This is a genomic window from Streptomyces sp. SID5464 (assembly GCF_009862985.1).
GTDB lineage: Bacteria > Actinomycetota > Actinomycetes > Streptomycetales > Streptomycetaceae > Streptomyces > Streptomyces chartreusis_D.
The window spans coordinates 1-54,863 of record NZ_WWIQ01000061.1; the positions used below are offsets into that span (position 1 = coordinate 1).

The following is a 54,863-nucleotide window of genomic DNA, read 5'->3' on the forward strand; positions in this document are numbered from 1 at the left end:
GAGGGCCGACTCGACCAGGGCCTCGGGGGTCGCCTTGCCGTACTTCTGGAGGAGGCGCTTGTCGAGGGAGCCCGCGTTGACGCCGATGCGGATCGGGGTGCCGTGGTCCCGGGCCGCCTTGGCGATCTCCTTGACCTTGTCGTCGAACTGCTTGATGTTGCCGGGGTTGACGCGGACCGCAGCGCAGCCGGCCTCGATCGCGGCGAAGACGTACTTCGGCTGGAAGTGGATGTCGGCGATGACGGGGATCTGCGACTTGCGGGCGATGGTCGCGAGCGCGTCGGCGTCGTCCTGGGTCGGGCAGGCGACCCGGACGATCTGGCAGCCGGAGGCGGTGAGTTCGGCGATCTGCTGGAGGGTGGCGCCGATGTCGGACGTACGCGTCGTCGTCATCGACTGGACCGAGACGGGGGCGTCTCCGCCGACGGCCACGGATCCGACCTGGATCTGCCGGCTCTTCCGGCGCTCGGCGAGCTTGGTCGGAACGGACGGCATGCCGAGAGAAATCGCAGTCATCTGCTGTGCAACCCCAAGTCGTGGATCAAGGTCCGGTCCCGTGAGCAGCGGGCTCCGAGCTTCGAGATTACGGCACATGGCTGGGCGGGGGCACATCCCGCCCGCGTTGCCACTCGATGGAGGGGCGGCCCGGCACGAAGCATGCCGGGCCGCCACGAACGCCGTATGACTAGGAGATTCTCACCGGGTTAACCACGTCCGCGATCAGCACCAGGATCGTGAAGCAGATGAAGATCCCGGCGACCACATAGGCGACGGGCATGAGCTTCGCCACGTCGAAGGGGCCCGGGTCCGGCCGGCGCAGGACCTTGGCCGTGTTGCGGCGCAGCGACTCCCACAGGGCGCCCGCGATGTGGCCGCCGTCGAGCGGCAGCAGCGGGAGCATGTTGAACAGGAACAGGGAGAGGTTGAAGCCGGCGACCAGCATGAGGGCCATGGCCAGCTGCTGGGTCGGCGGGATGTCCAGGGTGAAGATCTCGCCGCCGACGCGGGCCGCGCCGACCACGCCCATCGGGGAGTCGGCCTCGCGCGGGGCGCCGTCGAAGGCCGCGTTCCACAGGGCCGGGACCTTGCCGGGGAGGGCGGCGAGGGAGTCGACGGCCTCGCCGATCCGGTCGCCCATCCAGGTCACGGACTCGCCGAAGTCCTGCTTGACCACACCGGTGGCGGCGCTGAAGCCGAGGAAGCCGGCCTGGACGTACTGGCCCTCGACGATCTGTCCGCCGGAGTCCTTCTTGGCGACCTGGTTGGTGGCGATCTTCGCGTGCAGGGTGACGTCCTGGCCCTTGCGGTCGACGACGATCGGCACCTCCTTGCCGGGGTTGGCGCGGATCAGGTCGGACAGCTTGTTCCAGTCGTCGGTCTTGACGCCGTTGAAGGAGACGATCTTGTCGCCCGCCTTGAGGCCCGCGGCGGCGGCCGGGCTGGCCGGGTCGCCCTTCTCGCACTTGTCGCGGTTCTCGCTCTGCGCGATGACGCACTGGGAGACGGAGCTGACGGTGGTGGTCTGCTGGGTGATGCCGAAGCCCATCAGGATGGTGAGGAACAGCGCCACGGCCAGGACGAGGTTCATGAAGGGGCCCGCGAACATCACGATCACGCGCTTCCAGGGCGCGCGGGTGTAGAACATGCGCTTCTCGTCGCCCGGCCCGAGCTCCTCGTACGCGGCCGAGCGGGCGTCCTCGATCATGCCGCGCCACGGGGAGGTGGAGCGGACCTCCAGCCGGCCGTCGGGGCCGGGCGGGAACATGCCGATCATGCGGATGTAGCCGCCGAACGGGATGGCCTTGATGCCGTACTCGGTCTCACCCTTCCTGCGCGACCAGATCGTGGGGCCGAAACCGACCATGTACTGCGGCACGCGGATGCCGAAGAGCTTGGCGGTGGACAGGTGCCCCAGCTCGTGCCACGCGATCGAGAACAGCAGGCCGACCACGAAGAGGCCTATGCCGAGGATGAACATCAGGGTCGTCATGCACGGGCCTCCGCCGTCTGTGCCGCCAGTTCCCGGGCCCGGGTCCGCGCCCAGGTCTCCGCTTCGAGGACGTCCGACACGGTGAGTGAGGTTCCCGTACGCGGGGTGCCGTGCTCCTCGACGACCCGGGTGACGGTCTCCATGATCCCGTTGAAGGGCAGTGCGCCCTGGCGGAACGCCTCCACGCACTCCTCATTGGCCGCATTGAACACCGCGGGGGCGGTGCCCGCGAGCTCGCCGACGTGCCGCGCGAGGTTCACCGACGGGAAGGCCTCGTCGTCGAGCGGGAAGAACTCCCAGGTCGAGGCCTTGCTCCAGTCGAAGGTGGGCGCCGCGTCGGGCACGCGCTCGGGCCAGCCGAGACCGATGGCGATGGGCCCGCGCATGTCGGGCGGGGTCGCCTGGGCCAGTGTCGATCCATCCGTGAACTCAACCATCGAGTGGACATACGACTGGGGATGCACGACGACCTCAATGCGGTCGAAGGGAATGTCGTAGAGGAGGTGTGCCTCGATGACCTCCAGGCCCTTGTTGACGAGGGTCGCGGAGTTGATCGTGATGACCGGGCCCATGGCCCAGGTGGGGTGCGCGAGGGCGTCGTCGACGGTGACGTGGGCAAGCTCCGCCTTCGTCCGGCCGCGGAAGGGGCCTCCGGAGGCGGTGACGACCAGCTTGCGGACGTCGGCGCGGGTGCCGGCGGCCAGGGCCTGGAAGAGGGCGGCGTGCTCGGAGTCGACCGGGATGATCTGCCCGGGCTTGGCGAGGGCCTTGACCAGCGGGCCGCCCACGATGAGCGACTCCTTGTTGGCGAGCGCGAGGGTGCGGCCCGCCTCCAGGGCGGCCAGGGTCGGGGCGAGGCCGATGGAGCCGGTGACGCCGTTCAGGACGGTGTGGCAGTCGGACGCCGCCAGCTGCGTGGCCGCGTCCGGGCCGGCGAGGATCTCGGGGAGCGGCTCGCCGGTGCCGTACTGCGCGGTGAGCGCCTCGCGCAGGGCCGGTACGACGTCCTCGCGGGCGACCGCGACGGTGCGCACGCGCAGCCGGTACGCCTGCTCGGCGAGGAGGGCGACCCGGCCGCCGTTGGCGGACAGGCCGGTGACCCGGAACCGGTCGGGGTTGCGCAGCACGAGGTCGATGGCCTGGGTGCCGATGGACCCGGTGGAGCCGAGGATCACCACGTCCTTCGGGCCGTCTCCCGCTACAGGGTCGTAGACGAGGTGGGGATCGGCGAGGGGGGCTGGACTGTCGCTCATTGCTCCATTGTTGCCGTAAGGGCCGTGTGTGAGGACAGCGCATCCCCTTCACGGGGGCGCGCGCCGTATGGGCCCGCGCCCCTGTGGAGGCCGTGTTACCGGATCGGCCGGTGGACGTTCTCCTTCTGGGACGGTCCCGGTGTCGCGTCCGCGATCCACGGTCCCTCGCCCGACGGGTCGACGATGCCGTGCTCCAGCCACTCGTACGTGCCCGACAGGACGCCCTTGACGACCTTGCGGTCGAGGTCGTCGGTGTTGGTCCACAGGCGGTTGAAGAGCTCCTCGATCCTGATGCGGGACTGGCGGCAGAAGACGTCGGCCAGCTGGTAGGCCTCGCGGCCGTGGTCGCCCTGGCTGCGCAGCAGCTCGGCCCGTACGCAGGCCGCGCTCATGGCGAACAGTTCGGCGCCGATGTCGACGATCCGGCCGAGGAAGCCCTGCTTGGACTCCATCCGGCCCTGCCAGCGGGACATGGCGTAGAAGGTGGAGCGGGCGAGCTTGCGGGCGGTGCGCTCGACGTAGCGCAGATGCCCGGAGAGGTCCACGCCGTGTTTGAACTCGCCGTACGTCGCCGGGAGCTGGCCGGGGCCGGCGACCAGCTTGGGCAGCCACTTGGCGTAGAAGACGCCCGCGTTGGCGCCGGCTCGGGCCTTCTCCCCCAGGGACTTCTCGGGGTCGATGAGGTCGCCGGCGACCGAGAGGTGGGCGTCGACGGCCTCGCGGGCGATGAGGAGGTGCATGATCTCCGTGGAGCCCTCGAAGATGCGGTTGATCCGCAGGTCGCGCAGGAGCTGCTCGGCGGGGACGCCGCGCTCGCCGCGGGCCCGGAGGGACTCGGCCGTCTCGAAGCCGCGGCCGCCGCGGATCTGGACGAGTTCGTCGGCCATCGTCCACGCCATCTCCGAGGCGTACAACTTGGCGAGGGCGCCTTCGATGCGGATGTCGTTGCGGTCCTCGTCGGCCATCTGCGAGGCCAGGTCCGTCACGGCCTCCAGGGCGAAGGTGGTGGCCGCGATGAAGGAGATCTTGGAGCCGACCGCCTCGTGGTGCGCGACGGGCTTGCCCCACTGCTCGCGGGCCGCCGACCACTCCCGGGCGATCTTCAGGCACCACTTGCCGGCCGCGACGCAGGAGGCGGGCAGGGAGAGCCGTCCGGTGTTGAGCGTGGTCAGGGCGATCTTCAGGCCCTGACCCTCCTCGCCGACGCGGTTGGCGGCCGGGACGCGGACCTGGTGGAAGCGGGTGACGCCGTTCTCGATGCCGCGCAGGCCCATGAAGGCGTTGCGGTTCTCGACGGTGACGCCGGGCGAGTTGGTCTCCACGACGAAGGCGGTGATGCCGCCCTTGTGGCCCTCGCTCCTCGGGACCCGGGCCATGACGACCAGCAGGTCGGCGACGACGCCGTTGGTGGTCCACAGCTTCACGCCGTCGAGGACGTAGTCGTCCCCGTCGGGCACGGCGGTGGTGGCGAGGCGGGCCGGGTCGGAGCCGACGTCGGGCTCGGTGAGGAGGAAGGCGCTGATGTCCGTGCGCGCGCAGCGCGGCAGGAAGCGCTCCTTCTGTTCCTGCGTGCCGAACAGCTTCAGCGGCTGCGGCACGCCGATCGACTGGTGTGCGGAGAGCAGCACGCCGATCGCCGGGCTTGCGGAGCCGGCCAGCGAGAGGGCCTTGTTGTAGTACACCTGGGTGAGGCCGAGCCCGCCGTACTTGGTGTCGATCTTCATGCCGAAGGCGCCGAGCTCCTTCAGCCCGTCGATCACCTCGTCGGGGATCCGGGCCTCGCGCTCGATCAGCGCCCCGTCGACCTTCGTCTCGACGAAGTCGCGGAGCTTGGCGAGGAACTCCTCGCCGCGCTGGGCCGCCTCGTCGGCCGGGAGGGGGTGGGGGTGGATGAGGTCGAGCCGGAAGCGGCCGAGGAAGAGCTCCTTGGCGAAGCTGGGCTTGCGCCAGTGCTGTTCCCGGGCGGCCTCCGCCACCTCACGGGCCTCCCGCTCGGTGACGGCGGGACGGGAAGAGGGGGTGGTGGAAGCGGACATGAGGGCCACCTCGCCGCACATAGGGATGTTGAGGACCGTACGTTACCGATCAGTGCTACTGGATCGTTGGTACCCGAAACCGGACGCTTCCACCAGTCCTCGCGCGTCCGTTCAGCCGAAGGGAGCGGGGCGCCCCCGGACTTGTCGGGGGCCTGCCGACGGTGTTGCATCGAGGTGCCTTCCCGGGAACGGCCCGCCCTGGGTGCGCCGCACCGGAATTCCGTATCGAAGCGCTTCGACAACCTATGGACACGTACTCCCGCTGGAGCTACTGTCGAACCACCCTCACCCACGCACATCAGCAATGCGCATTGTCGAAGCGCTTCACAAAGCTTGGAGAGCTGGATGGTCACCCTCGCCGAGGTCGCCCAGCACGCCGGAGTCTCGGCGAGCACGGTGAGCTATGTCCTCAGCGGCAAGCGGTCCATCTCCGCGAACACCCGGCAGCGGGTCGAGCGGAGCATCCGCGAGCTCGGGTACCACCCGAACGCCGGGGCCCGTGCCCTGGCCAGCAGCAGGTCGAACATCATCGCGCTGATGGTCCCGCTGCGCACGGACATGTACGTGCCCGTGATGATGGAGATCGCCATCGCGGTGGCCACCGCCGCGCGGACGCACGGATACGACGTGCTGCTGCTCACCGGCGAGGAGGGCCCGGACGCGGTGCGCCGCGTCGCCGGGAGCGGGCTCGCCGACGGGATGATCCTGATGGACGTCGAACTCGACGACGAGCGGCTGCCCCTGCTGCGTGCGACGGACCAGCCGTCCGTGCTGATCGGGCTGCCCGCCGACACCACCGGCCTGACCTGCGTCGACCTCGACTTCCGGGCGACGGGCGCGCTGTGCGTGGAGCACCTGGCGAAGCAGGGGCACCAGGACATCGCTGTCATCGGCGAGGCCCCGGCCGTCTACGAGCGGCACACGGGCTTCGCCGAGCGCACCCTCGACGGGCTCCGGTCCCGCTCCCGGGAGCTGGGCGTGCGGCTGCTGCACCGGCCGTGCGACGGCGGGTACGACGCGATGGCCGTGACGCTCGCCCGGATCCTCGACGAACGCCCGGGGACCACGGGGATCATCGTGCAGAACGAGTCGGCGGTCGAGCCGCTGCTCGCGCTGCTGCGGCAGCAGGGCCGGGCCGTGCCGGAGGACGTGTCGGTGGTCGCGATCTGCCCCGACCAGGTCGCGACGCAGGCATCGGTGCGGCTCACGTCGGTCGCCCTCCCCGCGCAGGAGATGGGCCGGCACGCCGTGGAACACCTGGTCGCCAAGTTCGAGGGGCGCGGCAGCGACGAGGTCGTGCTGATCGCGCCGGAGCTGACGGTCCGGGGCAGCACGGGACCGGCGCCCGCCCGGCCGTAGGCACACCCCTTCTCCCGCTCCCCGACCACCGCCCTCCTCCCCGGGCACCCCCATGTCCGCACACCTCTGTCTGCACTCCCTCAGGAGCACAGGAGCCCGCCACGTGAATCAGCCTGCTGAAACCCAGCCCCAGGTGAGTCTGGCGCAGTCCTCCCCCACCGTCGGCACGTTCCGTGAGCGGGGCGGCGCGCTGGAGTGGAGCGGCCGTCAGGAGACCGTACGGATCGAGCCGTGGGGCCCGGACGCGGTCCGGGTGCGGGCCCGGCTCGGCGGCCCGGTGCTCGAAGGGCTCCCGGGCGCACTCCTCGACGAGGCCCCCGCCACGCCGTCCACGGTGAAGATCGAGGACGGGCGCGGGCAGCTGACCGTCGGCGCGCTCACCGTCGAGGTGACCGCCGAGGGCCTGGTCCGCTTCCTGCGGACGGACGACTCCGCCGAGCTGCTCGCCGAGGACCGCGCCCACTTCTGGTGGCCCGGGTCCCGCCTCTACACGGCCGTCGGCAACGGCCACCACCGCCTGGAGCAGCGCTTCGCCGCGTACGACGACGAGAAGCTGTACGGCCTCGGGCAGCACCAGCACGGGCGCCTGGACCAGAAGGGACTGGTCCTCGACCTGGTCCAGCGCAACGCCGAGGTCGGCATCCCGGTGCTGACCTCCAGCCGCGGCTACACCCTGCTGTGGAACAACCCGGCGATCGGGCGCGTGGAGCTGGCGCACAACGGCACGCGGTGGGTCGCCGACTCGGCCCGGCAGATCGACTACTGGATCACGGCGGGCGACCCGGCCACCGCCCAGCGCCGCTACAGCGCGGTGACCGGCCGGACGCCGATGCTGCCGGAGTGGGCGGCGGGCTTCTGGCAGTGCAAGCTGCGCTACCGCACGCAGGACGAACTCATGGCGGTGGCCCGCGAGTACAAGCGGCGCGGCCTGCCCATCTCGGCGATCGTCTGCGACTTCTTCCACTGGACGCACCTGGGCGACTGGAAGTTCGACCTCAAGGAGTGGCCGGACCCGGCGGCGATGGTGCGGGAGCTGGACGAGCTCGGCATCAAGCTGGTGGTGAGCGTCTGGCCCTCGGTGTCGCCGCTCAGCGAGAACCACCCGGTCCTGGAGCAGCGCGGCTGGTTCATCGGCACCCAGTACGGCCCGATGGCGCACGCCGACTGGCCCGACAAGGAGGTGGCGTCCACGGTCCAGGTGGCCTTCTACGACGCCACCAACCCGGACGCACGGGAGTTCGTGTGGTCGAAGGTGAAGGAGAACTACCTCGACCCGTACGGCATCACGGCATTCTGGCTGGACGCCTGCGAGCCGGAGCTGAAGCCGGGCTTCCAGGAGAACCTGCGCTACTGGGCGGGCCCCGGCCTGGAGGTCGGCAACATGTACCCGGCCGAGAACGCCCGCACGTTCTACGAGGGCCTCGTCGCCACCGGCGAGGAGGAGGTCGTCAGCCTCAACCGCTCGGCGTGGGCGGGCAGCCAGCGCTACGGCGCCGCCCTGTGGTCCGGGGACATCGGCACCGACTTCCCGACCCTGCGCCGCCAGATCGCGGCCGGCCTCAACACCGCGCTGTCGGGCATCCCGTGGTGGAACACCGACATCGGCGGCTTCCACGGCGGCGACCCGGACGACCCGGCGTACCGGGAGGTGATGGTCCGCTGGTTCCAGTTCGGCGCGCTGTCCCCGCTGATGCGTCTGCACGGCTTCCGCGACCCGGGCATGCCGCTGGGCCCGGAGATGACCGGCGGCCCGAACGAGGTGTGGTCGTACGGCGAGGAGGCCGGGGCCGTCCTGGAGAAGTACCTGCGGCTGCGCGAGCGCCTGAAGCCGTACGTCCTGCGTGTCATGCGCGAGGCCCACGAGGAGGGCCTGCCGGTGATGCGGCCGCTGTTCCTGGAGTTCCCGGACGACCAGGCCACCTGGTCGGTCGACGACTCCTACCTCTTCGGCCCCGACCTGCTGGTCGCCCCGGTGCTCACCGCCGGCGCCACCGCCCGCACGGCCTACCTCCCTGCGGGTGCGAGCTGGACGGACGCGTGGACGGGTGAGACGTACGAGGGCGGTCGGTCCGTGACCGTCGACGCCCCGCTGGACCGCATCCCGCTGTTTCTGCGGGACGGGGCGCGGCTGCCCGTAGCGGAGTAGCCGCGTCGGAAGGGGCGGCCGGATCGATGGAGGTCTTCCGGCCACCCCTTCCCCTTGTTCGGCCAACTTCCGTCCAGCGCAAGCGGGTTCGAGAGGATAGGTTTCCCTGCGTGTCCACGTCTCCGCTCGCCCTCACGCTGGCGAATCTGTTGCTGCGGCCGGGCTTCGGCTCCCGTCGTGACCCGGACCGGATCTTCGACCGCATCGTGGTGGAGGCCGGTGAGGCGCCGGTGGACCGGGAGTTCGTCGACGGCTTCCGGTCGCTGCTGAGGTGGTGGGCGAAGGCCGATCGGCTGACCCCGGTCGGCTGGCAGTCGGCGCAGGTGCACGTGCGCCGGCATCTCACCAACCGGGCCCGTGTCCTGCGGCTGATCGCCGAGCATCCGGAGATCGAGCGGGAGCCGATCGAGAAGCCGGTGTTCGTCGTGGGGCTGCCGCGCACCGCCACCACGGTCACGCACTCGGTGCTGTCGATCTCGGACGAGCACCGGTGTCCCCTGCTGTGGGAACTGCTCGGGCCCGACCTGGAGTTGCCGCCCCGGCAGCGGCGCGAGGCCATCACGGCCGGGCGCCGGCTGGTGCAGGGCACGAACCTCTTCGCACCGCGTTTCCGCGACATCCACGCGATGGCCGCCGAGGGCCCCGAGGAGTGCACCTTCGCGCTGCCGCACGCCCTGATGCCGTTCTCCCAGGCCCGCATCCCCGAGTACGAGACGTGGCACCGCGAGCGGGACTTCGTGGCCGACTACCGGTACCTCAAGCAGGTCTACCAGGTGCTCCAGTACGGCCGTCCGCGCCGCCGCTGGGTGCTGAAGTCCCCCATGCACCTGGAGAACCTGGACGCGCTGCGCACGGTGTTCCCCGACGCCACGATCGTGTGGTGCCACCGCGATCCGGTCACCGTCGTGGCGTCGTTCTGCTCGCTGATCGAGCACGGCATGGCCGTCAGCACCCGCCCGCTCGACCTGCCCGGCATCGGGGCGACCTGGCTGGGCCTGCTGAGCCGGGCCATGACACGCGGTCTCGCGGCCCGGGCCGCCATCCCGGCGGAGCAGCTGGTGGACGCCCCCTACTCCTGGCTCGGGTCCGACCCCGCCACCGGCGCCCCGAAGCTCTACGCGGCCGTCGGCGCCCCCTGGACCGAGGCCGACGCCGCCCGGCTCCCGGCCGCCGTAGCCCGCCCCAAGGGCGCCCGCAAGCACACCTACGACCTGTCCCGCTACGGCCTGAGCCGCGCCGACGTCGAGTCGGCGTTCGCCGAGTACGACGCGCTGCGGGCCGAGGTCGACCGCGCCTGACGGCACGGCCGGCCCCGGCGCCCCGGACTCAGCTGCTGCTGACCGTCAGGTTGTTGGTCGTGAAGTTCAGACCGCCGGACGACGAGGTGATCTCGTAGCCGAACTGCACGTCACCGATGGTCTCGTTGCCCATCCACTTCTTGGTGTCCTTGATCCACTTCAGGATCGGCAGGATGTTCACGGTGCCGGAACTGGAGTTGGAGGTGCGGATGAAGGAGAACACCTCGTTGGCGCCGTTGGTGCCCTTGAAGACGTTCCAGGAGTGGCCGCCGAGGCTGACGCTGCCCTGCGAGCTGCCGATCGGGCCGACGGGCCCGGTCTTGTTGACCCACAGCATGATCTCGTAGTCGTGGTCCGTGTCCCAGATGTCGTACGACGTGTTGTACGCGCCGGACGACGGGACGCTGACGTTGTAGCTGCTGGACAGCGAGCCCAGCGAGGTGATCGACTTGTTGATCGCCTTGGTCTGGTTCGGGTAGGACTTGATGCCGCCGGTGTTGGGGTGGTTGGCCCACACGCCCCAGTTGGTGCCGGAGTTGGCCCAGATGCACTGGCTGCCGGCACCGGAGCCCCAGATGTTGTTGTAGAGCGTGTAGCCGTTCAGGTTGGTCTGGCCCCACTGGTCGCAGGAGTTCCAGACGGCGGCGGAGGCGGGGGCGGAGGCGAGACCGACGGTGGCACCGAGCGCGAGGGCCGGGGCCAGCAGGACCTTGGTGATCCTGCTCAGTGTGCTTGTTGCCATGGTGTCCCTTCCATGGGTGGGGGGAGTTGCGGAGGGATCACCGCGCCCTCACCGTGAGGACGCGGTCTTCTCCGGCGACGAGGTGGAGGGGCTCGGCACCGGAGGAAGTCCTGAGTTCGACGCGGACGGTACGGCTCGGCCGGAGGACGGCGGTGGCCCCGCCGTCCGGGCTCCAGGTGAGATCCAGCTCGGCGCCGAACCGCGTGCGCACCCCGCGCAGCGCGCCGCTGGGGCAGGACGTCGGCAGCGCGGGGAGCAGCACCAGCCGGTCCGGGGCCGACTGCACGAGCATCTCGATCAGCACGGCGGGCAGGGTGTGCGCGGCGTCGGCGTTGTAGACGTCCCGCTTGGGGTAGTGGGCGCTCATCAGGGAGTCGTGGAAGAAGTCGCCGTCCAGGACCTGGCCGAGGGCGTGGGCGACGCGGTCGGCGTCCCCGAGCCGGGCCGCGATGAGCGCGTGGTGCAGGTGCCCGTGGGCGGAGTCGTTCTCGGCGCCGCGCAGTTCGAGGGCGCGGTGCGCGGCGGCCGCGAGTTCGGGGGTGTCGTAGGGGGTGATCTCGTCGAGCGGCCAGACGCCGTAGAGGTGGCTGAGGTGGCGGTGGTCGTAGGAGTCCGCCAGGCCCGGCCAGGCCCATTCGGCCAGGGCTCCGTCGGCGTTGATCCGGTGCGGGGGGAGCCGGTCGGCGAGGGCGCGCCAGCGGTCGGCGTCGGGGCCCGGGTGGTAGGCGGCGGCCGTCAGCAGGGCGTGACGGGCCGCGGAGAGGTCCATCGCCGCGTTGAGGGTGCCCCAGCTCGCGCCTGCGGGCCGGTTCTCGGGCGAGTAGGAGGGGACGACGACGAGCCGGCCGGCCTCGTCCGTGCGGGTGAGGAAGTCCTCGTAGAAGAGGGCGACCTGGGCGAGTGCGGCGGCGGTGCGGGGGTCGCGCGTGCCCGTGGTCTCGTCATGGTCGACGAGCGGTTTGAGCAGCCAGTCGGCGCCGGCGGTCCACAGGTGCAGCGGGTACTCGCGGCTGAAGTGGTACGAGTGGCCGGACTCGCCGTCGGTGTGGGCGGGTGCGACGGCGCCCCGGGTGCCGAAGACCGCGCGGGCGTTGTCGCGCCAGTCGGGCAACTGGCGGTGGATCAGCGTGGCGTGGGCCTGCGTGACCTCGGGCAGGGCCGCGGCAGCGGCCGAGGCGGTCTGGAGGTTGAGGTTGGCGTCGTTGGTGAACGCGCCCGACCAGGCCGTGTTCCAGTCGCCGGTCCACAGTCCGGTCAGGCGGGGCGGGAAGAGGCCGCTCGCGGACAGCAGGTGGTAGCGGCCGGCCGCGAACAGGCGCTCCAGCAGGGCGGCACTGCGGGGCCGCTTCAGCAACTCGGAGCCGGCCAGCGCCCTTTCGGCGGGGTCGGCGGCGAGGTCGAGGGTGACGCGCTCGTAGGCGGTGCGGTGCAGGGCGGCATGGCGGTCGAGGAGCTCGTCGTACCCGGTGAGCAGGTCGCGCAGGGCACGCCCCTCCTCGACCACGTCCAGTTCGCCGGTGTGCCGGCGCACCCTGGTGAGGAGCAGCACCGACCGGGCTCCCTCGATGTGCACGCCGGGGGGCACGAGGGTCGTCGTGCCCCCCGTGACGGCGAGCAGGGTGACGCCGGTGCAGGCCCGGTCGCTGTCCGGGTAGCGGGCGCGCAGGCTCAGCAGGGCGCCCTCGGGAGTGAGGACGGCCCCGTGGCCGACGCCCAGTCCGGTGGGCGCCCCGGGCAGCCGGTGGTCCAGGTCGATGCCGAGGGTGAGGCCCGGACCGCTTGCCTGCTGGACGATCACGTCGTCGGCGCGGGAGACGAAGACGCGACTGGTCCAGCCGGTGCCGGCCGTCCGCACCACACCCGTGGTGAAGTCGACGTCGCGCCGGTAGTCGGGGCAGTCGCCCGGCGGCCGGCGCAGCCGGACCTGGAAGGCGGGGTGGAAGGGCTGCACCCACTGGAGTGGGCGGCCGTCCGTGAAGCTCTCGGCGGCGGTCGTGTCGCCCGCCAGGAGGCGGTCCTGGAGGGCCGGGAGGCCGGCGGCGAGCTGTGGGGGCCTGGGGTTCCTGCCGTTGGGCCGTACCAGGGTGTGGTGGGTGACGATGATCCGCTCGTCGTTCGGGTCGCCGAACACTAGGGCGCCGTGGTGGCCGTTGCCGCTCAGGAAGCCGTCCTCCCAGCGGACGGCCGGGTGCGGCTCCCACGTGCCGTGGACGGGTGCGGGGTCGGTCATGGCCGGAGCACCGCCGCGCCGTAGCGGCCGAGGGTGACCCGGTCGGTGACGGCCGTCCCCGTCAGCAGGTCCTGGTGGGTGCCGGGGACCTCGACGGTCACCGGCTCGCGGCCGTGGTTGAGCACGAACAGCACCTCGCCCCGCAGGACGGCCTCGACCTGCTCGGGGAGGCCGTCGAGCACCGGCCGGACGCCCGCGTCGCCGGCGATCCGGGCCAGCAGCTCGCGCAGGGCCTCGGGCTCCGGGAGGGTGGAGACGTACCAGGCCCGGCCCTTGCGCAGTACGGCGGGCATGCCGTCCAGTTCGCCGCCCTTGTAGCAGGTCGTGTGGTCGGGGCCGGCGGGCTCTATCTCCTCGGACCACAGCGTGCCCCGGAAGCCCTCGACCGCGACGGTCTCCCCCGCGTCCAGCGGCCACCACTCGTGCAGCGTGCGGATGCCGAACAGCTCCCGCAGCCGGGCGTCCATGCCCCCGGGGCGCACCCGGTCGTCCTCGTCGGCGACGCCCGTCAGGAACCCGCAGACGAGGGTGCCGCCACCGCGGACGTAGGCGAGGAGGTTGTCGATCGCCGCGTCGGTGAGCGCGTACAGCTGCGGCACGACGACCATCGAGTACGGCGTCAGATCGTGCTCGGGGTGGGCGAAGTCGGTGGTGAGGTGCGCCTGCCAGAGGGCCCGGTGCCAGGCCCGCAGGACGTCCGGGTAGTCGACCTGGCTGGACGGGCGGCCGTCCTGGGCGCCGGCCCACCAGGCGTTCCAGTCGTGCAGGACGGCGACGTTCGCGGTGAGGTGCCGGCCGGCCACCTGAGGGGCGATCCTCGCCAGGTCCGCGCCGAGCTGCTTGACCTCCTGGTACGTACGGCCCTGCTCCCCGGCGTGGCTGACCATGCCGGAGTGGAACTTCTCCGCGCCCTGCCGGGACTGCCGCCACTGGAAGTAGCAGACGGCGTCGGCGCCCCGGGCCACGGCCTGGAGGGACCACAGCCGGTTGAGGCCGCGCGGCTTGGGGTGGTTCACGCCGCGCCAGTTGACCGGTCCGGCCGCCTGCTCCATGAGCATCCAGGGCCCGCGGGCCTGGGAGCGGGTCATGTCCTGGACGAGCGCGCTGCTCTGGGCGCCGAGCGGATCACGCGGGTCCGGGTAGAGGTCGACGGAGACGACGTCCTCCTCCGCCGCCCAGCGCCACGCGTCCTGCCCGAACCACAGCGGCATGAAGTTGCTGGTCACCGGCAGGTGCGGGGTGTGCCGGCGGACGATGTCCCGCTCGGCGGTGTAGCACTCCAGGAGCATGTCCGAGGTGAAGCGCCGGAAGTCCAGGACCTGGCCGGGGTTGCGCATGTAGTGGGGCAGGCGGGGCGGCAGGACGCCGTCCCAGCAGTCGTAGCCCTGGCTCCAGAAGGCGGTGCCCCAGGCCTCGTTGAGGGCGTCGAGGGTGCCGTACTTCTCGCGCAGCCAGCGGCGGAAGGCGGCCGCGGCCTCGTCGCCGTAGTCGAAGGTGCAGTACTCGTTGTTGATGTGCCACATCGTCAGGGCCGGGTGGCCGCCGTAGCGGGCGGCCAGGTCCTCGGTGATGGCGGCGGCGTAGCGCCGGTAGGTGGCGCTGGAGTGCGAGAAGTGCTGACGGCCGCCCCACCACTCGGTGCGGCCGTCCTCGGTGACGGGCAGGGTGTCGGGGTGCAGGCGGCCCATCCAGGGCGGGGGCGAGGCGGTGGGGGTGGCGAGGACGACCCCGATGCCGTTCTCGTGCATCAGGTCCATCAGCATGTCCAGCCAGCCGAACTCCCGTGCGCCCGGCTCCGGTTCGAGCTTCGACCAGGAGAACACCCCGAGGGTGACGGAGTTGACGCCGGCGTCCTTCATCAGCCGGACGTCCTCGTGCCAGGTCTCCTGCGGCCACTGCTCCGGGTTGTAGTCGCCGCCGAACAGGAGACGGCCTCGGGTCGCGTCGCTCAGGCCGGGCATCAGGCGGGCTCCCCGTACTGCACGCCGCGCCCGTTGGTGGCGATGTAGACCCGGCCGTAGACGCGCGGATCCCCGGCGATGGTCGCGCCGATCCAGCCCCACTGGTGCTGGTCGTCGTTGACCCTGGTCCAGCTCTTGGCCTCGTCGTCGGAGCGGTACACGGCGGTGATGCTCTCGGTGGAGCCGACCATGTAGAGCGCCGGGTAGGAGGCGCCCTCGGCGGCCTTGCCGAAGCCGAGCGTGTACGACGCCCGGCAGCTGCCGGCCTTGGTGAAGCTCGCGCCGCCGTCGGAGGAGCGGTACAGCCCGTTCCCCTTCAGGCTCAGCCACAGGTCCCCGGAGCGGCCCGGCGCCGCGGCCAGCTGGAACTCGGTGTCGCCGGAGTTCAGCCCGGTGGCCCGCGCGGTGAAGGTCCGGCCGCTGTCGGTGCTGGCGAACAGGGTGCCGGTGGTGGTGTCGAAGGCGTAGAACACGGCCGGGTCCACGGGGTCCGCCACCGGGACGGCTCCCTTCGGGAAGGAGGCCACCTCGGACCAGGTGCCGCCGTTGTCCGCCGAGCGGTATCCCGGGTTGCTCGCGCCGAAGGACCACAGCAGCACGCTGCCGTCGGCGTTGGTGGCGATCGGCCCCGGTGCGGACTCGGCCACGTCCGGCTGGGCCGTGAAGGGGGCCCAGGTCTTGCCGCCGTCGTCGGACCAGGCGCCGTTGCCGTGGTCGCCCCACCCGGCCCGCACGACGTAGGACGGTTTGGCCGTGGCCAGTGCGAGTCCCGTCGCCGTGCCGAACACCGGGTTCGACGCCATGCCGCGCGAGGGGGATGCCGTGAGCCGCTCGTGGTACATCACGCCGATGTCCCCGGACCCGCTGATCAGGTGCGCCTCGCCGGCCGGAGGGGAGATCAGGTGGCGGATGGACGCCTCCTCCAGACCGCGGATCTGCGGGGCCCAGTTCCTGAGGTCCCGGGTGCCGTAGAGGGTCGCGCCGGTGCCGTAGACGATGTGCCGCGAGTCGAACGGGTCGAGGCCGACGGCCTGGATCCACCAGCCGAACTTGGGCTTGTCGGCACCCCACTTGAGGTACGGGGTCTCGGAGACGTCCAGGACGGCCTTGTCCTTCAAGGACGTCCAGGTGCGGCCGCCGTCGGTGGTCCGGTACAGGGTGTCGACCAGCGACCAGCGGTTGTTGGTGGAGACGACGACCGTGCCGGGGCGGCGGGCGTCGACGGCGACACCGCCGTAGCCGAAGGAGTCGGTCCCGCCGTCGTCCGTCGCCCCGCCGGGCTTCACGGGCGTGACCTCGGTCCACTTCCCGGTGGTGGTACGCAGCTTGTGCACACTGCCGTCGGACTGGCCGTTGGGGCCGGGGGCGTTGGCGTACGTCACGTACAGCTCACAGGTGTACCGGTCGTACGCGGCCCGGACCGGGACCTTGGCGGCGGTGCCGGCGGGCTGTCCCGGGACGGCCTTCCAGGTCGTGCCGTCGGCGGTTCGGTAGAGGTTCGCGGAGGTGCCGTCGGAGTCGCCCCAGCCGGCGTAGACGGTACGGCCCGCGGCGACGAGGAGGGTGACGCCCTGGCCGGTGGCGCCGGGGGTGGCCGGGAAGCCCACGGCCTTCCAGGTGGCGCCCCGGTCGGTCGACTTGAGCAGCCCGTCGTGCCGGGTGCCCAGCCACAGGGTGTCGCTGTCCCGCGGGTCGACGAGCAGCCGCTCCCCGCAGCCACGCCCGTCCTCGTTGGCCCCGAGCTTCACGGTGAGGTCGGTGCGCTTCCAGGTCGCGCCGCGGTCCTCCGACCGCAGCACGGCCCCGTTGCCGGCCCACGACTGCGTGTACGTCCCGAGGGCGAGGTACAGCCGGTTCGGGTGGGCCGGGTCGACGGCCATCGCCTCCACACCGAGCAGGTTCCAGTCGTCCCAGCCGAGGTGGTCGGTCAGCGGGATCCACCGGTCGGTCCGGTCGTCCCAGCGGTAGGCACCGCCGATGTCGGTACGGGCGTAGGCGAGGCCGCGGACGGAGGGGTGGAACAGCACCCCGCTGATGAAGCCGGTGCCGCCCTGGACGACGTTGCGCCAGCGGTACGCCTGGCCGGCCGAGACGGCCGCTTCGGCGGCGTGCGCGCGCCCGGGCAGGAAGGGGACGGTGGTGAGCGCGGCGGCGGCCGCGGTACCGGCGAGAACGGCACGTCTGCTCGGGCTGGACGCATGCATGACACATACCTCGTGGTTCGAAGGGAGGGGGGAGGAGAAGCGCCCCGAAAGGGGCGCGGGGAACGCGGGGAACTGCGCGATCAACCACGACGCAGCCGCAGGACGACGATGGTCGACAGCCCTACGGCGAGAGGGCGTTGTCAGCCCTTGACGGCGCCCGTCAGCATGCCCTTCTTGAAGTGCTTCTGGACGAAGGGCGACAGGACGGCGACCGGGAGGAGGGCCATCACCATAACCGCCATCTGCACAGCCAGCCCCGACAGCTGGCCGGTCCTGATGGCCTGGCTCAGGCCGACCGGGGCTTCCTGCTTCTGCACGAGCTGGATCATGACGTTCTGCAGCGGCATCATGTCCTGGTCGTTCAGGTAGATCGACGCGTTGAACCAGGCGCTCCAGTACCCGACGGCGTAGAACAGCGTGATCACCGCGAGGACGGCCCGCGACAGCGGCATGACGATCTGCCAGAGGATCCGGAAGTCCCCGGCACCGTCGATGCGCGCGCTGTCGATGAGTTCCTGCGAGATGCCCATGAAGAACCCGCGCAGGACGAGGATGTTGAAGACACTGATGGCGCTCGGCAGGATCAGCGCGAGATAGCTGTCCGTCAGGCCGAGGGACTGAACCAGCAGGTAGGTGGGGATGAGGCCGGCGCTGAAGAACATGGTCGCCAGCAGCGTCATCAGGATCCAGCGGTGGCCGAGGGACCCGCTGCGGGACAGGCCGTAGGCGCACAGGACGGACACCGCCATCGAGAACAGCGTGCCGACCAGGGTGACGAGGACACTGATGACCGCCGCGCGGGTGACCTGGCCACCACTGAGCAGTTCCTCGTAGGCGATGAAGGTGATGTCCTTGGGCACCAGCACGAGGCCGCCCGCCTCGTTGATGGTCTTCCGCGAGGAGAGGCTCGTGACGACCACGATCCACAGCGGGAAGAGGATCGCCAGGCAGGCGAACGACAGGGCGATGCCCTTGCCCGCGAGACCGGCTTTGGAGGGCTTCTCCTCCCAGGAGGGGCGGGGCGGGGCCTGCCACCAGCGGGGGGCCTTCTGCTGCGGGGCCGGTCCGGTGTCCTGGCGCGGCTCCCACATCACGGACGTCATTTCTTGTACACCCCCTGCTCGCCCATGAGATGGGCCACCTTGTTCGCGGCGAGGACCAGGCCGATGCTGACCACGCCCTTGACGAGACCGGCGGCGGCCGCGTAGCCGAAGTCCTGGTTGCGCACGCCGTTCCACCACACGAAGGTGTCGAGGACCTCCCCCGCGCCCGGTCCGACGCCGTCCCGTTGCAGCAGGATCTGTTCGAAGCCGACGGTCAGGGCGTCGCCGACGCGCAGCACGAGGAGGAGGGCGATCACCGGGCGCAGGGCGGGAAGCGTGACGTGCCACATGCGGCGCCAGCGTCCGGCGCCGTCCATCGCGGCTGCCTCGTAGTGGTCGTGTGGAACCGACGCCAGGGCGGCGAGGAAGACGATGATCCCCCACCCGGCGTCCTTCCACACGCTCTGCGCGGTGAGCAGGAAGGGAAAGGTGTCCGGGTTGGTCATGATGTCGATGCCGTCGTACCCGTTCTGCCTGAGCAGTTGGGAGAGCATCCCCGCGCCGCCGAACATCTGCTGGAAGACGGCGATGACCAGCACCCACGAGAAGAAGTGCGGCAGGTAGAGAACCGCCTGCGCTACGGCCCGCACCCGGGGCCGGACCACGCTGTTGATGAGCAGCGCGAGCAGGATCGGGATGGGGAAGAACAGCACGAGCTGGACGAAGAACAGCACGAGCGTGTTCTCGACGGCGTTCCAGAAGGCCGAGTCCTCGAACATCCGCTGGAAGTTCTCCAGGCCCACGAAGGGGCTGTTCAGGATGGAGACGACGCCGTTGTCGCTGATGTAGGGGTCGTAGTCCTGGAAGGCGACGACGTTGCCGAGGATGGGCAGGTAGTTGAAGACCAGGACCAGCAGGACGGCCGGCAGCGTCATGAGGACCAGGACGCGGTCGCGTCGGAACCTGTGCCTCAGGCTCAGTTTGCCCGTGGGTGGCTCCTGCCGGGAACCGGTGGCGTCACCGGACGCCACCGGGGTCTTCTCGGACATGTCGGCCTCGGTACTGCTCCGAGGCACCGTGCTGTGGGACACGGCTGTTCTCCTTGCCTCAGAGCCTGGTCAGCTCGCCGCCGAGCCGTTCTCGTCGAGAAGCTTCTTGTACCAGTCGCGCAGCTTGTCGCCGCCCTTGCTCTTCCAGTCGGAGATGGCCTGCTGCATGTCGCTGATCTTCTTGTGGCCGCGGATGATGTCGTCCTCGAGCTGCTCGAAGTCGTTGGCGAGGTTGGTGTAGCGGGAGGGCTCGGTGATCTGCATGCCCCAGAACGACGACTTCTTGGTGAAGGCGCCCATCCGCTGCTGCCATTCGACCTGGGCCTTGGTGTACTCCGGGAGGTCGGGGTGTGCGATGGTCGCGGCGGGGCTCGCCACGAAGACGTAGGCGTTGTTGACCTCGTTGTTGCCCTTGTCGTTCTTGACGGGGGCGCCGTCCTTGAGCGTGTAGTGGGTGCCCTCGACACCGTAGTTGGTCATCATCCACTCCTTGGTGCCGTACGGCGCCGCGGTGACGTTGGCGACCGCCAGGACGTCGCGGATGACGGACTCGGCTGCCTTCTTGTTGACGAAGGCGAAGATGTTGGCCGGCATCGTGGCGTACAGCGTGGGGTCACCGCCGTCGTGGCCCCAGATGTCCATGCCCCAGACCTTGACGTCGGGGTTCTGGGCCATCAAGGAGGCCTGCTGCACGTACCAGTTGGACATGTCGTTGTTCCAGATCAGGAACTCGCCCGCGGCGAACTTCGGGGCCGGGTCCCCGATCTGGCTCTTGCCCAGCTTGAAGTTGGGATGGACGACTCCGGCGGCGAACAGCTTGCGCGTCCACTCGATGGCTTCCAGGTACTCCGGGGTCTCGATGCGGTTGATCAGCTTGCCGTCGACCAGGTTCCACCAGAGCGGCTTCTCACCGCCCCCGAGCACACCGAAGTTGCTGAACGCGGTCCACTTCATGTCACCGCAGGCCCACCGCTTCGCCCTGGGGTTGGTGATCTCCTTGCACAGGGCCATGAACTCGTCGGCGGACCGCGGGATCTCGTAGCCCTCCTTGTCGAAGATGTCCCGGCGGTAGAGAGGCACGATGTTCGGGACGTACCCGGCGGGCATCGGCAGACCCATCAGCTTGCCGCCGAATATGGAGCGCCGCCAGGCGTCGCTGGGGATCGCCGCGAGGTTGGGGTACTCCTTGACCTTGTCCCCGGACAGGTACGGGCCCAGGTCGGCGAACTTGCTCATGATGGCGCTGGGTATCTTGCCCATCATGTTCCAGCTGGGGACGACGACCACGTCCGGGATGTCGCTGGAGGCGAGGACCGCGCCGACCTTCTGGTCGTAGGTGTTGCCGTCCTGGTTGCGCCACTGGACGTCGACGCCGATCAGGTCGTTCATCGCCGTGTAGTAGGGGTTGTTCTGCTTCGGCGGCGAGCCCCAGAACGGCGCCATGACGGTCACCTTGCCGCCCTTGCCGAGCTTCTTCGGCACCGACGTCTTGAGGGTGGCGATGTCGAGCTTGCTGGTGAAGCCCATCGCGGAGCCGTTCTTGGACGGGATGTCCGGCTTCACCACGTTGCTGGCCACGTACGTCGGCAGGATCTTCTTGGCGTCCTTGCCCGACGTGGTCCCGTCCCGCGACCCACTGTCCGACCCGCCGCACGCGGAGAGCAGCGGCATCCCGCCCGCCACTGCTGCGGTGGCGACCGCCGTGGAGGCGAGGAAACTTCTCCGGCTCGGTCCGGAGGAGGCGGAGGCGGCGTTCGGCGTCATTGCGTCAACCCTTCATGGCGCACCAGGACACCCGGCGGAAGGCCGTCGGCTGCGGTGTCTCGAGTGGATCTGGCTGAGCTGAAGCGAGCCTTCGACCCATACACCGGGGTTCCCGCAGTCGAAGCGCTTCGATGTTGCTGTGAGGTTAAGTGAACGCCCCAGGGCGCACAAGGGTCGTCCCCAAACTTCCTCATGGGCATGAGAAGGGACCTTTCCTCATGCACCGCTTGAAGTGATGGCGTCGGCCTCTTGACACCGGCCCGTCGTCGAATGAGCATCGAAGCGCTTCGAAAGCGCCTCGCCGATCCAGCGCAAGGGATCCCCACGTGACCGCACACACGCCGCCCACCGAACCGTTCCGCGATCCGCAGTTGCCGTTCGCGGACCGCATCGACGACCTCCTGTCGCGGCTCACCCTCGATGAGAGGATCTCCTTCCTGCACCAGTTCGCGCCCGCCGTCGACCGGCTCGGCATCGCCGCCTTCCGCACCGGCCAGGAGGCCCTGCACGGCGTGGCGTGGATGGGCCCGGCGACGGTCTTCCCGCAGGCGGTCGGCCTCGGCGCCACCTGGAACCCGGAGCTGGTGCGGCGCGTCGGCGACGCGGTGTCCAAGGAGATCCGCGCGATGCGCGCCAAGGACGAGCGCGTCGGCCTCAATGTCTGGGCCCCGACGGTCAACCTGCTGCGCCACCCCCTGTGGGGCCGCAACGAGGAGGGTTACTCGGAGGACCCGAAGCTCACCTCGGCCATCGCCACCGCCTACACGCACGGCCTGCGCGGCGACCACCCCACCTACTGGCGCACCGCGCCCGTGCTGAAGCACTGGCTCGCCCACAACAACGAGACGGACCGGTCCACGACGTCGAGCTCCGTACGCCCGCGCGTGCTGCACGAGTACGACCTGAAGGCCTTCCGCGAGACCGTCGAGGCGGGCGCGGTGGCCGGGGTGATGCCGGCGTACAACCTGGTCAACGGCCGCCCCAACCACGTCTCCCCCTACCTGAGCACGCATCTGCGCGCCTGGGCCGACGAGGACCTGCTGGTCTGTTCGGACGCGGGTGCGCCGAGCAACCTGGTCGACTCCGAGCACTACTTCGACACGCACGAGGAGGCGACCGCGGCCTCCCTCGTGGCGGGCGTCGACAGCTTCACGGACCACGGCACGGACTCCTCGCAGATGATCGGGCGCCTGCGCGGCGCCCTGGAGCGCCGCCTGCTGACCGAGGCCGACATCGACACGGCCGTCCGCCGGCAGCTCTCGGTCCGCTTCCGGCTCGGCGAGTTCGACCCGGAGGACGACCCGCACGACGCCACCGGCGAGTTCGACACCCCGGCACACCGCGCCCTGGCGCAGGAGGCCGCCGAGCAGGCGATCGTGCTGCTCAAGAACGACGGGGTGCTGCCGCTCGCTCCGGAGGCCCGGGTCGCGGTGGTCGGTCTGCTCGCCGACGAGTGCAAGCTCGACTGGTACAGCGGCACGCTCATCCACCGCTCGACCCCGCTGGAGGGCTTGTACGAGCGGTTCGGCCCGGAGCGGGTGGAGTTCGCGGAGGGCGTGGACCGGGTCCGGCTGAAGACCTCCGCGGGCACCTTCGTGCACGTACCGGTGGTCGAGGACGCCGCCGACGAGGTGCGCGGCGCCGAGGGCGCACTCGACCCGGCGCTGCTCGCGGGCCGCACCGACCTGCCCGCGCTCACCACCGACGCAACCGGCACCGAGCTGGCGCTGGTCGACTGGGGCGAGGGCGTGCTGACCCTGCGCGCGCCCGACGGCCGCTACCTCTCGGTCGCCGACGACGGCTGCGTCCGCGCCTCCGCCGACCAGCCGGGCGGCTGGTTCGTCCAGGAGACGTTCCGCCTGGAACCGCACGGGAACGGGCACCTCCTGAAGCACCTGGGAACGGGTCGCCACGTGTGTGTCTCCGCCGACGGCGTGAAGGTTGCCGACGAAGATCCCGAGGTGTTCGAGCTGGTCGTCGCGGAGCGCGGCGAGGAGGCGGTGGCGCGGGCCGCCGCGCGGGCCGACGTGGTCGTGGTCGTGGCGGGCAACGACCCGCACATCAACGGCCGCGAGACCGAGGACCGTACGACCCTGCGGCTGCCCGGGCACCAGGAGCGGCTGCTGCGGGCCGCCCGCGCGGCGAACCCGGCGACCGTGCTGGCGCTGGTCTCCGCCTACCCGTACGCCGTCGACCCGGCGGACCTGCCGGCCGTGCTGTGGACGGCCCACGGCGGTCAGGCGGCCGGCACCGCCCTGGCCCGTGTGCTGGCCGGCGACGTCTCCCCCGCCGGGCGCCTCCCCCAGACCTGGTACGCCGACGACGCCGACCTGCCCGGCCTCCTCGACTACGACGTGATCGGGAGCCGGCAGACGTACCTGTACTTCGAGGGCACTCCGTTGTTCCCCTTCGGACACGGCCTGTCGTACACGACGTTCTCCTACGGCGGCCTGACGGCCCGGGTGGCGGACGGGTCGGTGCACGTCTCCTTCACGGTCACCAACACCGGTGACGTCACCGCCGACGAGGTCGCGCAGCTCTACACCCGGGCCGTGGACCCGTCCGTGCCGCGCCCCCGGCGCGAGCTGCTGGACCACCGCCGCGTCACCCTCGCCCCCGGAGCGACGACGGAGCTGGGTTTCCAGGTGCCGCTGTCCGCCTTCGCGTTCTGGGACGTGGCCCAGGACCGGTGGCGTCTGGAGCCGGGCGCGTACGAGCTGCTGGCCGGGGCCTCCAGCGAGGACGTCCGGCTGCGGACGACCGTCACGCTCGACGGCGAGCCCGCCCTGCCGCGCGCGGTCGTCGCGGGCGGGCTGGCCGCGGCCGGCTTCGACGAGCAGAGCGGCATCGAGATCGTCGACCGCACGAAGGTGTCGGGCGACGCGGTGACGCCGGCGGACGGGGCGGCGGGCGAAGTGGTCTACCGCCGCTGCGACTTCGGGCGCGGCATCGCCGGGGTGACGGTGGAGGTGGCCGGTGAGGGCACGGTCGAGCTGTCCCTCGACGGCGGTCCGGCGCTCGCGGTGCTGCCGACCGCCGCGCCGACGTCAGGCCCGTACGACTACGTCTCGCTCGGCGCGTCCGTCGCCGCCGCGGGCGTGCACGACGTGCACCTGAGACTGCGCGGCCCGCTGCGGCTCGCGCACGTCGGCTTCTCCGGTTGAGGGTCCGGAGCAGGCCGGCGTAAGGGAGGGGCCCGGCACCGGAAGGCATCGGTGCCGGGCCTCTTCGCAGAGCCTATATGAAAATGGTTCCCATGAGCTAGAGGGTGAGGCCGGTGAGGACCATCACGCGCTCGTACGTGTAGTCCTCCATCGCGAACCGCACGCCCTCGCGGCCCACGCCGGACTGCTTGACGCCGCCGTAGGGCATCTGGTCGGCGCGGTAGGACGGGACGTCGCCGACGACGACGCCGCCGACCTCCAGGGCGCGGTGGGCACGGAAGGCGGTCTGCAGGTCGTGGGTGAAGACGCCCGCCTGGAGGCCGTACTTGGAGTCGTTGACGGCGGCGAAGGCCTCGGCCTCGCCGTTCACCTTCTGCACCGTGAGGACCGGCCCGAAGACCTCCTCGCAGGAGAGCGTGACGCCGGCGGGTACGTCGGCCAGCACGGTCGGCGCGTACGAGGCGCCGTCCCGCTTGCCGCCGGTGAGCAGCGCGGCACCGGCGTCGACCGCCTCGCGGACCCACGTCTCGACGCGCTTGGCGGCGTCCTCGCTGACCAGCGGCCCGACGTCGGTCGCGTCATCGCCCGGGTCGCCGGTGACCTGGGCCTCGACGGCGGCCACGATGCGCGGCACCAGCCGGTCGTAGACGGAGGCGTCGGCGATGACCCGCTGGACGGAGATGCAGGACTGGCCGCCCTGGTAGTTGGAGAAGGTGGCGATGCGGTTCGCCGCCCGGTCCAGGTCCTCGTCGCTCGCCCAGTCGGCGAGGACGACGGCCGCGCCGTTGCCGCCCAGCTCCAGGGTGCAGTGCTTGCGCGGCACCGAGTCCATGATCGCGTAGCCGACCTTCTCGGAACCGGTGAAGGAGATGACGGGCAGCCGCTCGTCCTGCACCAGGGCCGGCATCTTGTCGTTGGCGACGGGCAGGATGCTCCAGGAACCCGCCGGGAGCTCGGTCTCGGCGAGCAGCTCGCCGATGACCAGCCCGGACAGCGGGGTCGCCGGGGCCGGCTTGAGGATGATCGGGGCGCCGGCGGCGATGGCCGGGGCGACCTTGTGGGCGCAGAGGTTGAGCGGGAAGTTGAAGGGCGCGATGCCGAGCACGACGCCCTTGGGGAAGCGGCGGGTGAGGGCGAGCCGGCCCTGGCCGCCGAGGTCGGTGTCGAGCCGCTGGGCCTCGCCGCCGTTGAACCGCCGGGCCTCCTCGGCCGCGAAGCGGAACACCGAGACGGCACGGCCGACCTCGCCGCGCGCCCACTTCATGGGCTTGCCGTTCTCGGCGGAGATCAGCCGCGCGATCTCCTCGGTGCGCTCGACGAGGCGCTTGCTGACGTGGTCGAGGGCGGCGGCGCGCACATGGGCCGGGGTGGCGGCGAACTCGTCGCGCACGGCGTACGCGGCGGCCACGGCCTCCTCGACCTGCGCGTCCGTCGGCACGCTCACCTTGCCGACGAGCCGTCCGTCCCACGGGGAGGTGACGTCGAAGGTGTCCTCGCCGGTGGCCTGGCGGCCGGCGAGCCAGAAGGCGTGGGTGGAGGTCATGTTCGTTCCGGCCCTTCGGCGTTGGGGGTGATCCGGTGGTACGGGGTCAACGGTAGGCGCGGGGTGGCCGAAGGGCGTTTGTCCGAGGCGTAGCAGTGGCGGCCGAGGACACTACGGTTTGGCTAGTCCGTGGACGTCGCCTTGAGGGCCAGCCAAAGCTCCATGCGGGCGTCCGGGTCGTCCAGCGAGCGGCCGAGGATCTCCTCGACCCGCCGCATGCGGTAGCGCAGGGTGTGGCGGTGGACGCCGAGGTCGGCCGCCGCCGCGTCCCACTGGCCGTGCTTGGACAGCCAGGCGCGCAGGGAGGCGACCAGGTCACCGCGGCCCGTGGCGTCGTGCTCGTACAGCGGGCGCAGCATGCCGTCGGCGAAGGCCCGTACCGCGTCGTCCGCCAGCAGCGGCAGCACGGATCCGGCCGCCACCTGCTCGTGCTCCACGAGCACACGCCCGCGCCGCCGCGCCACCGACAGCGCCTGTTCGGCCTGCTTGTACGCGGCGGAGGCGGCGATCGGCCCGGCCGGCGCGGACAGGCCCACGACCAGCTCGTGGTCCTCACCGGCCGGCACCTTCTCGCGTACGCCGGCCCGGGCCGACTCCAGTGCTGCCGCGTACTCCCCGCAGGCCGCCGCGGCGGCACCGCCGTCCGCGGCCAGCACCACCAGCCGCTCCCCCTCCGGCACGACGAGGACGGCCTCGCCGGCCCGGGCCGCCGCGGACTCCACGACGTCGGCGAGCGCCGCGAGGGGATCGCCGCCCGTGTCGGCCACGGCGAGCGCGGCGGCGGAGGGCCGTTCGACGGCCGGGGCACCCGGGCGGGCCTCGGCACGGGCCAGCGCGGCCGACGCCGACACCGGCACCCGCTCGGCGACCAGCATCCGGAACGGCGCGTCCAGCAGCCCGCCGTACAGGTCCCCGGCGACCGCACGCGCGTGGTCCGGCTCCCCGGCCAGCAGCATGCGCAGCACCGCCGCGCCGACCCGCTGCTCGGCCGCCTGGAGGGACCGGGAGCGTTCCGTGGTCAGGGTCAGCAGCGCGATGGCCGAGTGGACGGCGTAGCGCTCGGCCGTGCCGAGGGTTGCGGCCGTCCCCACGGCGAGGGCCGCCCGGGGGCGCCGGCCCGTGCCGATGGTGTGCAGTTCGACCCGGTCCTCGTTCTCCGGGCCGCCGACCACCGACGAGGCGGGCGCGGGCCGGTCCCGCAGCCGCTGCACGTCACCGGTGAGCCGCGCGGCCCGCCGCCCGGCCCACTCCGGTGCCGTGGCGACGACGGCACCGGAGGCGTCGTACAGCGCGGCCCAGCCGTCGACCTGTGCGGCCAGCGCGGCCAGCAGACCCTCCGGCCCGCCCGTCTGGGCCTGCCTGGTCAGCTCGCGCTGGGCGGCGAACCCTGCCGTCACGGCGCGGTACTGGTCGGCGGCTATCGCGGCGGACACGGCCTTGCTGATGGCGAGGAAGGGCGTGCGGCGCGGCACCTCCAGCAGCGGCAGGCCCTCCTCCTCGGCCGCGTCGACGAGCGCCTTGGGGATCTCCTCGTAGTTCACACCGACGGCGAAGCCGAGCCCGACCACCCCGGCCCCGACCAGCCGCCGTACGTAGCGGCGCATGGCCTCCGGGTCCTCGGCGTCCAGTTTGAGCGCGGTGACCAGCAGCAGTTCCCCGCCCTCCATGTAGGGGACGGGGTCGGCGAGCTCGCTGACGTGTGCCCAGCGGACCGGCACGTCGAGGCGGTCTTCGCCCGCCCGCACGGTGAGTTTCAGCGCGGAGTGGTGGACGAGCGAGGCGAGCGTCGGGGGCATGAGGCCTTCAGGTCTGCGTCAGGGCTGTGTGATCTTTGTGGTCTTTTGGCCGCCACGTATGAACGACCTGTGACGATTCTGCCTCACCGTACGGTCTCCGCGTACCCGTACCGGCCGGAGGACGTATCAGCCCCGGAGATCCACCAGCAGCGGTGGCGCGTGCTCGCCCTGGACGTCGGTCAGCGACAGCACCGCGTGCCCGGCCGGGACCCCGTGGGCCAGCTCGGAGGCGGACCAGCGCTCCCGTTCGACCTGCCGCACGGTCACCGCCCTTGCGGTCGGGGCCTTGCCGGTGATCACCCGGCGCAGCATGTGCGCGGCCTTGCCCGCGGGCGTCTCCGCGATGATCTGCCGGTCGGTGACGTCCCGGGCCTCGGTCCACTCCTTGCCCCACACCTCCGCGAAGTCCTGCCCGTCCCACGGGGTGAGCCCCGACAGCGCCATCCGGCAGCCGGTTGCGCCCAGCAGCGGCCCGCGCAGCGGCCGGGCCACGTCGTCCAGCGTGCGCAGGGTCAGCACGACCCCGGCGTTGCCGGACCGCAGCCGCTGGATGCCGCGCACCGCCTCGGGCGTCACCACGCCGGTCGCGTCGTCGAGCAGCAGACAGGCGAACAGCGACCGGTCCTCCCGTACGGCGACACTCGCCGTGAACTGCGCGAGCACCAGCCGCGCCAGCATCCGGGAGGCGTCGGCGTGCCCGCGCTCGGGCAGGTCGATCCGTACGCGTACGGGATGGTCGAGGGCCTTGAGCGTGAAGGGCCGGGTGGCCCCGGAGGTGTCGAAGAACGAGGCGAAGGCGGGCCGGTCCAGCAAGGCGACCCGATCCGCGAGCACTCCGCCGACATCACCCGGCTGCCCCATCTGCCGCTCCCGGGCAGCCAGCTCCCGCAGCAGCGACTCCTGCCCGGCGTCCTGAAGCCCCTGCCGCAGCGCGGCCAGCGGCCCCGGCGCCCCGTCCAGCAGTTGCCGCAGCTCCGGCACGGACGGAAAACGCCCGTGCACGGCCCGGAACGGTCCCAGCAACTGCGCGAGGACGGTCGTGGAACGCCGGCTGTCACTGCCCGGATGCGGATCGGCGAGATCCCCGACGAGCGCCTCGGCGAGCACCGCCGCGGCCTCGTCCGGGTCGCCGGTGCCCCCGTACAGATCCAGGTCGTACTCGGACTCCTGGTTCCCGATCCGCACGACGACGTCATACGCGTCGGCCGGCCCGAGCCCGGCCCCCGCCGCCCCGACCACGACGACGGCGGCCCGCCCGGCGAGAGCATGCAGACACAACGACTCGGCGAGCGGCCGCACGACGGCCCCGGTCTTGCCGGATCCGGCGGGGCCGACGGCGAGCAGAGAGGTACCGAGCAGCTCGGGGCCGAGGGCGAGGCCGGTGCCGCGGTACGCGTACGGATTGCGCGGGTCGTCGGCGCTGGTTCCCAGCCGCACCTGTCCGGTGAGCAGATCATGCCGGGCCAGCCGGGTAGGCAGGTCGCGTGCGCCGGAGGGGTGCAGGCAGGCGGCGGCGCCGTCCTGGAGCACGGCCCCACTGAAGGTGGCCAGACTGTGCCGGCCACTGCGCACGCCCTGCCAGGCGCGGGCGATCCGGGCGTGGTCGACATCCCGCATGAGACCGGCCCGCGCATCGGCGGCAAGCCGCTCGGCGGCGTCGACGGCTCCGGCGGCGCGCAGGGCGGGCCATTCAGCGGGGTCGGCTTCAGGAGCGGGCGGCGGCGCGGCACTCGGCTCGCTGCGGCGCCAGGCGGCGGGACCGTACCGGCGCCACAGCTCGGGCCAATGCCCGATCCTTCCGAAGAGCGCGAAGATCGCGACGAACACCAGGCCCTCATAGATGTACGAGGCCACACCTCCCACGGCCCCGGCCTTGCCGAGGGCCCAGGAATCCGGCGCCAGCACGAACCATGGCCAAAGCCAGAAGCCTCCGAGATAGCCGTTGTAGAGCAGCGAGCACAGCAGCCAACCGCACAGGAACGCGATCACCGCACCGCCGACCAGCTGCCGCGTCGGGATCCGCTCCGGCTCCTCCGCCGGCCGCGGCCGATGCCCGAACCGCCACACGCCGGGCGGCGCCTCGGGCCGGGGTGTGCGCAGCCACGTCAGAAACGAGGACCCGTCCGGCATCGGGGGCACCCCGGGCGCCCGGGTCGGCCGGGGCGGCACGGTGAACCCGTCCGGCGGCACCGCGGGCACCTCCGGCGGCCCCGCCGGACGCGGCACCGGGTTCGCATGCGTACCCCGCGCCTCCTGCGTCCCGTCGCTGTCCATCGCCCTTGCCCCCTGACCAGCCGCTCCGTCCACCATCAGCGAGCCAATCTAACGCCCTGCCCTGGGGAGTTCACCGCTTACACGGCCGACAGAACGGACCGACGTGCTCCGGATATGGTCATGACCTCCCCTCAGGACGCGCAGCAGCGGACGGAGACGCCCCGGTGACCGAGCAACTTCCCTCCAGCGTCCAGGACTTCACGCAGACCGCGAGCGTGGCCTGGAACGACACGGCGACGCGCAGGGCCTGGTGGCGGCAGACGGTCAGGAGCCTGCTGGTGGTCGGCCTCTGCGCTGCTTGGTGGGTCTGGTACGCGGGCACCACCGTTGCGGTGCGCGAGCAGGTGGTCCTGCTGACCATCGCGTTCTTCGCCTACAGCGCCTTCGGGGTACCTCTACAGCTTCTGGCCGAGCTGCCGAACGCCTGGCGGGTGCGGCGGCTCCTGCGGGCCCATCCCTGGCAGATCGCAGAGGACCCACCGCGCGGCGTGTCGGACCACCCGAAGGCCCGGGACGTGAGCGCCGCCTGGTTCGAGGTCCCCGACCCCGCTGCGCCCGAACGGCAGGTGCCGCTGATCAGCCGCGCGCCCCTGTGGTGGGTCCGTCGTATGAAGCCGGACGCCCCCGCCGAACGCCGGGCGCAGATCGCCCGGCTCTGGTACTGCGGCCTCCCCGGCGACGAGGTGGTCATCGCCGCGTCCCGGGCCAAGGAGCGGGCCCCGCGCCGACTGCGCCACCAGTACCTGCGGCATTCACTGCTGCCCGAGCACGCTGCCCGGACGGACGTGCCCCTCCCGCACCCGTCCCGCAGCGCCCTCTCCCATCCGCCCACGGCCCGCACAGTGCGCCGCCGCCTCGTCCGCCTCCTCATCGTTCTCGTCCTCGTCTGGCCGGCCGTCCTGACCATGCAGATCGCCGTGGTCGCCGGCGGGGACAGCGACAAGGTCGGCCTGTTCGCCTTGGCCCTGCTGTTCGAGGTGACCCTGCTCCCGTTTCATGTCTTCCTGATCGTCGCCAACCGCCGCATGGCCGGGACCCTGGCCGGGCATCCCTGGCGCCTCGTCGACTGCGAGATCCGCAGCCGCGGCAAGGCGCAGTTGATCCACGTCGGCGACCGCACTCTGCTGCCCCCGCCGCACACGCAGCTGGGCGCAGGGGTCACCCAGCTCTGGATCGCGGGCCATCCACACCGCCGCTGTGTCGTCTCCGTCCCCGGCGGCGCCAGGCCTGTCCGCGTCGCCATGTCCACCACGGACAACACGCCCACCTGACAACGCCCACATGGAGCATGCCCACCCCCCTCCCCCCGTCCTAGCCTGCGAGAAAAGAAGCGAAGTGGCTGTACACATTCGTCCGCACCACCCCAGGAGCCCCGCATGACCGCACTTCCGCAGGAGCGTCGCGTCGTCACCGCCATTCCCGGACCGAAGTCGCAGGAGTTGCAGGCCCGCCGTACCGCCGCGGTCGCGCAGGGTGTGGGCTCCGTGCTGCCCGTGTTCGCGGCGCGGGCCGGTGGCGGGATCATCGAGGACGTCGACGGGAACCGGCTGATCGACTTCGGGTCGGGCATCGCCGTGACCTCCGTCGGCGCGTCCGCGGAGGCCGTCGTGCGCCGGGCGTCCGCGCAGCTCGCCGACTTCACCCACACCTGTTTCATGGTCACGCCGTACGAGGGGTACGTCGAGGTCGCCGAGGCGCTCGCCGAGCTGACCCCGGGTGACCACGCCAAGAAGAGCGCGCTGTTCAACTCCGGCGCCGAGGCCGTCGAGAACGCCGTGAAGATCGCGCGGTCGTACACGAAGCGGCAGGCCGTCGTGGTCTTCGACCACGGCTACCACGGGCGGACCAACCTGACCATGGCGCTGACGTCCAAGAACATGCCGTACAAGCACGGCTTCGGGCCTTTCGCGCCCGAGGTGTACCGCGTGCCCGTGGCGTACGGCTACCGCTGGCCGACCGGTCCCGAGAACGCCGGTCCCGAGGCCGCCGCGCAGGCCATCGACCAGATCAGCAAGCAGGTCGGCGCGGAGAACGTCGCCGCGATCATCATCGAGCCGGTGCTCGGCGAGGGCGGTTTCATCGAGCCGGCCAAGGGCTTCCTGCCGGCGATCCGCACGTTCGCCTCCGACCACGGCATCGTCTTCGTCGCCGACGAGATCCAGTCCGGCTTCTGCCGCACGGGGCAGTGGTTCGCCTGTGAGGACGAGGGCGTCGTCCCGGACCTGATCACCACCGCCAAGGGCATCGCGGGTGGTCTGCCGCTCGCCGCCGTGACCGGGCGCGCCGAGATCATGGACGCCGCGCACGCCGGCGGCCTGGGCGGCACCTACGGCGGCAACCCGGTCGCCTGCGCGGGCGCCCTGGGCGCGATCGAGACCATGAAGGAGCTCGACCTCAACGCCAGGGCGAAGAACATCGAGTCCGTGATGAAGGCGCGCCTTTCCGCCATGCAGGACAAGTTCGACATCATCGGCGACGTCCGTGGCCGGGGCGCGATGATCGCCATCGAGCTGGTCAAGGACCGTACGACGAAGGAGCCCCACCCCGAGGCGACCGCCGCGCTCGCCAAGGCCTGCCACGCCGAGGGCCTGCTGGTCCTGACCTGTGGCACGTACGGCAACGTGCTCCGCTTCCTGCCCCCGCTGGTGATCGGCGAGGAGCTGCTGAACGAGGGCCTCGACATCATCGAGCAGGCCTTCGCGCGCATCTGAGCCGGCATCGGGGCAGGTGAACCGCTCGCGTTCCGCTTCCCGGGGTGGCGAGCGGCAGAGCGTGTGAAGAAGGTGTGCGAGGTGGATGACAGGGGGCGCTACGGCCTGTCCTCCGCCCAGCCCCTGTCGTAGGTTCTACCCAGATGAGAGATACACCCCGCCCACAGGGGACTGTGGGTGACATCAGGCCGGGGCCTCCCCAGCTTCGACCTGGTCGTGCCCTCGCGCACACAACCGGAGCCTGAGGCTCTGGATCTCCTCACCGATCGGACAGTCGCCCGCCCCAAACCCCCCGGGGCGCGCGACGATCCGGTCCGGACGGCCGCCCCGGAACTACCCCCCCTGTTCCGGGGCGGCCGACCTCCCTCTCCGAGCCTTCGCGGCGTCACATCCTCTGTGGCGGCCTTTCCGCGCCTTTCCGCACCCTTCCGCCGGCGTATCCGCGGCGCGGCCTGCCCGGCCCATCGAGTCCGGCCCGTCATGCCGTTCGTACCGCGGGCGGAGCCGGTTCCGGGCGGTGTATCCCGCGCGGGCGGTATCCCAGGGCGTCCGCGAACCCGAGGAGATCCGCGAGCAGCCAGATGATGGCGAGCCACATCTCCGTGCCCTGGAGGCCGGGGTCACGGCCCGGGCCGGTGCCGTCGGGGGTGGGGCCGAAGGGGAAGCCCCGGCCCGGCTGCCAGCGGCGCAGGGCGGTGCTGAGCTGGGCCGACGCCCAGGAACGGGCCTCCTCGGCGCGGTGGGTGGTCTGCCGGGCGCAGAGCCACAAGGGGTGGATCACGTCCAGGACGTTGCAGGCGTTCTCCCGGCCGGGCGAGAAGTGGCGGGCGTCGCGCGCGTGGTCGAGAACCGTGTCGATCACGCGCTCCGCGTACGGTACGGGCAGCCCGAACTGGGCGAAGGAGCCGCGGGTGAGCCGGTAGTAGCCGTTGACCATCTGGAGGCGTCCGGACTCCAGCGTGGGTGAGCCCCACATGCCCGTCCAGGGGTCGGCATGCGTGTGCAGCCAGCCGAACAGCGCCTCCAGTGCCCCGGGCACGGCGGCCTCCGTACCGAGACGCAGGTTCCAGTGCGCGGCGGTGGCCCAGGAATCGACCCACGCCCCGGCGTGCCAGGCACGGTCGGACCAGGGAAGCCCGGCCAGGTGCCCGACCAGTTGCTCCGCCGTGGTGGTGCGCACGGTGTGGACCGGGTGGGCGAAGGAACTGCCGAGCAGGTCCAGCGCGTAGCCCGCACACAGCACGTGGTACGCCGAGGCCCCGTCCTCCGGCAGCCCGGCCGGGCCGGGGAGCGGCGGTGCCGAGCCGAACTCGGGGACCAGCCCGGTGACGGGGTCCTGCAGCGCACGCAGCCGTGCCGTGTGCTCGGCGGCGGGCAACTGGGGCGGCGCTGCCCCGAGCAGCAGCTCGGCGATCTCGACGGCGTCGCAGTGGGCCCGCACGGTCGGCTCGGCACCGGGCCGGTCGACGTACCGGCCGCTGTCGGGCTGCCAGCAGCGGTCGAGCAGGCCGGCGGCCTGCGCGCGGGCGGCGGCGGCGAACGCGGACAGTTCACCGACGAGCGCCGGCCGCTCCTGGGCGGGGTGCGGGGCCGCTGAGCGCGTTGCGGGCCGCCGTGGGTCCCGCCGGTCGCGGATCCGGTGGGCCGGATTGCCGGCCGCCACCGTCCACGCCGGCAGGTCCTTCGTGACGACCGCGCCGGCGCCGATGACGCAGTGGTCTCCGATGGTGACGCCGTCGACGACGACCACGTGGGAGCCGATCCACACGTCGTCGCCGACCGTGATCCCCCGGCTGGTGACGGGCTGCTGATGGACCGGCAGGTCGGGCGCGGACCCGTGGTTGAAGCCGAGCAGCGAGCTGTGGGCGCCGACGCGCACCCCGTTGCCGAGGGTGACGGTGCCGCGCACCACGGTGAAGGGGTTGATCGTGCAGTCGGCGCCGGTGCGTATGTCGCCGGTGACGTAGGCGTGGGCCGCGATGTACGACCGGTCGCCCAGGGACAGGTGCTCCGGGTACACGGCGGCCGTCTCCGCGACGAAGCAGCCCTCGCCGAGCCGCACGGACGCAGCTCCCGCCCCCGCTACCCCGAGCAGCCGCTTCTGCCGCTGCTCCTGTGCCGCGCGCTGCCCCTCCGACGCCTGCTCGGCGTAGAGCCACGGACAGTGGTCGAGGAGGCCGTCGTCGTCGCTCTGGGGCTGGCTCACGTGATCCTCCAGTGGGGTCGCGCGGGTGGACAGGGGATATCCGTGCCCGTGCCAAGCTAAGCCCCATGCCGATCTCCGGGAACCAGGATCTCGACGAGCCCGCCACCACCGCGCGGCACCCGCGCTTCCCGGCCCTCCTGCTCGGCATCCCCGCGCTCCTCTTCGCGCTGATCACCTGGCAGGTCGTAGCGGACGGCCCGCTCGTCCGCCTCGACGAGCGCGTCAGCCGCGGCCTCGTCCACCCGGACGGTCCGTCCGAGTTCCTCTCCGACCTCGGCAACGTCCAGGTCGCGCTCCCGGTCCTCGCCGTCGCCCTCGGATACCTCGCGCTGCGGACCCGCGGTACGGACCGCTGGTGGCTGCCCGTCACCGCCGCGGTCCTCCTCATGGCGCTGGTCCCGGCACTGATCGTCCCGCTCAAGGAACTCACGGACCGCGCGGGCACCCCGGCCGTCCCGCCCGGCACCGGCTACTACCCCTCGGGCCACACCGCCACGGCCGCCATCGCCTACGGCAGCGCGACCCTGCTCCTGCTCCCCCGGCTCCGCACCCCCTTCGCCCGCCGCGCCCTGGCCACCGCCTGCCTCGCCCTCGTACTCGGCACGAGCTACGGTCTGGTCCGCCATGGCTACCACTGGCCGCTGGACGTGGTGGCCAGTTGGTGTCTGTGCGCGGTGCTGCTGTCGTCGCTGTGGCTGTTCCTCAGACGGACGACACCGCCCGAACAGCCCCGGTAGGCCCTAATCGCCGTGCTCCGTGGCCAGTCCCGCCGCCGCCTCGTGCATCGCGAGTTCCAGCAGGGCCGGGTCCGTCAGGGTGCCCGAGCCGTCCGGGGGGACGAGCCAGCGGATGCCGCCGGGTGCGGAACGGCCTGGGTAAGGCACGACGATCCAGGTGCCGGCGCCCGCCGTGCGGATGCCCGTGCCGAGCCAGCGGGCCGCGGTGCCCGGCGGCACGAAGAATCCCATGCGCGCGTCGCCGAAGTCGACGAGCACGGGGCCCGGCTGGTCGAGGACGCGGCTGAGCACGTCGAGCGTGGCGTAGCCGAGTTCGGCGGGCAGGATGAGCACGTCCCAGGCGCCGCCGGCGGGCAGCAGCGCCACCCCGAGCGGGTTGCGCTCCCACTCCCGGCGGCAGGCCTCGGGATCGGGTGCGACGGATGCGAGCCACTCGATCGCCGTCTTCGCACCGGTCATCAGGAAGACCTCCTTCTCTCGTGAATCCCGTGAATCTCGCGGAACGCGCAGGGCGTCCCGAGGGAGAGGGAGGTCTCCGTGCGGTCATTACGCGGGTTGTGGCCCCTCGTTGGAGTGAACCGTCTCACACCCGCGGGTTCAGCTGTCGAAGCCGAGCCCCAGCCGGTCCATCGTGCGCAGCCACAGGTTGCGGCGGCCGCCCTGGGCGTCCGCGCGGGCCAGGGACCACTTGGTGAGGGCGATGCCCGTCCAGGCGAAGGGTTCCGGCGGGAAGGGCAGGGGCTTCTTGCGGACCATCGCCAGTTCCGTGCGCTCCGTGCGCTCGCCGGACAGCAGGTCCAGCATCACCTCGGCACCGAAGCGCGTGGCACCGACACCGAGACCGGTGTAGCCCGCCGCGTACGCGACCTTCTGCTGGTGAGCGGTGCCGAAGAACGCCGAGAAGCGGGAGCAGGTGTCGATCGCGCCGCCCCAGGCATGGGTGAAGCGGACGCCCTCCAGTTGCGGGAAGCAGGTGAAGAAGTGTGCGGCGAGCTTGGCGTAGGTCTCCGGGCGGTCGTCGTACTCGGCGCGGACGCGGCCGCCGTAGGGGTAGATCGCGTCGTAGCCGCCCCAGAGGATCCGGTTGTCGGCGGACAGGCGGAAGTAGTGGAACTGGTTCGCCGAGTCCCCGAGGCCCTGGCGGTTGTGCCAGCCGATCGAGGCCAGTCGCGCGTCGCTGAGCGGCTCGGTCATCAGGGCGTAGTCGTAGACCGGGACGGTGTACGAGCGGACCCGTCGGACCAGGTTCGGGAAGATGTTCGTGCCGAGGGCGACCTGGCGGGCGCGGACCCGGCCGTAGGGGGTGCGCACGGCCATGCCGGGGCCGTACGGCTTCAGGGTGAGGGCGGGGGTGTGCTCGTAGACGCGGACGCCCAGTTCGGCGCAGGCCCGCTTCAGGCCCCAGGCGAGCTTCGCGGGATGCAGCATGGCCACGCCTCTGCGGTCCCACAGGCCCGCCTGGAAGGTCGGTGAGTCCACCTGTTCCCGGACCGCCTCGGTGTCCAGGAACTCGACGTCGTCGGCGAGGCCCCGGCGAACCGTCTCCTCGTGCCAGGCGCGCAGTTCCGTCGCCTGGTAGGGCTCGGTGGCGACGTCGATCTCGCCGGTGCGTTCGAAGTCGCAGTCGAGGGAGTGCCGGGCGACCGCCGCCTCGATCGCGTCGAGGTTGCGGGCGCCCAGCTCCTGGAGCTTGTGGATCTCGTCGGGCCAGCGGGCGAGGCCGTTGGGCAGGCCGTGGGTGAGGGAGGCGGCGCAGAATCCGCCGTTGCGACCGGAGGCGGCCCAGCCCACCTCGCGGCCCTCCACCAGCACCACGTCCCGCCGCGGGTCGCGTTCCTTGGCGATGAGCGCGGTCCACAGTCCGCTGTAACCGCCGCCGACGACCAGCAGATCGCAGGTCTCGGAGGTGGTGAGGGCGGGTTCGGGGCGGGGCCGGCCGGGGTCGTCCAGCCAGTACGGGACCGGCTGGGCGTCGGAAAGCGAACGAATCCACGTGTTCCGCTGGTTCATGGCGCTCGGGGCCATGATGTCAACTCCCTACGGTTGTGCCTTCTGTCTGTTGCGGCGATTGCCGACGGCCATGGAAGCCAGGACGAGCAGTACGGCGACGATGAACATGGCCGTGCCGATGACGTTGATCTGGACGGGCGTTCCGCGCTGCGCCGAGCCCCAGACGAACATGGGGAAGGTGACGGTCGAGCCGGCGTTGAAATTGGTGATGATGAAGTCGTCGAAGGAGAGGGCGAAGGCGAGCAGGGCGCCCGCCGCGATTCCCGGCGCCGCGATCGGCAGGGTGACCCGGACGAACGTCTGGAACGGGCCCGCGTACAGGTCCCGCGCCGCCTCCTCCAGTTTCGGGTCCATCGACATCACGCGTGCCTTGACGGCCGTGACGACGAAACTCAGGCAGAACATGATGTGCGCGATGAGGATCGTCCAGAAGCCCAGCTGGGCGCCCATGTTGAGGAACAGGGTGAGCAGCGAGGCGGCCATGACGACCTCGGGCATCGCCATCGGCAGGAAGATCAGCGAGTTCACGGCGCCGCGGGCGCGGAACCGGTAGCGGACCAGCGCGAAGGCGATGAGCGTGCCCAGGAGGGTGGCGCCGAGGGTCGCCCAGAACGCGATCTGGAGGCTGACCGACAGCGAGCCGCACAGGTCGGAGACGCCGCACGGATCCTTCCACGCGTCCAGGGAGAACTGCTGCCATTCGTAGTTGAAGCGCCCCTTCGGTTTGTTGAAGGAGAACACCGTGACGATGACGTTCGGCAGCAGCAGATAGCCGAGTGTCAGCAGTCCCGCGATGACGACGAGATTTCTTTTCAGCCAGTTGACGAAGGGCATTTAGACCAGATCCTCCGTCCCGGACCTGCGGATGTAGAGGGTGACCATGAGGAGAATGGCCGCCATGAGGATGAAGGAGAGCGCCGCGGCCGTCGGATAGTCGAGCACTCTGAGGAACTGCGTCTGGATGACGTTTCCGACCATGCGGGTGTCCGTGGAACCGAGCAGGTCGGCGTTGACGTAGTCGCCGCTGGCCGGGATGAAGGTCAGCAGCGTGCCGGAGACGACACCCGGCATCGACAGCGGGAAGGTGACCTTGCGGAAGGTCGTCCAGGGACGGGCGTACAGGTCGCCGGCGGCCTCGTGGAGCCGGCCGTCGATGCGCTCCAGCGAGGTGTAGAGCGGAAGGATCATGAACGGCAGGAAGTTGTACGTCAGTCCGCAGACCACCGCCAGCGGCGTGGCCAGGACGCGGTCGCCGGCGGTCCAGCCGAGCCAGTTGGTGACGTCCAGGACGTGCAGCGTGTCGAGCGCGCCGACGAGCGGGCCGCCGTCCGCGAGGATCGTCTTCCAGGCCAGGGTGCGGATCAGGAAGCTGGTGAAGAACGGCGCGATCACCAGGATCATGATCAGGTTCCGCCAGCGGCCCGCGCGGAAGGCGATCAGATATGCGAGCGGGTAGCCGAGCAGCAGGCACAGGATCGTCGCGGTGCCCGCGTAGAGCACCGACCGGACGAACTGCGGCCAGTACGCGGTGAGCGCGTCCCAGTACGTGGCGAAGTGCCAGGTGACCTTGTAGCCCTCCTCCAGGGAGCCCGTCTGCACGGACGTGGAGGCCTGGTAGATCATCGGCAGCGCGAAGAAGACGACCAGCCAGAGGATGCCGGGCAGCAGCAGCCAGTACGGCGTCCAGCGGCCCCTGCGCTTCGGGGGTTCCGGCTCGGGGGCTTGGGGCACGAGCGGCGGTGGCGCTTCGGTGAGTGTCGACATCAGGCCGCCTCTTCCGCTCCGGCGGAGCCCTCTGTCCCGGCAAACACGGACTGGGCGGCGTCCAGGCCGAAGGTGTGGGCCGGGTTCCAGTGCAGGACGACCTCGGCGCCGGGCACCAGGCGGGGGTCGCGGTCGATGTTCTGGGCGTAGACCTCGAAGTCGGAGCAGACCGGGCTGTCGACGACGTACTGCGTGGAGACACCGATGAAGCTGGAGTCCGAGATCGTCCCGGTGATGCGGTTGCGGCCCTCGGGTATCTCGCCGGCGTCGTCCGCGTGGGTGAGGGAGATCTTCTCCGGGCGGACGCCGACCAGCACCTTGCCGCCGGTGCTCGCGGCCGCCGAACAGCGCGCCTCGGGCAGGACGAGCTTGCCCCCGCCCGCCTTCAGCACGATCTCCTCACCGCTCTTGGAGTCGACCTCGGCCTCGATGAAGTTGGAGGTGCCGAGGAAGTTCGCGACGAACGTGGTGCGCGGGTTCTCGTAGAGGTCGGCCGGCGCGCCGAGCTGCTCGACGCGACCCGCGTTCATCACGGCGACCGTGTCGGCCATGGTCATGGCCTCCTCCTGGTCGTGCGTGACGTGGATGAAGGTGATGCCGACCTCGGTCTGGATGCGCTTGAGTTCCAGCTGCATCTGGCGGCGCAGCTTCAGGTCGAGGGCGCCAAGCGGCTCGTCGAGGAGGAGCACCTTGGGGTGGTTGATCAGCGCGCGGGCCACGGCGACGCGCTGCTGCTGACCGCCGGAGAGCTGGTGCGGCTTCTTGCGTGCCTGCTCGCCGAGCTGGACGAGGTCGAGCATCTCCTCGACCTGCTTCTTCACGGACTTCATGCCGCGCCGGCGCAGTCCGAAGGCGACGTTCTCGAAGATGTCGAGGTGCGGGAAGAGGGCGTACGACTGGAAGACCGTGTTCACGGGCCGCTTGTACGGCGGGAGCGCGGTCACGTCCTGGCCGCCCAGCGAGACGGTGCCGGCGGAAGGTTCCTCCAGACCGGCGATCATGCGCAGGGTGGTGGTCTTGCCGCAGCCGGAGGCGCCGAGCAGGGCGAAGAAGGAGCCCTGCGGGACGGTCAGGTCGAGCGGGTGCACGGCGGTGAAGGCGCCGTAGCTCTTGGCTATGCCCGCGAGGCGGACGTCACCGGTGGGGTCCGTTGTGTTCGTCATGGTGGTCACGCCCCCGTCAGCTTCGCGAACTTCGCTTCGAACTCGGTCTCTTCCTTCGCACTCAGCGAGCGGAAGGCATGGGACTTCGCGGCCATGGCCTTGTCGGGAATGATCAGCGGGTTGTTCGCCGCGTCTTTGTCGATCTTCTCCAGCTCGGCCTTCACCCCGTCGACGGGGCACACGTAGTTGATGTACGCGGCGAGTTCGGCGGCCGGCTTCGGCTCGTAGTAGAAGTCGATGAGCCGCTCGGCGTTGGTCTTGTGACGGGCCTTGTTGGGGATCAGCAGGTTGTCGGTCGACGTCATGTAGCCGCTGTCCGGGATGAGGAAGTCGATGTCGGGGCTGTCCGCCTTGAGCTGCACGACGTCACCGGCCCAGGCGACACAGGCGGCGAAGTCGCCGCTGGTCAGGTCCGAGGTGTAGTCGTTGCCGGTGAAGCGGCGGATCTGGCCCTTGTCGACGGCCTTCTGGAGGCGGGCGATGGCCGCGTCGTAGTCGTCGGCGGTGAACTTCGCCGGGTCCTTGCCCATGTCGAGCAGCGTCATGCCGACGCTGTCGCGCATCTCCGACAGGAAGCCGACCCGCCCCTTGAGCCTGGGGTTGTCGAGCAGGTCGGATATCGACGTCACCTCGACGCCGTCGAGGGCCTTCTTGTTGTACGCGATGACGGTGGAGATGCCCTGCCAGACGTACGAGTAGGCGCGGCCCGGGTCCCAGTCGGGGCTGCGGAACTGGGCCGACAGGTTGGCGTAGGCGTGCGGCAGGTTGGCCGGGTCCAGCTTCTGCACCCAGCCCAGGCGGATGAGGCGGGCGGCCAGCCAGTCAGTGAGGACGATCAGGTCACGGCCGGTGTCCTGGCCCGCCGCGAGCTGCGGCTTGATCTTGCCGAAGAACTCGTTGTTGTCGTTGATGTCCTCGGTGTACTTGACCTTGATGCCGGTGCGTTTCGTGAACTGTTCCAGCGTCGGGTGGTGCTTGCCGCTGTCGTCGACGTCCATGTACTCGGTCCAGTTGGAGAAGCTCACCGTCTTCTCCTTCGCCGAGTGGTCCTCTGCCGGGACGCCGCCCTGCGACCGGCCCGCCGCCGGGATGCCGCAGGCGCTCAGCGTCCCGAGTCCGCCGACCGCCAGCGCCCCGCCCGCGGAGGCGCGCAGCAGCGACCGCCGGGTGAGGGCGGCCCTGCCGTTCCTGAAACTGCGCCGCATGGCGGCCACTTGGGCCGGGGACAGGCGGTCGGGCTCGTACTGCTCCATGCGCGTGGTGCCCTTTCGGAGGGTGGGCGGCCGTTGGTCAGGCGGCCTGCTACGGCTATCGGTCCCCGAAGACGGTGCGGTGCCAGTCCTTCGCGGCCACCGCGGTGTTGTCGAACATGACGTGCTTGATCTGGGTGTACTCCTCGAACGAGTACGCGGACATGTCCTTGCCGTAGCCGGAGGACTTGTAGCCGCCGTGCGGCATCTCGCTGATGATCGGGATGTGGTCGTTGACCCACACACAGCCCGCCTTGATCTCGCGGGTGGCCCGGTTCGCCCGGTACACGTCCCGGCTCCACGCGGAGGCGGCCAGCCCGTACGGGGTGTCGTTGGCGAGCGCGATCCCCTCGTCGTCGGTGTCGAACGGCAGCACGACCAGGACGGGTCCGAAGATCTCCGACTGGACGACCTCACTGTCCTGGGCGGCGTCGGCGATGAGGGTGGGCCGGTAGTAGGCGCCCTTGGCGAGTTCGCCCTCCGGTGCTTCCCCACCGGTCACCACGCGCGCGTAGGCGCGCGCCCGGTCGACGAAACCGGCGACACGGTCCCGCTGGACGTGCGAGATCAGCGGTCCGAGGTCGGTGCCGGCGGCGAAGGGGTCGCCGAGCCGGACGGTCTCCATGAGCGCCGCCGTCCGTTCCACGAAGGCGTCGTAGAGCGGTCGCTGCACGTACGCGCGCGTGGCGGCCGTGCAGTCCTGCCCGGTGTTGATGAGTGCGCCCGCGACCGCGCCGTGGGCGGCGGCCTCCAGGTCGGCGTCGTCGAAGACCACGAAGGGCGCCTTGCCGCCGAGCTCCAGATGGAGGCGCTTGACGGTGGCGGTGGCGATCTCGGCGACGCGCTTGCCGACGGCGGTGGAGCCGGTGAAGGAGGTCATGGCCACGTCGGGATGGCCGACGAGGTGCTCACCGGCCTCCCTGCCGGTGCCGGTGACGATGTTGACCACGCCGTCCGGGATCCCGGCGTCCGTGGCCGCCCGGGCGAAGAGCAGCGAGGTCAGCGGGGTGAGCTCGGCGGGCTTCAGGACGACGGTGTTGCCCGCGGCGATCGCCGGGAGGATCTTCCAGGCGGCCATCTGGAGGGGGTAGTTCCAGGGCGCGACGGAGCCGACGACACCGATGGGCTCGCGCCGGACGTACGACGTGTGGTCTCCGGAGTACTCACCGGCGGACTGGCCCTGGAGAAGCCGTGCGGCACCGGCGAAGAAGGCGGTGTTGTCGATCGTCCCCGGGACGTCGAACTCCCGGCTCAGCTTCAGCGGCTTGCCGCACTGGAGCGACTCGGCACGGGCGAAGTCCTCGGCACGGTCGGCCAGGACCGCGGCGAACCGGTGCAGGGCGTCGGAACGCTCGCCGGGTGTGGTCGCCGCCCAGCCCGGGAAGGCTGCGCGGGCGGCTGCCACGGCCCGGTCGACGTCGGCCGTGCCCGCCAGTTCGTAGCGGAGCACCTCCTCGCCCGACGCCGGGTCGACGACCGCGTGCGTGCGGCCCGAGGTGCCCCTGGTCAGGCGCCCGGCGATGTACTGCGCGCCCTCCGCGAAGCGCTCCTCGGCCGGGAATCGGTCCGGGGTGGCGTTGCCAGGGTTGTGCATGTCGCTCTCCTCCGTGTCCCCGCGGTGGGGCCGGCGTGGCTCAGGCTCGATTTGAGTGCCGATCCTGACAGAGGTATGGCACGCCAACAAGGGATTCCGTTGTTGATTTTTGGTTACGCGACGGAATCTGTCGACCAGGTGTCGAGTCCGCCATACCCCGGCAGGACGGTGTGTCAGTGGTGCGTGCCAGACTCGCGTGCATGGAGGAGATCACGGGGGCGGTCCATTCCCGGGACGCCTTGATCAAGGCGGTCCGCGCGGGGGCCAGGATCAAGTATCTGCACTTCTGGGGGCACCGGCCGCGGCCGGACGGCCGGATCGGGGCGAGCTGTCTGAGCCAGTGGTGGCCGGCGCCGTTCACGGTGGACGGCGTGGAGTACGCGACGGCCGAGCACTGGATGATGGCGGGCAAGGCCCGGCTCTTCGAGGACGCGGCGGCGGAGCGGGCCGTCCTGGCCGCCGGGCATCCCGCCGAGGCGAAGAAGGCCGGGCGGCTCGTGCGCGGGTTCGACGAGGCGAGATGGGAGCGGGAGCGGTTCCGGATCGTCGTGGAGGGCAATGTCCACAAGTTCGGTGCGCATCCCGGGCTGCGGGAGTTCTTGCTCGGCACCGGTGACCGGGTGCTGGTCGAGGCGAGTCCCGTGGACCGCGTGTGGGGCATCGGGCTGGCCGCGGACGACGAGGCGGCGGCGGATCCGGAGCGGTGGCGGGGGCCGAACCTGCTGGGCTTCGCGCTGATGGAGGCGCGCGAGCGGCTGCGCGGGTCATGAGCCGGGGGCCGACCCACAGGACCGGCCCCCGTGAAGCAGCGGCTTCAGGCAGCCGCGCCGAGCCCGCCCATGATGCTGGCGAAGAGCAGGAAGCCCAGCAGCGGAAGGATCACGGTGGCGATGATGCCGCAGACCAGTCCGGCGGTCGCCGCACCCTTGTTGGTGGCCTCACCTCGGGTGGCCTTGCCCCGGCCGATGGCGCCGAAGATGATCGCGAGGATGCCCAGGATCACGCCGAAGAACCACAGCAGGAAGGTCAGGCTGCACACCACACCGATGATGCCCAGCACCAGACCCGTGGTTCCCATGCCGTTGCTCGGCTGCGCGGGCATCGCGTAGCCGGGCGCCTGGGGGTAGCCCGCGGGGGGCGCGGCCGGGTAACCGGGGGTGCCCTGGGGGTAGCCGTAGCCGGGGCCGCCCTGCTGCGGATAGCCGTAGCCGGGGGCCGGCTGCTGCGGGGGCTGGGACGGCGGACCGAACCCACCGGGCGTGGGGTTGGTGTTGGACATGGACGATCTCCCCTCCGTTGTCAGACCAGGGAATCGTAGTGGCCGAAACCGCCGCGCAGTACGGGAGTTTCAGTGGTGGGACGCGGCGGTGGCCACGGGGCCCAGGGCGCCGTAGGACGGGTCGTCGTCGAAGTCGTCGCTGTTGATCGCGGCCGTGATGCCGACGGCGATCAGGACGATCACGGTGATGCCGAGGATGATCCCGATGATGCCCATGATCAGGCCCGCCTGCGCCTGACCGTGGTTGGTGGCCACGCCGGCCTCGGCGCGCTTGCGGCCCTTGATGCCGAAGACGACGGCGAGGATGCCGGTGACCAGGGAGACCACGCCGTACAGACAGAAGAGCGTGCAGGAGATGATGCCCAGCACCATCGCGGCGATGCCCATGCCGTTCTGGGGGGCCATGGGCATGCCGGGCCAGCCGTAGCCTGCCTGGGGGTAGCCGGGGTAGCCGTAGCCGCCGGGGGCGACGGGCGGGGGCGGGACAGCGCCGGTGCCGGAGGTGTCGAACTGGGGCGTGCCGGTGGGTGGGGTGAAACCCGCGCTGGGCATCGAGGTGACCGTGGCCTGGTCGTGCACGGACGGCGGCGGCGTCTGGTTCTTGTCGAGCGAGGTCTTGTTCTCCGGGGGCGCCCACGGGTCGTGGCCGCCGCCTCCGTCTGGTTGCGTCGCGTCCGTCATGGTGCATCCCCCCTGGGTCGATCGTGCCGCCATGCTACGGGGCCGTTGGGTGCGTGCCACAGGGCGGGTGCCCGGGGTTGTTCGCGCCCGCGAGGCGGAGCCGCACATCGAGACAGCCCGCTCCCCTCAAAGGGGCGCCGCACCACGGCCTACGATGATGCCGAGTCATCGATCAGCCGATCACCCGCGCCCGCCCGCCACGCGCCGGCAGGAGCGCCGTTCCGGGGAGGAACCTTGACCCAGCATCTCGTCGACCCCCGCGCCCCGCGCGACCTCACGGCGTTCGTCGCCGGACTGCCCAAGGCCGAACTGCACGTGCACCACGTGGGCTCCGCCTCCCCCCGGATCGTGTCCGAGCTGGCCGCCCGCCACCCCGACTCGAGGGTCCCGACCGATCCCGCCGCCCTGGTCGACTACTTCTCGTTCACCGACTTCGCCCACTTCATCGAGGTGTACCTGTCGGTCGTCGACCTGATCCGCACGCCGGAGGACGTCCGGCTGCTGACCTTCGAGGTGGCCCGCGACCTGGCCCGGCAGCAGGTGCGGTACGCCGAGCTGACCATCACCCCGTTCTCCTCCACCCGCCGCGGCATCGACGAGCGCGCCTTCATGGACGCGATCGAGGACGCCCGCAAGGCCGCCGAGGCCGATTTCGGGACCGTGCTGCGCTGGTGCTTCGACATCCCCGGCGAGGCGGGGCTCGAAGCCGCCGAGGAGACGACCAGGCTCGCCACCGACGACCGGCTGCGCCCCGAGGGCCTGGTCTCCTTCGGTCTGGGCGGGCCCGAGGTCGGCGTGCCGCGTCCGCAGTTCAAGCCGTACTTCGACCGGGCGATCGCCGCCGGGCTGCACTCCGTACCGCACGCCGGTGAGACCACCGGCCCTCAGACCGTGTGGGACGCCCTGACGCATCTGCGGGCCGAGCGCATCGGGCACGGCACCAGCTCCGCGCAGGACCCGAAGCTCCTCGCGCACCTCGCCGAGCACCGGATCCCGCTGGAGGTGTGCCCGACCTCCAACATCGCCACGCGCGCGGTCCGCACCCTCGACGAGCACCCGATCAAGGAGTTCGCCGAGGCCGGGGTCGTCGTCACGATCAACTCCGACGACCCGCCGATGTTCGGCACCGACCTCGACAACGAGTACGCGGTCGCCGCCCGGCTGCTCGACCTCGACGAGCGGGGCCTGGCCGACCTGGCGAAGAACGCCGTGGAGGCGTCCTTCCTGGACGCGGCGGGCAAGGCCCGGATCAAGGAGGAGATCGACACCTACACCGCGGCGTGGCTCGACCGGTGACGCCCGCCCCCGAGCACCCCGGACGCCACGTGACCGCCGTGGCCCACCGGGGCGACCCCTACCGCCACCGCGAGAACACCGTCGCCTCGCTGCGTTCGGCGCTCGACCGGGGCGCGGACGCGGTCGAGATCGACGTACGGCTCACCCGGGACGGCGTGCCGGTGCTGCTGCACGACGGGACGCTGAAGCGGCTCTGGGAACACGAGCGGCCGGTGCTCGCGCTGTCCTGGGAGGAGGTGCGCGGGCTGACCGGCGGCGGGGTTCCGGCCCTGACCGAGGCGCTGGCCGCGACCGACGGCCACCGGGTGATGATCGACCTGCCCGGCTCCCCCGACGTGCGGGCGGTGCGGCGGGTGATGGACGCCGTACGGGAGTCCGGGGCGGCGGACCGCGTCTACTACTGCGCCGGCGCCGACGCCATGCTCGCCGTGCGTGCGGCGGACCCGGCCGCCGAGATCGCCCTCACCTGGACGACGCTGGCCCCGCCCCGGCCCGTCCTGCTGGAGGCGATCCGCCCGCGCTGGCTCAACTACCGTTTCGGCCTGGTGGACCGGCCCCTGGCCGAGCGGGTCCACCGCGACGGCTACCTGCTGTCCGTCTGGACCCCCGACACGCGCCGCTCCATGCGACGGCTGCTGCGCGCCGGGGTGGACTCCATCACGACCAACCGCATCGACGTGCTGTGCGCTACACGCGCGAGCGCTGCGGGACCGTCGCCGGATCGGCCGGGGTCGCACGCGTGACGTACTGCGGCACCGGCGCGCTGTCCGTGCCGGTGTCGCGGACGAGTCCGTAGCGGATGGCGCCCTGGGCGGGGCCCACGTTGACGTCCTTGTCCACGGCCGCCCAGTCGGTCGGGAAGACGATGAGGCCGTAGTCGCAGCCGCGTTCGTTCTGGGTGAGGGTGACGGTGCCGTCGAGGTAGAAGTACTCGTTCTGCCACATCTGCTGGGTGCCGGGCGGCAGCACCGCGTACCCGATGTCCGGGCCGCCCATGCCGGTGGCGTAGCCGTTCGGGGCACCCGGCAGCGGGTCGTCCATGCGGCGCGTGCCGCCGGAGGCCACGTGGAACAGCTTGCCCTTGAGGCCGGTCCAGGAGGGCATGACCAGCGCGCCGGGCCGGGACTTCGGCGAGATCTGCCAGCGGACCAGGACGTAACCCCGGCCGCTCAGCGTCACGCTGTCGCCGCGGTGCTGCATGACGGCCTTCGGGCCGCCGGTGCTGGTGATGCCGGACTCGGGGCGGCGCGGCAGGGCGGCGGGCCGGGCGTCCGGGTCGGGGGCGCGGTCGACGGCGTCGACGACCGTGCCGTACAGGTCGGCCTTCTTCGTCGCCGTCGGCGAGGGCGTGGGGGTGGGGGTGGGCGTGGGTGTGGCCGAGGGCGGTGGTTCGGAGGTGGCCGTCGCCGTGGGGGTCACGGCGGCCCGGGGTGGCGGGGCGTCCGGCGGCTGGGTGACGACGTAGGCGCCGCCCGCCACGATCGTCGCGCCGGCGGTCATCGCGACGGCCGGCTTGGTGAGCGCGCCCAGCAGCTTGGCGGACCACCCGGCGGAGGTGGCGGCCACGGCCGTCTTGCCGCCGAAGGCCAGCGACAGGGTGAACCCGACGGGCAGCGGGACGAGCGCGATGCCGACCAGGAGGCGTTCCGCCGGTACGACCGTCTCCCCCCGGGTGCCGCCGCAGTAGCCGCAGCCGCGGATGTGCCGGGCCAGCCGCTTGCGCCACACCGAGTCGGGCCGGCCGTTCCAGCGGCCGGTCAGCTCGCGCAGGCCGGGGCAGGCGCCGTCCAGGGCGCGGACGATGCCGCGCGCGGTCTCCAGGCGCTCCTTCACCCGCTGCACGCGCACGGCGGCGTGCTGCCGGGTGATGCCGACGGCCGCGGCGAGTTCGCGGCGGGTCAGTTCGCCCGCGACCTCCAGCCACCACAGCGACAGCAGTTGCCGGTCCTCGTCGTCGAGCCATCGCACGGCCTCGGCGACCTCACGCCGCTGCCCCTCCAACTGCAGCCGCAGCACGGTCAGTTCGGCGAAGTCGGAGGCCGCCGACTCCTCCAGCCGCTCCGGGGTCCGGCGCCGGGCGCGGTCGCGTATCTGGCGCATGGCGATCGCCACCAGCCACGACCGGAAGCTGTCCGGGTCGCGCAGCGAACCGAGGTTGTCGACCGCGCGCAGCATGGTCTCCTGGACGACGTCGTCGACGTCGGCGTGGCCGTTCAGGGCCCGGCCCACGATGTTGTAGACCAGCGGCAGCCAGCCCGCGACGAGCTCGTCCAGCGCCTGCCGGTCGCCGGACTGCGCCGCCGTGATGGTGGCGCGCCAGTGCTGACTGTCCACGGTGGCCTCTCGCCGGCTGAGATCAGTACTTTTCCGCACGCACCCTCTCAGGCAGGACGGTGGTCTTGGCCATGTGGGGGATCACAGGCGGGGAGACGGCGTGAAGGTTCTCGGGATAACAGTTTTTCTCAGCCGCCGGGCACCGGGATGGCGGCCACCGGCGCGGTCAGCGCCTCCAGCCGCTTGATCCGCTGCCGTACGACGTACAGGGGGATCACCCCGAACACCCCGAAGGCCATGTCGATCACCGACCACCAGAAGGGGATCCCGCGCAACGGCCCGCAGATCAGGGCGAGCGGAACGATGCCCGCGCAGGCGATCATCCCGAACTCGACGACCCAGATGTTGCGGACCGGGTCGCGGTAGGGCCCGTAGAAGGCGACCGCGATCACCAGGTGTGCGAAGGCCAGCCAGTCCGTGCCATAGAGAAGGAAGGGGTATTCGGCGTCGGCCTCGTCGAGCCCGGCCCGCACCCGCTCGATCCACTCCGTCAGCCCGGGCAGGTGGTCCCCCACGGACAGCGCACGCAGCAGTTCCTCGGTCCAGCGCAGTTCGTGCACCAGGGGAAAGGCCGTGGCGCCGCTGAGCACCAGGCACACGACGAAGAAGACCAGCCAGGCGCGAATGCCCTTCAGCAGGGCGGCTCTGTCGCTCATGGCGGCACTCTACGCCCATGTTGAACATGTTCAAAAACAGTTCTGCGGGCAGACGAACGGCCCCGGGCCGCATCAGCGCCCGGGGCCGCCACGACCGAAGGGAGTGCTACGCGTCCAGCGACGTCATCACGTGCTTGATCCGCGTGTAGTCGTCGAAGCCGTACGCCGACAGGTCCTTGCCGTAGCCGGACTTCTTGAAGCCGCCGTGCGGCATCTCCGCGACCAGCGGGATGTGCGTGTTGATCCAGACGCAGCCGAAGTCGAGCTTCTTGGACATCCGCATGGCGCGGCCGTGGTCCTTGGTCCACACGGAGGAGGCGAGCGCGTACTCGACGCCGTTGGCCCACTCCACCGCCTGGTCCTCGTCCGTGAAGGACTGCACGGTGATGACCGGGCCGAAGACCTCCTTCTGGATGATCTCGTCGTCCTGCTTCAGGCCCGAGACGACGGTCGGCGCGTAGAAGTACCCCTTGTCGCCGACCCGCTTGCCGCCGGTCTCCACGCGCGCGTGCGCGGGCAGCCGCTCGATGAAGCCCTCGACCTGCTTGAGCTGGTTGGGGTTGTTGAGCGGGCCGAACAGCACGTCCTCGTCGTCCGGCTGCCCGGTCTTGGTCTCGGCGGCGGCCTTCGACAGCGCGGAGACGAACTCGTCGTGGATGGACTCGTGGACGAGCACGCGCGTGGCGGCCGTGCAGTCCTGGCCGGCGTTGAAGTAGCCCGCGACCGAGATGTCCTCGACGGCCTTGGCGATGTCGGTGTCCTCGAAGACCACGACCGGCGCCTTGCCGCCCAGCTCCAGGTGGACGCGCTTGACGTCCTTGGAGGCGGACTCGGCGACCTGGATGCCGGCGCGCACCGAGCCGGTGATGGAGGCCATCGCCGGGATCTCGTGCTCGACCATCATGCGGCCGGTCTCGCGGTCGCCGCAGATGACGTTGAAGACGCCCTTCGGCAGGATCCCGCCGAGGATCTCCGCGATCAGCACCGTGGACGCCGGGGTGGTGTCGGACGGCTTCAGGACGACCGTGTTGCCCGCCGCGATCGCCGGGGCGAACTTCCACACGGCCATCATCATCGGGTAGTTCCACGGCGCGACCTGCGCGCAGACGCCGACCGGCTCCCGGCGCACGATGGAGGTCAGGCCCTCCATGTACTCACCGGCCGAGCGGCCCTCGAGCATCCGCGCCGCACCCGCGAAGAAGCGGATCTGGTCGACCATCGGCGGGATCTCCTCGGAGCGGGTCAGCCCGACCGGCTTGCCCGTGTTCTCCACCTCGGCCGCGATCAGCTCCTCGGCGCGCTCCTCGAAGGCGTCCGCGATCTTCAGCAGGGCCTTCTGGCGCTCGGCGGGCGTGGTGTCGCGCCAGCCGGGGAAGGCCTCGGCGGCCGCCGCCATCGCGGCGTCCACGTCCGCCTGCCCGGACAGCGGAGCGGTCGCGTACGCCTCGCCCGTCGCGGGATTGACCACGTCGGTGGTCCGTCCGTCGGCGGCGTCCCGGAACTCACCGCCGATGTAGTTGCGCAGACGACGCAGCTCGGTGCTCACTGCCGGCCCTCCAGTTCGGATGTCCAGTACTTGAGACACCCACCCTAGTCGGCCGGTCCACGTTTTCAACACCCCCGCTCCCTTCGATCGTGCGGAATCCGCAGATGCGAGCTACACAAACAACGGATTTCATCGATCAGACCTTGCGGAAGTGTCGAGACCTCGTGCACAGTGAGCCCGTGGCCAGTCGAAGCGCAGACCAGAGGGACTCCCGCGAGTCCAGGAACGGCGGTCCCCAGCTGGACGCCGTCTCCCTCGCCATCATCGAGCAGCTCCAGGAGGACGGCCGCCGTCCGTACGCCGCCATCGGCAAGGCCGTGGGCCTCTCCGAGGCGGCCGTGCGCCAGCGCGTCCAGAAGCTGCTCGACCAGGGCGTGATGCAGATCGTCGCCGTCACGGACCCGCTCACCGTGGGATTCCGCAGACAGGCGATGGTCGGCGTCAACGTCGAGGGCGACGTGGAGTCGGTGGCGGACGCGCTGACGGCCATGTCCGAATGCGAGTACGTGGTGATGACCGCAGGCTCCTTCGACCTGATGGTGGAGATCGTCTGCGAGGACGACGACCACCTCCTGGACGTCATCAACAAACGCATCCGGGCCGTCCCCGGAGTGCGCTCCACCGAGAGCTTCGTCTACCTCAAGCTCAAGAAGCAGACCTACATGTGGGGAACCCGATAACCGTGAGGACCCGATAGCCGTGAGCAAGGACCTCTCCCAGACCGCGTACGACCACCTGTGGATGCACTTCACGCGCATGTCGTCGTACGAGAAGTCCCCCGTCCCCACCATCGTCCGGGGCGAGGGCACGTACATCTACGACGACCGGGGCAAGCGCTACCTCGACGGTCTCGCCGGCCTGTTCGTGGTGCAGGCCGGGCACGGCCGCGTCGAGCTCGCCGAGACCGCCTTCAAGCAGGCGCAGGAGCTGGCGTTCTTCCCGGTGTGGTCCTACGCCCACCCCAAGGCCGTCGAGCTGGCCGAGCGCCTCGCGCACCACGCGCCGGGCGACCTGAACAAGGTCTTCTTCACCACCGGCGGCGGTGAGGCGGTCGAGACCGCCTGGAAGCTCGCCAAGCAGTACTTCAAGCTGGTCGGCAAGCCCACCAAGCACAAGGTCATCTCCCGCGCGGTCGCCTACCACGGCACCCCGCAGGGCGCCCTGTCCATCACCGGACTGCCCGCCCTGAAGGCGCCCTTCGAGCCCCTCGTCCCCGGCGCCCACAAGGTCCCGAACACGAATATCTACCGGGCGCCGATCCACGGTGACGACCCCGAGGCCTTCGGCCGCTGGGCCGCCGACCAGATCGAGCAGCAGATCCTCTTCGAGGGCCCCGACACGGTCGCCGCGGTCTTCCTGGAGCCGGTGCAGAACGCGGGCGGCTGCTTCCCGCCCCCGCCCGGCTACTTCCAGCGGGTCCGCGAGATCTGCGACCAGTACGACGTGCTGCTCGTCTCCGACGAGGTCATCTGCGCCTTCGGCCGGCTGGGCACGATGTTCGCCTGCGACAAGTTCGGCTACGTCCCGGACATGATCACCTGCGCCAAGGGCATGACCTCGGGCTACTCCCCGATCGGCGCGTGCGTCGTCTCCGACCGCCTCGCCGAGCCGTTCTACAAGGGCGACAACACCTTCCTGCACGGCTACACCTTCGGCGGCCACCCGGTCTCCGCGGCCGTGGGCCTCGCCAACCTCGACCTGTTCGAGCGCGAGAACCTCACCCAGCACGTCCTGGACAACGAGGGCGCGTTCCGCTCCACCCTGGAGAAGCTCCACGACCTGCCGATCGTCGGCGACGTCCGCGGCAACGGCTTCTTCTACGGCATCGAGCTGGTCAAGGACAAGGCCACCAAGGAGTCCTTCGACGCGGACGAGACCGAGCGGGTCCTGTACGGCTTCCTCTCCAAGAAGCTGTACGAGAACGGCCTGTACTGCCGCGCCGACGACCGCGGCGACCCGGTCGTCCAGCTCGCCCCGCCGCTGATCTCCGACCAGTCGACGTTCGACGAGATCGAGCAGATCCTGCGCGCCACGCTGTCGGAGGCGTGGACGAAGCTCTGATGTCGCTCCCGATGTCGTTCTGAATCGTCAGTGTCACCCTGAACGTCATGTCGTTCTGATCGTCTGTCTGGATGATCAACACCGGCCCCGGTGCCCCCCGTTCGAGTGAGAAACGGCGGCCCGGGGCCGCGTGCTGTCCGGCGTCCCGCCGCCTACTGCCTAGCGTGCCAGTGACCGATCGGCCCTGCCTTCGTTCCCCCGGACGGGGGATTGGCACGGGAACTACGGATCTGAACCGAGGTGTACGCCCATGGAGGCCCCGCCTGACAACGACGTGCTCTGGGCACGCGCCCTGCACTTCCAGCACGACGACGGCTCCCCCGCGCTCAGCGGTGTCTCGCTCGGCGTCCGGGAGGGCGAGATCCTCGCCGTGAGCGGCCCGCGCGGCAGCGGCAAGACCACCCTGCTGCGGTGCCTGTCCGGCCTGGTGCCCGTCCGGCGCGGCGAGGTCTGGTTCAACAGCGTGCCCGTGCACACCATGGGCCCCCTCACCCGTGAGCGGCTGCGCCGCGACCGGTTCGGCTGGATCGACCCGGCTCCCGTGCTGGTGCCGGAGCTCAACGCGTGGGAGAACACCGCCCTGCCGCTGATGCTGCGCGGCACCAGCCGGCGCCGCGCCAAGACCGCGGCCCTGGAGTGGCTGGAGCGCCTGGACATCGGCGAGAGCGCTCGCAAACGTCCCCACCAGCTGGTGCAGGCCGAGCGGCAGCGGGTGTGCATCGCCCGCGCCCTCGCCCCCGCGCCGTCGGTGCTGTTCGCCGACGAGCCCACGGCCCCCCTGCACCGCGCCGACCGCGCCCATGTGCTGCGCACGCTCACCACTGCGGCCCGCTCCCACGGCATCACGGTCGTCCTGGCCACGCACGACGCGGAGACCGCGGCGCTCGCCGACCGCACGGTGTCCCTGCTCGACGGGCGGCGCGTGCAGACCGTGCACCTGCCGCCGGTCGCCGGACCCACCGAGACGGAAGGCCGGGCCGCGTGCTCGCTCTCCGTCTGACCCGCGGCGCCCACCCCGCCCTCCAGCTGCGCCGCCTCCTGGTCGCGGCGGCCTCGGCGGGCACGGGTTTCCTGTTGCTGTGCGCCCTGGGCTACGCGCTGGGCCACCCCGGTTCCACCGGCGCCGCCCTGCTGCGGCTCGCCTGGTGCGTGGCTCCCCTGGCCGCCACGGTGTACTTCGCGGTCGCGGTGGCCCGCACCGACCCCGCTACGAAGCCCCGCCCCGGCCTCTCCGCGATCGGACTCGGCCCGCTGCGCCTGATGGCCGTCTCGGCGACGACGACGGCCCTGTCCTGCACGCTGGGCTCGATGCTGGCCCTGCTGTTCTTCCTGCACCTGCGCGGCGACCTGACGGGCATGCCGTTCGACGGCGCGGCCGCCGAGTCCCTCGCGGCGGACCAACCGCTGCCGCTGCCGGGAGCCCTGACGCTGCTCGCGCTCGTGCCCACAGCCGCGTCGGTGGCGGTGGCGCTGGCGCTGCGGCCCCGGGAGGCGGCGCCGGCCCCGGCCCGGCGGCCGGCCGGGATGTACGGCCGTTTCGGCACGTACCGGAGCACGAGCACACGCGAGACCTTCGGGGCGTACGGCCGTTTCGGCCGGCAGATCGTCCTGCCCACGGACGGTCGTGCCCCCGAGCCGGCCACGTCGGCCGGGCAGAACGCGCAGCACGGCGGGCCGCCCCCCGCGCGGGCGGGGGGGGCCCCCGCCGCGGCAGCGGCCGAAG

Annotated in this window: 40 protein-coding genes and 2 pseudogenes; 15 read left to right on the forward strand and 27 right to left on the reverse strand. The window is 71.2% G+C overall.

The genetic code is table 11. The annotated features are described in order from the left end of the window. The 4 genes from GTY47_RS30540 to GTY47_RS30555 all read right to left on the reverse strand — a co-directional run. Window positions 1-516: flavodoxin-dependent (E)-4-hydroxy-3-methylbut-2-enyl-diphosphate synthase (locus GTY47_RS30540; RefSeq protein ID WP_040903777.1), on the reverse strand; the 516-nt coding region annotated here is incomplete at its 3' end. Window positions 517-685: 169 nt separating this feature from the next. Beyond that, window positions 686-1,978: a site-2 protease family protein gene (locus GTY47_RS30545; RefSeq protein WP_086012565.1), complete on the reverse strand. Its 1,293-nt coding sequence runs from the start codon at window positions 1,976-1,978 to the stop codon at window positions 686-688. A gap of 8 nt (window positions 1,979-1,986) precedes the next feature. Next, window positions 1,987-3,243 carry a 1-deoxy-D-xylulose-5-phosphate reductoisomerase gene (dxr, locus tag GTY47_RS30550; RefSeq protein WP_029181491.1) on the reverse strand — a complete coding sequence of 419 codons (1,257 nt, stop codon included), beginning with the start codon at window positions 3,241-3,243 and terminating at the stop codon, window positions 1,987-1,989. A gap of 95 nt (window positions 3,244-3,338) precedes the next feature. After that, complete coding sequence (locus GTY47_RS30555) at window positions 3,339-5,279, reverse strand: acyl-CoA dehydrogenase family protein (RefSeq protein WP_029181492.1); 1,941 nt, start codon at window positions 5,277-5,279, stop codon at window positions 3,339-3,341. Window positions 5,280-5,624: 345 nt separating this feature from the next. Between GTY47_RS30555 and GTY47_RS30560 the strand changes: the two genes are divergently transcribed. From GTY47_RS30560 to GTY47_RS30570, 3 genes are all read left to right on the forward strand, one after another. Further along, window positions 5,625-6,638 carry a LacI family DNA-binding transcriptional regulator gene (locus GTY47_RS30560; protein WP_010044362.1) on the forward strand — a complete coding sequence of 338 codons (1,014 nt, stop codon included), beginning with the start codon at window positions 5,625-5,627 and terminating at the stop codon, window positions 6,636-6,638. A 103-nt stretch (window positions 6,639-6,741) separates the two neighbouring features. Next, complete coding sequence (locus GTY47_RS30565) at window positions 6,742-8,784, forward strand: glycoside hydrolase family 31 protein (protein WP_029181493.1); 2,043 nt, start codon at window positions 6,742-6,744, stop codon at window positions 8,782-8,784. A gap of 110 nt (window positions 8,785-8,894) precedes the next feature. Further along, entirely contained in the window at window positions 8,895-10,082 is a 1,188-nt protein-coding gene (locus GTY47_RS30570; RefSeq protein ID WP_010044368.1) for a sulfotransferase, read from the forward strand. A 28-nt stretch (window positions 10,083-10,110) separates the two neighbouring features. On the opposite strand, the gene GTY47_RS30575 is transcribed toward GTY47_RS30570, so the two are convergent. The 7 genes from GTY47_RS30575 to GTY47_RS30605 all read right to left on the reverse strand — a co-directional run bounded on the left by GTY47_RS30575 (window position 10,111) and on the right by GTY47_RS30605 (window position 21,075). After that, the gene (locus GTY47_RS30575) at window positions 10,111-10,824 is read right to left on the reverse strand and encodes a hypothetical protein (RefSeq protein ID WP_010044371.1); all 714 of its coding nucleotides are present in this window, start codon (window positions 10,822-10,824) and stop codon (window positions 10,111-10,113) included. A 37-nt stretch (window positions 10,825-10,861) separates the two neighbouring features. Beyond that, window positions 10,862-13,054, reverse strand: a complete 2,193-nt coding sequence (locus GTY47_RS30580) for a glycoside hydrolase N-terminal domain-containing protein (RefSeq protein ID WP_010044373.1) — start codon at window positions 13,052-13,054, stop codon at window positions 10,862-10,864. After that, complete coding sequence (locus GTY47_RS30585) at window positions 13,051-15,015, reverse strand: beta-galactosidase (RefSeq protein WP_010044374.1); 1,965 nt, start codon at window positions 15,013-15,015, stop codon at window positions 13,051-13,053. Before GTY47_RS30585 ends, GTY47_RS30580 begins: the two co-directional genes overlap by 4 nt. Continuing rightward, window positions 15,015-17,219, reverse strand: a complete 2,205-nt coding sequence (locus GTY47_RS30590; protein ID WP_010044375.1) for a sialidase family protein — start codon at window positions 17,217-17,219, stop codon at window positions 15,015-15,017. Before GTY47_RS30590 ends, GTY47_RS30585 begins: the two co-directional genes overlap by 1 nt. 140 nt (window positions 17,220-17,359) lie before the next feature. Next, window positions 17,360-18,322, reverse strand: coding sequence for a carbohydrate ABC transporter permease (locus tag GTY47_RS30595; RefSeq protein ID WP_010044376.1), 963 nt, complete (start codon window positions 18,320-18,322; stop codon window positions 17,360-17,362). Continuing rightward, complete coding sequence (locus GTY47_RS30600) at window positions 18,319-19,353, reverse strand: ABC transporter permease subunit (protein WP_010044377.1); 1,035 nt, start codon at window positions 19,351-19,353, stop codon at window positions 18,319-18,321. The genes GTY47_RS30595 and GTY47_RS30600 overlap by 4 nt, the downstream gene beginning before the upstream one ends. Before the next feature lie 27 nt (window positions 19,354-19,380). Then, window positions 19,381-21,075 (reverse strand): extracellular solute-binding protein, encoded by a 1,695-nt coding sequence (locus GTY47_RS30605; protein WP_010044378.1) that lies wholly within the window; start codon window positions 21,073-21,075, stop codon window positions 19,381-19,383. Between the two features lie 326 nt (window positions 21,076-21,401). Between GTY47_RS30605 and GTY47_RS30610 the strand changes: the two genes are divergently transcribed. Beyond that, a complete protein-coding gene (locus GTY47_RS30610) occupies window positions 21,402-24,239 on the forward strand; it encodes a glycoside hydrolase family 3 C-terminal domain-containing protein (protein ID WP_010044379.1) in 2,838 nt (945 codons plus the stop codon). A 97-nt stretch (window positions 24,240-24,336) separates the two neighbouring features. Here GTY47_RS30610 and GTY47_RS30615 read toward each other — a convergent pair whose 3' ends face one another. From GTY47_RS30615 to GTY47_RS30625, 3 genes are all read right to left on the reverse strand, one after another. After that, window positions 24,337-25,782 carry an aldehyde dehydrogenase family protein gene (locus tag GTY47_RS30615; protein ID WP_010044380.1) on the reverse strand — a complete coding sequence of 482 codons (1,446 nt, stop codon included), beginning with the start codon at window positions 25,780-25,782 and terminating at the stop codon, window positions 24,337-24,339. Window positions 25,783-25,904: 122 nt separating this feature from the next. Beyond that, window positions 25,905-27,578 carry a PucR family transcriptional regulator gene (locus tag GTY47_RS30620; protein ID WP_010044381.1) on the reverse strand — a complete coding sequence of 558 codons (1,674 nt, stop codon included), beginning with the start codon at window positions 27,576-27,578 and terminating at the stop codon, window positions 25,905-25,907. Window positions 27,579-27,704: 126 nt separating this feature from the next. Continuing rightward, complete coding sequence (locus tag GTY47_RS30625) at window positions 27,705-29,852, reverse strand: hypothetical protein (RefSeq protein ID WP_010044382.1); 2,148 nt, start codon at window positions 29,850-29,852, stop codon at window positions 27,705-27,707. 164 nt (window positions 29,853-30,016) lie between these two features. Here GTY47_RS30625 and GTY47_RS30630 point away from each other — a divergent pair, with 164 nt between their 5' ends. The 3 genes and pseudogenes from GTY47_RS30630 to GTY47_RS41350 form a co-directional block, all read left to right on the forward strand. Further along, window positions 30,017-31,123 carry a hypothetical protein gene (locus tag GTY47_RS30630; protein WP_010044384.1) on the forward strand — a complete coding sequence of 369 codons (1,107 nt, stop codon included), beginning with the start codon at window positions 30,017-30,019 and terminating at the stop codon, window positions 31,121-31,123. A 105-nt stretch (window positions 31,124-31,228) separates the two neighbouring features. Beyond that, window positions 31,229-32,563, forward strand: a complete 1,335-nt coding sequence (gene gabT / locus GTY47_RS30635) for a 4-aminobutyrate--2-oxoglutarate transaminase (protein WP_010044388.1) — start codon at window positions 31,229-31,231, stop codon at window positions 32,561-32,563. Window positions 32,564-32,706: 143 nt separating this feature from the next. Then, window positions 32,707-32,922, forward strand: a pseudogene (locus tag GTY47_RS41350) (phosphoesterase); the annotation flags it as partial. Window positions 32,923-33,041: 119 nt separating this feature from the next. On the opposite strand, the gene GTY47_RS30640 reads toward GTY47_RS41350, so the two are convergent. Next, window positions 33,042-34,769 (reverse strand): acyltransferase, encoded by a 1,728-nt coding sequence (locus GTY47_RS30640; RefSeq protein WP_010044390.1) that lies wholly within the window; start codon window positions 34,767-34,769, stop codon window positions 33,042-33,044. 65 nt (window positions 34,770-34,834) lie between these two features. On the opposite strand from GTY47_RS30640, the gene GTY47_RS30645 reads away from it, so the two are divergent. After that, window positions 34,835-35,506, forward strand: a complete 672-nt coding sequence (locus GTY47_RS30645) for a phosphatase PAP2 family protein (protein ID WP_010044392.1) — start codon at window positions 34,835-34,837, stop codon at window positions 35,504-35,506. Window positions 35,507-35,509: 3 nt separating this feature from the next. On the opposite strand, the gene GTY47_RS30650 is transcribed toward GTY47_RS30645, so the two are convergent. The 7 genes from GTY47_RS30650 to GTY47_RS30680 form a co-directional block, all read right to left on the reverse strand. Continuing rightward, window positions 35,510-35,965, reverse strand: coding sequence for a hypothetical protein (locus tag GTY47_RS30650; RefSeq protein ID WP_010044394.1), 456 nt, complete (start codon window positions 35,963-35,965; stop codon window positions 35,510-35,512). 138 nt (window positions 35,966-36,103) lie between these two features. Then, entirely contained in the window at window positions 36,104-37,531 is a 1,428-nt protein-coding gene (locus GTY47_RS30655) for an FAD-dependent oxidoreductase (protein ID WP_010044396.1), read from the reverse strand. A 12-nt stretch (window positions 37,532-37,543) separates the two neighbouring features. After that, window positions 37,544-38,350, reverse strand: coding sequence for an ABC transporter permease (locus tag GTY47_RS30660; protein ID WP_010044400.1), 807 nt, complete (start codon window positions 38,348-38,350; stop codon window positions 37,544-37,546). Continuing rightward, a complete protein-coding gene (locus GTY47_RS30665; RefSeq protein WP_010044403.1) occupies window positions 38,351-39,280 on the reverse strand; it encodes an ABC transporter permease in 930 nt (309 codons plus the stop codon). Then, complete coding sequence (locus GTY47_RS30670; protein WP_173937237.1) at window positions 39,280-40,443, reverse strand: ABC transporter ATP-binding protein; 1,164 nt, start codon at window positions 40,441-40,443, stop codon at window positions 39,280-39,282. Before GTY47_RS30670 ends, GTY47_RS30665 begins: the two co-directional genes overlap by 1 nt. Window positions 40,444-40,448: 5 nt before the next feature. Beyond that, a complete protein-coding gene (locus tag GTY47_RS30675; protein WP_010044406.1) occupies window positions 40,449-41,696 on the reverse strand; it encodes a spermidine/putrescine ABC transporter substrate-binding protein in 1,248 nt (415 codons plus the stop codon). A gap of 55 nt (window positions 41,697-41,751) precedes the next feature. After that, a complete protein-coding gene (locus GTY47_RS30680; RefSeq protein ID WP_010044407.1) occupies window positions 41,752-43,287 on the reverse strand; it encodes a gamma-aminobutyraldehyde dehydrogenase in 1,536 nt (511 codons plus the stop codon). A gap of 200 nt (window positions 43,288-43,487) precedes the next feature. On the opposite strand from GTY47_RS30680, the gene GTY47_RS30685 reads away from it, so the two are divergent. Further along, window positions 43,488-44,057: an NADAR family protein gene (locus GTY47_RS30685; protein WP_040903765.1), complete on the forward strand. Its 570-nt coding sequence runs from the start codon at window positions 43,488-43,490 to the stop codon at window positions 44,055-44,057. A 44-nt stretch (window positions 44,058-44,101) separates the two neighbouring features. Here the strand turns inward: GTY47_RS30685 and GTY47_RS30690 are convergent, their stop codons facing one another. Then, window positions 44,102-44,566, reverse strand: a complete 465-nt coding sequence (locus GTY47_RS30690) for a DUF4190 domain-containing protein (protein WP_010044409.1) — start codon at window positions 44,564-44,566, stop codon at window positions 44,102-44,104. A 69-nt stretch (window positions 44,567-44,635) separates the two neighbouring features. Beyond that, entirely contained in the window at window positions 44,636-45,247 is a 612-nt protein-coding gene (locus GTY47_RS30695) for a DUF4190 domain-containing protein (RefSeq protein WP_010044410.1), read from the reverse strand. 234 nt (window positions 45,248-45,481) lie between these two features. Between GTY47_RS30695 and GTY47_RS30700 the strand changes: the two genes are divergently transcribed. Both GTY47_RS30700 and GTY47_RS30705 read left to right on the forward strand, forming a co-directional pair. Next, complete coding sequence (locus tag GTY47_RS30700) at window positions 45,482-46,543, forward strand: adenosine deaminase (protein ID WP_010044412.1); 1,062 nt, start codon at window positions 45,482-45,484, stop codon at window positions 46,541-46,543. Continuing rightward, entirely contained in the window at window positions 46,528-47,286 is a 759-nt protein-coding gene (locus GTY47_RS30705) for a glycerophosphodiester phosphodiesterase (protein ID WP_010044414.1), read from the forward strand. Before GTY47_RS30700 ends, GTY47_RS30705 begins: the two co-directional genes overlap by 16 nt. Here GTY47_RS30705 and GTY47_RS30710 read toward each other — a convergent pair. From GTY47_RS30710 to GTY47_RS30720, 3 genes are all read right to left on the reverse strand, one after another. Next, window positions 47,231-48,877 (reverse strand): sigma-70 family RNA polymerase sigma factor, encoded by a 1,647-nt coding sequence (locus GTY47_RS30710; RefSeq protein ID WP_010044416.1) that lies wholly within the window; start codon window positions 48,875-48,877, stop codon window positions 47,231-47,233. The genes GTY47_RS30705 and GTY47_RS30710 overlap by 56 nt on opposite strands. Before the next feature lie 128 nt (window positions 48,878-49,005). Continuing rightward, complete coding sequence (locus GTY47_RS30715) at window positions 49,006-49,533, reverse strand: hypothetical protein (protein ID WP_010044418.1); 528 nt, start codon at window positions 49,531-49,533, stop codon at window positions 49,006-49,008. Window positions 49,534-49,639: 106 nt separating this feature from the next. Further along, entirely contained in the window at window positions 49,640-51,079 is a 1,440-nt protein-coding gene (locus tag GTY47_RS30720; RefSeq protein ID WP_010044420.1) for a gamma-aminobutyraldehyde dehydrogenase, read from the reverse strand. 164 nt (window positions 51,080-51,243) lie between these two features. Here GTY47_RS30720 and GTY47_RS30725 point away from each other — a divergent pair, with 164 nt between their 5' ends. The 4 genes and pseudogenes from GTY47_RS30725 to GTY47_RS41355 all read left to right on the forward strand — a co-directional run. Further along, a complete protein-coding gene (locus GTY47_RS30725) occupies window positions 51,244-51,759 on the forward strand; it encodes an Lrp/AsnC family transcriptional regulator (RefSeq protein WP_010044422.1) in 516 nt (171 codons plus the stop codon). 19 nt (window positions 51,760-51,778) lie between these two features. Continuing rightward, window positions 51,779-53,140 carry an aspartate aminotransferase family protein gene (locus tag GTY47_RS30730; RefSeq protein WP_267880847.1) on the forward strand — a complete coding sequence of 454 codons (1,362 nt, stop codon included), beginning with the start codon at window positions 51,779-51,781 and terminating at the stop codon, window positions 53,138-53,140. Window positions 53,141-53,390: 250 nt separating this feature from the next. Continuing rightward, a complete protein-coding gene (locus GTY47_RS30735; protein WP_010044426.1) occupies window positions 53,391-54,140 on the forward strand; it encodes an ATP-binding cassette domain-containing protein in 750 nt (249 codons plus the stop codon). After that, window positions 54,122-54,863 (forward strand): annotated as a pseudogene (locus GTY47_RS41355) (hypothetical protein); the annotation flags it as partial. The gene GTY47_RS30735 and the pseudogene GTY47_RS41355, both read left to right, overlap by 19 nt.

Excerpts from the sequence above, each read along its gene's own strand:
- GTY47_RS30545 (WP_086012565.1), bottom strand. The coding sequence starts at position 1,978 with ATGTTCATCCTCGGCATAGGCCTCTTCGTGGTCGGCCTGCTGTTCTCG.
- dxr (WP_029181491.1), bottom strand. The coding sequence starts at position 3,243 with ATGAGCGACAGTCCAGCCCCCCTCGCCGATCCCCACCTCGTCTACGAC.
- GTY47_RS30555 (WP_029181492.1), bottom strand. The coding sequence starts at position 5,279 with ATGTCCGCTTCCACCACCCCCTCTTCCCGTCCCGCCGTCACCGAGCGG.
- GTY47_RS30560 (WP_010044362.1), top strand. The coding sequence starts at position 5,625 with ATGGTCACCCTCGCCGAGGTCGCCCAGCACGCCGGAGTCTCGGCGAGC.
- GTY47_RS30575 (WP_010044371.1), bottom strand. The coding sequence starts at position 10,824 with ATGGCAACAAGCACACTGAGCAGGATCACCAAGGTCCTGCTGGCCCCG.
- GTY47_RS30580 (WP_010044373.1), bottom strand. The coding sequence starts at position 13,054 with ATGACCGACCCCGCACCCGTCCACGGCACGTGGGAGCCGCACCCGGCC.
- GTY47_RS30585 (WP_010044374.1), bottom strand. The coding sequence starts at position 15,015 with ATGCCCGGCCTGAGCGACGCGACCCGAGGCCGTCTCCTGTTCGGCGGC.
- GTY47_RS30590 (WP_010044375.1), bottom strand. The coding sequence starts at position 17,219 with ATGCATGCGTCCAGCCCGAGCAGACGTGCCGTTCTCGCCGGTACCGCG.
- GTY47_RS30595 (WP_010044376.1), bottom strand. The coding sequence starts at position 18,322 with ATGACGTCCGTGATGTGGGAGCCGCGCCAGGACACCGGACCGGCCCCG.
- GTY47_RS30605 (WP_010044378.1), bottom strand. The coding sequence starts at position 21,075 with ATGACGCCGAACGCCGCCTCCGCCTCCTCCGGACCGAGCCGGAGAAGT.
- GTY47_RS30615 (WP_010044380.1), bottom strand. The coding sequence starts at position 25,782 with ATGACCTCCACCCACGCCTTCTGGCTCGCCGGCCGCCAGGCCACCGGC.
- GTY47_RS30620 (WP_010044381.1), bottom strand. The coding sequence starts at position 27,578 with ATGCCCCCGACGCTCGCCTCGCTCGTCCACCACTCCGCGCTGAAACTC.
- GTY47_RS30625 (WP_010044382.1), bottom strand. The coding sequence starts at position 29,852 with ATGGACAGCGACGGGACGCAGGAGGCGCGGGGTACGCATGCGAACCCG.
- gabT (WP_010044388.1), top strand. The coding sequence starts at position 31,229 with ATGACCGCACTTCCGCAGGAGCGTCGCGTCGTCACCGCCATTCCCGGA.
- GTY47_RS30645 (WP_010044392.1), top strand. The coding sequence starts at position 34,835 with ATGCCGATCTCCGGGAACCAGGATCTCGACGAGCCCGCCACCACCGCG.
- GTY47_RS30650 (WP_010044394.1), bottom strand. The coding sequence starts at position 35,965 with ATGACCGGTGCGAAGACGGCGATCGAGTGGCTCGCATCCGTCGCACCC.
- GTY47_RS30655 (WP_010044396.1), bottom strand. The coding sequence starts at position 37,531 with ATGGCCCCGAGCGCCATGAACCAGCGGAACACGTGGATTCGTTCGCTT.
- GTY47_RS30660 (WP_010044400.1), bottom strand. The coding sequence starts at position 38,350 with ATGCCCTTCGTCAACTGGCTGAAAAGAAATCTCGTCGTCATCGCGGGA.
- GTY47_RS30665 (WP_010044403.1), bottom strand. The coding sequence starts at position 39,280 with ATGTCGACACTCACCGAAGCGCCACCGCCGCTCGTGCCCCAAGCCCCC.
- GTY47_RS30670 (WP_173937237.1), bottom strand. The coding sequence starts at position 40,443 with ATGACGAACACAACGGACCCCACCGGTGACGTCCGCCTCGCGGGCATA.
- GTY47_RS30675 (WP_010044406.1), bottom strand. The coding sequence starts at position 41,696 with ATGGAGCAGTACGAGCCCGACCGCCTGTCCCCGGCCCAAGTGGCCGCC.
- GTY47_RS30680 (WP_010044407.1), bottom strand. The coding sequence starts at position 43,287 with ATGCACAACCCTGGCAACGCCACCCCGGACCGATTCCCGGCCGAGGAG.
- GTY47_RS30685 (WP_040903765.1), top strand. The coding sequence starts at position 43,488 with ATGGAGGAGATCACGGGGGCGGTCCATTCCCGGGACGCCTTGATCAAG.
- GTY47_RS30690 (WP_010044409.1), bottom strand. The coding sequence starts at position 44,566 with ATGTCCAACACCAACCCCACGCCCGGTGGGTTCGGTCCGCCGTCCCAG.
- GTY47_RS30695 (WP_010044410.1), bottom strand. The coding sequence starts at position 45,247 with ATGACGGACGCGACGCAACCAGACGGAGGCGGCGGCCACGACCCGTGG.
- GTY47_RS30715 (WP_010044418.1), bottom strand. The coding sequence starts at position 49,533 with ATGAGCGACAGAGCCGCCCTGCTGAAGGGCATTCGCGCCTGGCTGGTC.
- GTY47_RS30735 (WP_010044426.1), top strand. The coding sequence starts at position 53,391 with ATGGAGGCCCCGCCTGACAACGACGTGCTCTGGGCACGCGCCCTGCAC.